The organism is Acinetobacter sp. ANC 4973 (assembly GCF_002135275.1).
GTDB classification, from domain to species: Bacteria; Pseudomonadota; Gammaproteobacteria; order Pseudomonadales; family Moraxellaceae; genus Acinetobacter; species Acinetobacter kyonggiensis.
The window spans coordinates 1-57,671 of sequence record NZ_NEGM01000005.1 but is presented as its reverse complement, the minus strand read 5'-3'; the positions used below and the strand labels follow the sequence as shown (position 1 = coordinate 57,671).

The window sequence follows — 57,671 nt, the reverse complement described above, 5'->3', positions numbered from 1 at the left end:
CATCAAGTAAGTCCAGAAACCAAAGACGGTGATGTCGGTATCATCGTGGTGATGATCATCATGTCCATGGTTGTCGTGATGAAGTACTTCAGCCATTGTCTTAGTCCTTCTTCAAGTGTTTTTCAAGAATCGCATAGCGTTCGTTTTCAATGCGTTCTACTTCAGCAGCAGGCACATAGTAATCCACTTCTTTCGTGAATGAACTTACGATAAACGAAACGATAGCACCAATGAATCCAACAGCAGCTAACCACCAGATATGCCAGATTAAAGCGAAGCCCATAACAGTAATGAACATTGCAATAACAAAACCAGCAGCACGATTAGTTGGCATGTGTACATCTTCATACGACGTAGGACGCGCGTATGCAACACCGTTTTCTTTGTCAGTCCAGAAGCGGTCGATACCGTCAGCTTGTGGTACATGAGCAAAGTTATAGAACGGAGCAGGTGAAGAAGTAGCCCACTCTAATGTGCGAGCATCCCATGGATCGCCAGTCAAATCGAGATTGTCGTTGCGTTGTAAGAAACCAACAATGATTTGCATTAAGAAACATGCAATACCAATCGCGATAAGGATAGCACCAAACAAAGCGATAGCGATGTATGGATCCCATTCTGGGTTGTCATATGTATTCAGACGACGTGTCATACCCATGAAACCAAGGATATAAAGTGGCATGAATGCAAAGTAGAAGCCGAAGAACCAGAACCAGAAAGCTGCTTTACCCCAAGCTTCATTGAGCTTCCAACCAAACATTTTTGGCCAGTAGAAAATGATACCTGCGAACATTGCAAATACTACACCACCAATAATTACGTTATGGAAGTGAGCAATCAAGAATAACGAGTTATGTACTAAGAAGTCCGCTGGTGGAACTGCCATTAATACACCTGTTAAACCACCGATACCAAAAGTCACAAGGAAGCCAAGTGTCCATAGCATTGGTGTTGTAAAGGTAATACGACCCTTGTACATGGTGAATAACCAAGAGAAGATTTTCACACCAGTCGGAATCGCAATAACCATGGTCATGATACCGAAGAACGCGTTAACGTTGGCACCAGCACCCATTGTAAAGAAGTGGTGAACCCATACTACGAACGCAAGTACTGTGATCGCAATAGTCGCATAAACCATTGATTTGTAACCAAACAATGCTTTACGAGAGAAAGTGGATACAACTTCAGAGTAAATACCAAATGCTGGTAATACTAAGATGTATACTTCTGGGTGACCCCAAGTCCAAATCAAGTTTACATACAACATTGGGCTACCACCCAAGTCATTTGTAAAGAAGTGGAAGTCGAAGTAACGGTCAAGGGTTAACATTGCAATCGTTGCAGTTAACACTGGGAAAGATGCGATGATCAATACAGACGTACAAAGTGCAGTCCAAGTAAAGATCGGCATATCCATAAGTGTCATGCCAGGTGCACGCATTTTAATGATGGTAACAAAGAAGTTAACACCCGTTAAAAGAGTACCTAAACCTGAAACCTGAAGTGCCCAAATGTAGTAGTCTACACCTACGCCAGGAGAATATTCGATACCTGAAAGAGGAGGATAAGCCATCCAACCAGTCGCAGCGAATTCACCAAGTGCAAGAGAGGCCATCATGAGACCCGCAGCGCCGGCAAATAACCAGAAGCTTAAAGAGTTCAATAATGGGAAGGCAACGTCACGAGCACCGATCTGTAAAGGTACAGAGATGTTCATTAAGCCGACAACAAGACCCATTGCAACGAAGAAGATCATAATTACGCCATGGGCAGTAAAAATCTGATCGTAATGTTCAGGGTGTAAATAGCCTTCACCACCACCTCGTGCGAGGAACTGCTGAAGACGCATCATGATTGCATCTGCGAAGCCACGAAGTAACATGACTACAGATACCAAGATATACATGATACCAATTTTTTTATGGTCTACAGAAGTGAACCATTCAGTCCACAAGTAATTCCATTTTTTAAAGTAGGTGATCCCTGCAACAGCAGCAAGGCCACCTAGGATCATCATTGCAACAGTTACCAATACGATTGGATCGTATGGAATTGCATCTGGTCCTAACTTACCTAAAAAGCTCATGTCTTATTCCTCTACAGAAGCAGTCGCATGCTCAACATTTGCATGAGCGTCAGAAGCCGCAGCTTCATGACCTACAGTTGCTGAGTGATCAGCACCATGGTAGTTGCTCATGTATCGGTTAATCACGGATTCGAACAATTTAGGCTCAACTGAAGAATAATAAGTCACTGGGTGTGGCTTAGTCGGATAAGGCTTCATTGCTTCAGCAGCAGCCTTTTCTTCTGGAGTTGTCGCTTTTGCTACTAATGCTTCGATTTGGTGCTTACCACGGTTGCCGTCACGTAAGGTTGCAAATTCAGTTTGGTCTAAAATACCTTTTTGAATTGCTTCAGGGTTAACTGAAGTACCATTACCTGCTTTAACTGCTGCTACCCAATTGGCAAACTGTGCATCTGTTACAGAATGAGCTTTAAAGCGCATTTGTGAGAAGCCATAACCTGAATAGTTAGAAGAGAAACCACGGAATACGCCAGTCGTGTCTGCTAACATGTGCAAGTGAGTTTGCATACCCGCCATTGCATAAATCTGACCAGACAATGCAGGAATAAAGAACGAGTTCATTGTGAAGTTAGACGTAATACGTAAGCTTAACGGAGTTTTCTCTGGAAAGCGCATTTCGTTAACAGTTGCAATATCTTGTTCTGGATAAATAAAGATCCATTTGAATTGTTCAGCAATAACTTGAACAGTTAACGGAGCTTTATCTGATTCGAGCGGGCGGTAAGGGTCATACTTGTGTGAACCCCACCAAGTTAACCAAGCTAGAATACCAATAATAATGACTGGAACACCCCAAACTATAATTTCAATAGCGGTAGAGTGTGCCCAAGTAGGTTTATAGTCTGCATCTTTATTCGACGCGCGATATTTCCAACCAAACCACAATGCCATAATAACTGATGGAATTACCACCAAAAGCATTAAGTAGATCGCAGTCATCATCAGGTTACTTTGACCTTCAGCAACTGGACCTTTTGAGTTTAGAAGTACCATATCACCGCCACACCCAGTTAAGAGTGCAGCCATCGCAGATAAAGACAATACAGCTAAAATCGTTTGTCTCATTTTACAACCTCGGTGAAGAGTCCCATTCCCTAATTTAATATGGGATAGCGATTAAAGTGTCGCATGATTGGAAATATTTATTTTCACTTAGAAATTCTAAGCATAGAAAATCCTTCCCAATCATGAGACACCGCTACGTTGTAGGGCATTATGCCTCATATTGTTGAACTAAGCTATATGTAAAGTGGCTTTAAATGACTGTTATAAAAACTGATTTTTTTACTCGGAATTAAAGTTTTAAGATGAAAATTATTATTTTAATATCAATATTCTGGGGAAAAACAGGGAGATAAAATCATCCCTGTTTTTGATGTTTATTGTTTGATCACTTTGGTTTTAGCTAATTTATCATGTAAAGTTTGACGTTTTTCGCTCAATGCGAAAACATGGTCAATAATTGTGATCAACGGCATAAAGAGCATATTTAAAATAATGAAGATAAAACTACGTAAAGTGAAGACACGCATCAGACTGACTTTTTCACCATTTTCGGCATCGACAATTTTAATTTTGGTGAGTTTTTTACCAATACTTTGCCCAGATTTTGCCAACATGAAGGCTTGAATACCTAGCATAATGATGATGTATACAAACATGGCTTGCCAAGCTTCTATAGGAATAAGGGTAAATAATTCCTGTTGTAATTGTACAGCTTGAGTTGATGTGTCAGCAGATTGCATCTTTTGTTGAATATCAGACAATTGATTAAATTGGTCAGGTTTTAGAAAAAATGAAGGAATAGCTGCTGCGGGTAACCACAATAATAAGTCGATAATTTTTGCTAAAATACGGGTAGTAATGGAAGCAAGTTCGCTGTTTTGAGTTGGTTTTTTCCCAGATTGTACTTTACTCATAGTTGCATTTTGTAAAGGTGTCTTTTCGAGAAAAGGGGTTGGGGCAGTATAACCTACAGGTTCATATACAAGTTTACCCTTGGTTAATTCACCTAAAGCTTTCCATTCTGGCATACCTTGGTGCCAAGCTAAGTCAGTGAGCATGACTTGCTGACTCGCGAGCATTTGATTGAGTTGCTCTAAGGTGTATGGACCCGCTTGTTGATTATCACGTGCCAAGTAAATTTGCATAAAATTGAATTCTCAAAACTAAATCTTAAAAGATGGATAAAAAAAGACCCACTAGTGGGTCTTTTTTTAACACGTTTTATTAAACTTGTTTAGTCTTTTCTTCTGCTAAGAAGAACCAAGTGTCTAAAACTGAGTCTGGATTTAATGAAACAGATTCGATGCCTTGTTCCATCAACCATCGAGCAAGGTCAGGATGATCAGAAGGGCCTTGACCACAAATACCAACGTATTTGCCTGCTTTACGGCATGCATGAATTGCCATAGAGAGTAATGCTTTAACAGCAGGATCACGCTCATCAAACAGGTGAGAAACGATACCAGAGTCGCGGTCTAAACCAAGTGTTAATTGAGTCAAATCGTTTGAACCGATAGAGAAACCATCGAAGTGCTCAAGGAATTGTTCAGCTAACAATGCATTGGTTGGTAATTCGCACATCATGATGACTTTAAGGCCATTTTCACCACGTCTAAGACCATTAAGCGCCAATAGTTCAATAACACGTTTTGCTTCTGCAACTGTACGTACAAAAGGAATCATGATTTGAATATTGGTTAAACCCATTTCGTCACGCGCTTTCTTCAATGCGCGGCATTCAAGTTCGAAGCAGTCACGGAAATTGTCAGACACATAACGGCTTGCACCACGGAAGCCCAACATTGGATTTTCTTCTTCTGGCTCGTATAACTTACCGCCAATGAGATTCGCATATTCGTTTGACTTGAAGTCAGACATACGAACAATCACAGGTTTGTCAGCGAAAGCAGCGGCAAGAGTTGAAATACCTTCAACCAATTTTTCGACATAGAATTCGATTGGAGAAGAGTAACCTGCTGTACGTGCCATGACCGCAGCACGTGTTTCACGTGGAAGGCTATCAATGTTCAATAATGCTTTTGGATGCACACCAATCATACGGTTGATGATGAATTCTAAGCGTGCAAGTCCAATACCTTCATTTGGAATAGTTGCGAAGTCGAATGCGCGGTCAGGGTTACCTACGTTCATCATGATTTTGAACGGAAGTTTAGGCATAGATTCAATCGAGTTACGTTGAATTTCGAAATCTAAAGAGCCTTCATAAATGAAGCCTGTATCGCCTTCAGCACAAGAAACAGTCACTTCTTGACCATCAGTCAATACTTCTGTTGCATTACCACAACCAACGATTGCTGGAACACCAAGTTCACGTGCAATAATTGCAGCATGACATGTACGACCACCACGATTCGTCACGATGGCAGCAGCACGTTTCATGACTGGTTCCCAATCTGGGTCAGTCATGTCAGAGACAAGAACGTCACCTGGTTGTACTTTGTCCATTTCTTTAATTGACGTTACGATGCGAACTTTACCAGAACCGATACGTTGACCAATTGAACGACCTTCACAAACAACAGTACCTTTTTGTTTAAGTAGGTAGCGTTCCATTGTGCCGACATTTTCACGGCTTTTTACTGTTTCTGGACGTGCTTGAACGATATAAATTTGATCATCGTCGCCATCTTTCGCCCATTCGATGTCCATTGGTGAACCGTAATGGTTTTCAATGATCAACGCTTGTTTAGCAAGTTCTTGAAGCTCATGATCATTCAGTGCGAATTGTTGACGATCTTGTTTTTCAACGTCTACAACAACAACTGATTTACCTGTAGAGCCTTCTTCACCATAAATCATTTTTTGGTGTTTAGAGCCAAGATTACGACGTAGGATTGAATGTTTCCCTGCGTTTAATAATGGTTTAGAAAGGTAGAATTCGTCAGGGTTTACCGCGCCCTGAACAACCATTTCACCCAAACCATAAGATGCAGTGATAAATACAACATCACGGAAACCAGACTCTGTATCTAGTGTAAACATTACACCCGCAGCACCTGTCTCAGAACGTACCATGCGTTGAATACCAGCAGATAAGGCTACAACTTCATGTTTAAAATTTTGATGTACGCGATATGCAATTGCACGGTCATTATAAAGTGAAGCAAAAACTTCTTTAATTGCGATCAATACATTGTCGATGCCGCGAATGTTTAAGAAAGTTTCTTGCTGACCCGCAAAAGAAGCATCTGGTAAGTCTTCTGCAGTTGCAGATGAACGAACGGCAACCGCGATTTCAGGGTTGCCGTTAGAAAGGTCTGCAAATGCGTTGCGAACTTCTTTTTCAAGTTCGGCTGTAAGCGGAGTATCGACGATCCATTGGCGAATTTTTGCGCCAGATTCTGCAAGAGCATTGACATCATCAACATTTAAAGTTGATAGCTCTGCCTGAATTTTAGCGTTTAGGCCACTTTGCTCGAGAAATTCACGATAAGCAGCAGCAGTCGTTGCGAAGCCACCTGGCACTGATACACCAGCATTGGATAAGTGGCTGATCATTTCACCTAAAGATGAGTTTTTCCCACCTACAAGTTCAACGTCGTGTTTCCCTAATTTTTCTAGACCAATTACGCGCGCTTCCAATGTTGTTACTCCACTTTTGCAGTATTAATCACTATCTTGCATGAAATTATAACAAATCTACTTAGCATTTTGATTTTACTAAGCGAAAGTTATATAAGATCAGTTTACTATAAAGATTTTATAGCACTTAGACAAATATTTAAGGAGAATTTTAATGTCAGAAGGTAAACAAATTAAGCGTAGTGTATTTTTTGTATCTGATGGTACAGCAATTACTGCTGAAACCCTTGGACACTCACTGTTAGCGCAATTTCCTCATGTTAATTTTGACATTCATATTATTCCTTATATTAGCTCTGAAGAAGCAGCCATGAATGTGGTTGCAGAAATTAATCAACGCGCTGATCGTGATGGGCAGCAACCTTTGGTGTTTGATACTCTTGTAGACCCGTATGTACGCGATATTATTAATACTGCAAATGCGGTAAATCTTGATGTTTTTGAAGGTCTTATTGGTAAGTTGTCTGAGGTTTTAGGTACTCCTCCTACAACTTTAGTCGGGCAAACCCATGCAGTGACCGACTCAGAGTCATATAAAGCCCGTATTGATGCGGTTCATTTTGCGCTAGACAATGATGATGGTGCGCGTACACGTCATTATGATAAAGCAGATTTAATTTTAATTGGTGTGTCGCGTTCAGGCAAAACGCCAACCTCAATTTATTTGTCATTACAGTTTGGTATTCGTGTAGCAAACTATCCACTGACTGAAGAAGACTTGGATGACAATCGTTTGCCTGCTGTATTAAAAGCGCATAAACATAAGTTATTTGGCTTAATGATTGATGCAGAAAGGCTTGTAGCGATTCGTTCTGAACGTAAAGCCAATAGCCGTTATGCAAGTTTCAGTCAGTGTCAGATGGAGCTTCGTGCCGTTGAGGGGATTTATATTTCTGAGGGGATTAAATATTTGAATGTTTCTGAAATGTCGATTGAGGAAATTTCAACACGTGTTCTACAAATGACGGGTTTGAAACGTCGTATAGGTTAATTGTCATTACATTATTCTATAGATATAAGAGTCTTTGTGTAGGCTCTTATTTCATGCCATAAATAACAAAGATAATGGATGAGTTAATATGAAAAAGATATTAAAAATAGCTGGTTTTAGTGTTTTGTCTGTTGGTTTTTTAAGCCATAGCTATGCCAATACCACAACTTTAAGTGCTTTAGAACAACAGATTTATACACAATATGCTGTGCAAGACTTTTATACAGTCAATCAAAAATTCGAAAGTGATGTGGTGAAACTGATTGAAAAAAATGCAGATAGTTATACTTATCGCTTTCCCAAACTTACCGAAAACTTTGGCTTAAGTATTCGCTACACGCCTGATCAATTGCTTAAAACCTATACTTTTGATGTTGGCGGTGGTGGCACTATGGGGACATATTCATCTTATGCACAGTTTAAAAATGCGCCCAAAAAGAAACTTCAAGCGATTGAAACTGGTTTTATTCGAAGTGTTGATCAAATCACGATGTCTGGACAGCCTATTTATTTAATTCAAAGTTACTATAAAGGCGATAGTTGTGTTGGTGCTTATCAAATACAAGCTTATAAACAGCAGAAAAATCAGTTGAATCCAGTATCAATTTTCCAAACCAAAACTAAAAAATTAGATACGATTAGTGTGGATTATAACTGTCAATATGATGCTGAACGTAAAGGGGATTATATTCGTGTTTCGAAGGATTTGAGGTTTATTGATATTAAATTGTTAGATCAAAATACCAAACCAACGGGTAAGTACTTACGCTATCAAAAAAATAACAACAATTATCAATATATCGGCACAGTAAAATAAGTTGATGTAAAAAAGAGGTCAAGATGAATTGACCTCTTTTTTATCTTTAAAATTTTAGTAAGTGCTAATAATGACATCCACTTTATGTTCAGTACCATCCATACTTTGTATTGCCTGATCGGTAATTTTAACGATGGGCCAAGTAATGAGTTTGCAATTTTCACGTTGTAACGCTGAATAATAAGTATCTGATTTTAGAAAAAGTTTATGTTCAGAAGCCGAATTCGGCATTAGCTGTCGTTTTAACCAATTATCTTGAACTTGTGATTCAAGATAACGAATAGCCAATAATGCTTTGATTCGGTTGTTAAATAAACGACGATTTTTAATAATCAAAGGGTGTGAAAGGAGTTTATGTATTCCTTTTTCTGTCTGAGGTAATAAAAAATGTGGCGTGATTTGAAATACTTTAACCAATTTAGCATCATTACAAATTTGCGCAAGATACGTCACAGTCATTTGGTTTGCACCAATAATAGCCACATTTAAACCTGAAAAATCAAATCGTTTGATATCTTCAGCGGCAACGATTTCCCCTTTAAAATTCTGAAAAAAATCGAGTGAGTTTTGAAAGAAACCATCCAATGGATTCTTTTTCTTGTTAACCATTTTCATATCCTTTCTTGTTTTTACTTCATTGCAGTTGGTTCTGCAATTCATTGGTATATCCAAGATAGAACTTTTGGTAAAGATTTTTCTGGAATCTGGTCAGTCATCGTCATCATGGTGTGGATGGAAATGCGAAACTATTTTTGCTTAAAATTGATAATCTTGCGTGTGAAACTGGATGAGCTGATCATAAAAATAAGGCTTGTTCTGAGACAGTAAGCCCTATTTTTAAATGTCATAGAGGATTTGACTAGGATCAAGACGCTGCAAAAAAGATTATGCTTTAACACACCTTAATTTTTTTCATCATCATGTTCTATATTTTCAAAGGATGTTTGTGAATAATGCGGCACACTGGGTGGCTGTGTATGCATTCTAAGATAGTCTAAATCGCGAATATTTTTTTGTACGGCAACTGCACCAAATAAGCTCAGTAAAAAAGCCATGATATAAAAGCCTTTTTCACTCAATTCAAGTGAAGCATTCCATAAACCAATGCTCAGCAGTGCAATGCAGATCACAATGGAAGCCCAACATAGCCCAAAATAAATAGCGGTGACATGAACGCCTTCGAGCTTGTCTCGGATAATTTTTTGCAAGGATACTGCTGCGAATAAACCATATAAAATGAGAATTAAATAATAACCTTTTTCGTTGAGCAGCATGTCTGCATTCCACAAACCGATCATATATGCTGCTGCACCTGCAATTAGAGCAACCCAACTTGCAGCAATAAATGCAGATGTTGGTTTATTAATATATTGATTCATTCTATTTTCCATTTTTGTATTGGATTGTTTTTTATATCACTATTATGCAGAAGCTGAACAGGATCGCAAATGTTGTTTAATCTGAACTGAGTAAAGTTAATAATGATGTAAGGAGCGTTATGGTGATTTGCAATAAAAAAATAGCACCTTAGATAAGTAGTGCCAGTCAGTTAAGGAGTTTTGTAATAAACTCCTTAACTTTTTAATTCTTTACGACGGAGTCTTATATTTTTTAAATCAAATATTTGGAGCTCATCTATTACTTTGGATAAGCCCAAATGAGAAGCCTCAAAATATATTTTGAGTTCGCAAGAAAGGCATCTTGCGGCGCAGTGCGCCTCACCGCAAAACTCGCCAAATATCTTTTATTAATTAATAAATCGCAGAAACTGTACTTTTCCAATCTTGCGGTGTATACACCTCATGCCTTGCGCTGCAAAATAAAGCCGTGCTTTATTTATTGCTCAAGTTGCGGATGACGTTTCCGCGTATCGAATAACATTATGAATTTAAAAAATAAAATGCCAGTCAATTTCTTAACTGACTGGCATTATCTTAGATAGGTGCTATTTTGGCCGTATTAAAGTGATTAAGCATTTTTGATATTCATTAATAATTCAAAGTTTTCAATGCGCTTGTCTGTGTCATAAATATCACAAGTGAAAATAAACTCATCGACATCGTATTTTTCTAACAGCATTTCTAAACCAGCTTTGACCGTGTCGGGTGAACCAACTTGAGCCATGGCATAGAAATTATCGACAGACATTTTTTCTGCGGATGACCATAGTCCATCCATCGTTGCAACAGGGGCTTTAAGTTTTAAACTTTGTCCACGCATTAAGCCAAGTACACGTTGGTATGCGCTAGTGGCTAAATATTCAGCTTCTGCATCTGTTTGGGCGACTACCGTTGGAACGCCCATAGAAATATAGGGTTTGTCTAAATATTCAGAAGGTTCAAAGTTTTCTCTATATAGTTTGATGGCTTGATCCAGCATGCGTGGTGCAAAGTGTGAAGCAAAGGAATAGGGTAGTCCTAGTTTTGCCGCCAATTGGGCACTAAATAAGCTTGAACCTAATAACCAAACTGGCACATGAGTATTTTGTCCCGGTGTGGCAATAATACGTTGCTGTGGAGCAGGTGCTTTAAAATATTGCAGTATTTCCAAAACATCTTGTGGAAATTGATTTTCAGTTTCTTGACGACCACGACGTAAGGCACGCATGGTCACTTGGTCTGTTCCAGGCGCACGTCCAAGACCCAGTTCAACACGGTTAGGATAGAGGGTTGCTAAAGTACCAAATTGTTCTGCAACAACCAGTGGTGCATGATTCGGCAACATAATGCCGCCTGAACCCACTTTTAAAGTTTGAGTATTCGCTAAGATGTAACCCAATAAAACGGCAGTTGCAGAGCTGGCAATACCATCCATATTATGATGTTCTGCAAGCCATAGGCGTTTGTAGCCTAATTCTTCCGCTTTTTGTGCAAGTGCCAAAGCATGATGAAGTGAAAACTGAATGCTTTTATCATCACGAACGGGAGCAAGTTCAAGGATTGAAAAAGGGGTGTCTTTTAATGAGCGCATCTGTTTTCTCAAATATGGAATCTGAGTAGAGCATACGATGCCTGATTGAACTTGTATATCGTTTTTTTTCGATATATATTTTTTCAATATATTCTGTATCTTGATCTGCTTTATAGATGGTTTTTTAGCAGCTATAAAAAAAGAACCCGAAGCTGTAATGTCAGTCTGCTAAGGAGTTTTGTAATAAACTCCTTAAATTTTTAGTTCTTCACAACGGAGTCTTATATTTTTAAATCAAATACTTGGAGCTCATCTATTACTTTGGATAAGCCCAAATGAGAAGCCTCAAAATATATTTTGAGTTCGCAAGAAAGGCATCTTGCGGCGCAGTGCGCCTCACCGCAAAACTCGCCAAATACCTTTTATTGATTAATAAATCGCAGAAACCTTACTTTTTTAAAATAGTCTTGCCTCGAACAATTGCGAATGACGTTTCCTCGTATCGAATAACATCATGAATTTAAAATAAAAAAGCCAGTCAATTTCTGAACTGACAGGCTTTAACCTAAAGGTGCTTTAAATTGAATCTTTAGCCATTAACGATGGTTTTTATAGTGTCCGCGATGGCGACCATTATCGTGTCTGTAATTACGATCATTGTAGCTGTATTTGCTGTTGCGATAGCCATTGTTGTTATAACGGTCGCGGTCATTACGATCTTCATCATAGCGGCGGTCTTCACTGACTTTTTTACCCAGTACAGAACCACCCGCAGCGCCTAGCGCTGAACCAACATAGCCGCCAGTTGTACCAGCAACATTTTTACCGACAGTATAGCCACCCACACCACCTAAACCACCACCGATTGCAGCACCTGTACGGTTACGACGATCACTTGAGATCGCAGCGCCACCAGCCCCACCAATTGCAGAACCAATCATTGCCCCAGTGTTGCCACCCATTTGTTTACCAAGCGCAGTACCGACCACACTGCCTAAAGCAGACGTCGCTGCTACACGTGTAGAACTATCAGCATAGGTTGTTGTTGCTGTTACTGCTGATGTTGCAACTACAGCGGCAAGAATTATTGAATTAAATTTCATGGCAAACTCCTTTTTGAAGCTTTCGTTATATCTTGAGTCTAATGTAGTCAAAGATTTGGAAATGAAGATGAACAGCGTGTTAATCGTTTGTATTCTTTATCTACTCAATTTATTCATGATTGGGGCGAGATGGAGAGGAATAGGCTGTTTATGCTGTAAAAAACATCAATTCAAGGTCGTGCGGGGAAATTGAGGGTTTAAAAAACAAATATATTCACTTTTTTGATTTATGACCGCAGATGACTTTTAAATCAAGATTTGGAACGGGTTGGATTCTTTGCTTTAGCCGAAAGGGGGGTATCGTATCCAGCACAGAATTTATCAAAAGATTTTTATTGCAGTTTTAGTGGCAGAAATTTTATTTTTCCAAGTGATTTTATGGAGAGTTGTGATGGGTGGCAGTTTGGTGAAAACACATTAAATAGCATTTAAAAAAATGCCAGTCAGTTTTTGAACTGACTGGCATTTTTTAGAATAAGGAATTTTATTATTCAGTTAGCTAATGATAACTTAGCGATGGTTACGACGGTATTTTTTAGATTTCTTTTTATAAGAGCGTTGGTCAGCATGACGGTCTTGTGATACTTTTTTACCGAGTACAGAGCCACCCGCAGCACCTAAAGCTGAACCCACATAGCCACCAGTTGTACCACCTACGCTTTTACCGACAGTATAACCACCGACACCACCTAAACCACCACCGATAGCAGCGCCAGTACGGTCACGTTTGTTTGCTGACACCGCAGCACCACCCGCACCACCAATAGCAGAACCAATCATCGCGCCAGTGTTGCCACCCATGCTTTTACCAATAGCCGTACCTGCTACACTACCTAATGCAGACGTTGCTGCTACGCGAGTTGTATTATCAGCATGAGCATTCACTGCCATCATTGAGGTTGCTGCTAATGTTGCGCTTAATAATAATGCATTAAGTTTCATAGTTAACTCCATGTCCAAAAAGCGGACCATTGTAATTGCTTTCGATGGCGGTAAATGTAACAAAAATATTTGGTGAAATATGGAGATGACGAAGCAGAGTTATGTGGTTTAGTGTCTGCTTTGTATTAGTTTTATTAAAAATGTGTAGAAAAGCCCGCCAAAGATACATTTGCAATTGAAATATGAATAAACCTAGGAGTGATTTAAATCACATTTTCAAAAATGTTCTTTTTTAATAAGAGGATTTGTCGCAACAATATCTATGTCATTTACACCCTAGAATCGTTACACTAAGCACAATTTTTTTGAGCTGATTTATGTCATGTAAGGCATAGAGATAGCCATTGTCTTGAGATATTTTACACAATGAAAGAGTCGTTACGTTTACGATTAGATCAACTTTCTGACCGTCATGAAGAATTAAACGCATTGCTTGCGGATATAGAAGTCATTTCTGACAACAAGCGTTTTCGTCAACTTTCGCGTGAGCATAATGACTTAACAGAAATCACCGAAGTTTGGAGAAAGTATACCCAAGCAGAAAAAGATATTGAAACTGCTGAAGCGATGCTCTCTGATCCTGATTTCAAAGAAATGGCGCAAGAAGAGATTAAGGACAATAAAGCCATTATTGCTCAGCTTGAAGCCGATTTAAACATCTTAATGATTCCAAAAGATCCAAATGATGCGAATTCTGCCTATTTGGAAATTCGTGCTGGAACGGGTGGTGATGAAGCAGCGATCTTCTCTGGGGATTTGTATCGTATGTACAGTAAATACGCTGAAACTCAAGGTTGGCGTCTTGAAGTACTGTCTGAAAATGAAGGTGAGCATGGTGGCTATAAAGAAGTCATTTGCCTGATTAATGGCGATGGTGTTTACGGTCGTTTGAAATTTGAAAGTGGTGCGCATCGTGTACAACGTGTTCCTGCGACTGAATCGCAAGGGCGTGTTCATACTTCTGCATGTACCGTAGCGATTTTACCTGAAGTTGATGTCGATACTTCGGTGGAAATCAATTCATCTGAATTACGTATTGATACTTACCGTGCTTCGGGTGCGGGTGGTCAGCATATTAACAAAACCGACTCTGCTGTTCGTATTACCCATTTACCAACGGGTACGGTGGTGGAATGTCAGGATGAGCGTTCGCAGCATAAGAACAAAGCCAAAGCGATGGCACTTTTGGTGTCACGTTTAGAAAATGCTAAACGTGCGGCAGCTGATGCGGCAACGTCTGAAATGCGCCGAGACTTAGTGGGTTCAGGTGACCGTTCAGAACGTATTCGTACTTATAACTACCCGCAAGGTCGCATGACTGATCACCGTATTAATTTAACTTTATATAAGTTAGATGCGGTGATGGAAGGTGATTTAACAGAGTTATTGGATAGTTTACATCGTGAATATCAAGCAGATCAGTTAGCAATGCTTGCACAGCAGAATGGTGGTTAATGAATATTGCACAGGCATTAGCCTTACGTGGTGAATCGGAAAGTTACGAACGCCAAGAAAATGCATGGTTGCTTGAACATATTACCAAAATTGATTCTTTTGATTTGGTTATGAAAAAAGCCCAAGCGTTAACGGCAGAGCAAGAGCAAGCCTATGTTGCGGCATTGGCACGAATTGAAGCTGGCGAACCTTTGGCTTATGTGACGGGTTCACAACCATTTTGGACTTTAGATTTAAAAGTAACCAAAGATACTTTAGTGCCAAGACCAGATACTGAAGTTTTGGTGGAAACTGTTTTACATTTAGAGCTACCTGAAGATGCTCGAATTGTAGATTTAGGCACAGGTACAGGTGCAATTGCTTTATCACTTGCCAGTGAACGTCCAGATTGGGCTATCACTGCAACTGATATTCATCAGCCAACGTTAGATGTTGCGCAGTTTAATGCAGATAAACATGATTTACCTCAAGTTAAATTTGCTTTAGGCAGTTGGTTTAAAGCTTTAGAGCGTAATCAATTCTTTGATGTAATTGTATCGAATCCGCCTTATATTGATCCAAATGATAAGCACATGAAGGATTTAGCAACTGAGCCAAAACGAGCTTTAGTCGCAGCGAATAATGGTCTAGCTGATATTGAATTTATCATTCAAAATGGTAAAAAATGGTTGACTGCTAACGGTTGGATTGCGCTTGAGCATGGTTATAATCAAGGTGGTGTGGTCTATCAACTGTTTAAGAAATATGGTTATAAAGATATTCAAACCATTAAAGATTACAGCGGTAATAATCGCGTAACAATCGGTTGTTCAAAATAGCTGAAAAAGAAAGAGATTTAAAAAAAGCGCATTAAGCGCTTTTTTTTTGCTTATTTATTATGGAGTTTAATCATTATTTTTCGATTTTTGATTAAAAAAGGAGTAGCCTCACTTTCTTTAAATGTAATTATTTTGTAATTACATTGTGTGTTTTAAGTGTTTGCAATTATCTTCAGGTAAGACAAAGAATAAGTTATTGCAATCAGCATTAGTTTAAGTAAAGTGATCAGCATAAATCGCCTAGCGTACAATATAGAGCATAAGGAGCTTTATTATAAATTTCGATCAAAATAAATTATTCAATAATGATTTACCCATAAAAAAGCGACTCAAAAGAGTCGCTTTTTAAAGCCATTTATAACATCACATTGGATAATCTTGTAGGCAATCGGATACTTCAACTTGCTCTAAAGCATCTGTTTCGAGTGCAAGGCAAAGCGTCACAATTTTCTTCAGATCAGCTAAATATTGTTCATCTTTAAAAGATGCACCTAACTGAAAGGCTTGAATATGGTCGGCACTAATATCAAGTGCTTGTACTACTTCAATGGCATCGACTTCATTAAAAAATGCAGTTACAGCATGATTTAAGTCAAGGTCTGATGCATTTAGAATGCCTTGATTCAGTTGCTCTTCAAATTGTGGAGTAGGAGACTGCAAAGCTTGGGTGAAGTTTTGCACGAGACGTTGATCGAGAACATCAATCATTTTAAGCATGACAGAACCTTTAATTTAAGGTGGTTTTACAGGAGAAGAACAGCAGGTTAAGCATAAAATATGCTTTTAAATTGAGTGAAAAATAACCTATTTGGGGGCTTTATGCAAACATCTTCCGATGAATGAAAAATTGAGTTTTTAAGCGTATGAAAACCTTGAAATTATTTAATAATAGGGTCTGTTGATACTTCATCATGGTAATTAGGTGAGGTATGTACATGGATTGGTATTTATATAAAACTAAGTACTTAGTTGAGAATATAGCTAGATTTTGGTTTTAAGCTACCTTTAAATTAACTCTAAAGATATGAAATAAATATACTTATTTTAATAATTTGGCGGTATGGTTTTTATTTGACCATAGCTGATTCAAACTAGAAAATATCGTGAAATTGCAAGGCGTGATGACAAGCTAAAGCAACATTATTTCCATAACTTTGCTTTAGCTGTGCTTTTTTTTGGGTTGAAATGATGAATGCTTAAGCCACTAATTAAAGTGCTTTTGTCGTAGTTGTTCCAGCCGTAGTTGATATTGCTGCTGCCACGTACTTTCAGGCAAGCTTTGTTTTCGTTGGTTCATTTCTTGGTTTAAAGTCGCAAGCTCCGATTGATAACTTGCCACTTGTTGCTGTTGTTGAGCGACTTGTTGTTCACGTGCAGCCAATTGTGCTGCTTCTTTCGGTGAGAAATAACTGCTAAGCAACTGTTGGGTAATCTTTTGTTGTTGTACAGGGTCGGTGATACCAATTAAAGCCAATTTAAGTGCTTTATCATAACTGCCATTTTGACCATCAATATTTTTGCTTGAATTTTTATATTGTTGTTGCAGTTGTGCAAGTTCACTCAGACGTTGCTGTTGCGTCATCTGCGGTGCTCGATTCAGGAGTTCGCCATAGGCAAACTGATAGCTGGCAAATTCTTTTTCTTCACCAAAGCCGAGCTGTGCTTCTTTTTGACCTAAAATCTGCTCACGTAATTTCCAAATTTCCTGATAACGCTGCTGTGGTGTCATTTGTGTGGACATTATTTTAGCTTGCATTTCTTTTTCATAGAGCGGTAGGCGTTCAAGCAGTTGCTCTAAAGTCTGGGCAAATTGTTGATCAGGATATTCGGCTAATACCTGTTTTAATAATGCCTGACAGTTTGCATCAGGGCAGTTTTGCTGTAACTGGGTCAATAATTGTGTGATATTGCCCGGATTTTTTTGAAAAAATTGAATCATTTGTTTGATCGATTCTTGCTGCTGCATTTTTGACTCGTCATTGTTTGCAGCTGCAAACTTATCTTGCGAACCCATTGGTTGCCCCGTTTTTGTGAGGGACGATGATGAAGTCTGAGTTTGATCCGATGTAGCATATGATGGGCTAAGACCCAACCATATACCAACACCAATCACCAATAAACTCAGCACCAAAGCGATAAGCCCAAAGTGCTTCATTGATATTCCTTATGGGTTGTATTGGAATTGACCCATGACAGGGAAGTGGTCAGATAAATCCCAAGTCATAAATAATGGATCGGCAGCTGAGCGAATAATGCGTACATCGTTGCGTGCTTGCATGGGCTGACGATGATTATTCGATGACACCACATAGTCTAAGTATTCCACTGTAGAACCACCGCTTAGGCCAGCACCCGATAGTTTATTCACACGTGGATCAAAGGTTGATTCTGTATATCCTGTGCTGACTGGAGCAGTCCCATTCAGGTTATTCAACATCTGGGCATAATCTTGCGGCCACAGTAGTTTGTTGACGTTAAAGTCACCTCCCATCAGCACGGCATCAAATGATGGAATATTTTGTTTATCGACCAAAGCACGGATTTGTTTAAATTGTTGTTGGCGTAAGTCACGTGCCGCAGCGGTATCGAACGATGCTGTATGCGTTGAGGTCACATGGTAAGCCTTACCATTTTTCAGAATTTCAGCATAGACCACCCCTTTATCTGCAAAACAGTCAGTGCCTGTACAGTTAGGATAAATTAAGTGATCTGTCTTCACGATAGGGTAGCGACTCGCAACCAGTATGCCGCTGTCATAAATATTAAAGCCTGAGCCCACTGGAATATAAGTTTGATACGGATATTCCTGTGCTAATTTAGCCAACATTGCAGTACGCCCAGAAGCAAAAGCTTCTTGAAATAAAATTGCATCGTAGCCTTTTAAGTTTTGTGGCAGTTGATCTAAACGCTCATCAATTTTACTCGCAACTACAGGAAGCGCATAAATATTATAGGTTAAAACTTTAAATTCATTGGCACTGGCTACAATAGGTTCTGGCACCGTGTTTTGATGAATGGTGTAGTGGAAGTCATCATAGCCGCCCGTGAGTTCAGCTTTAAATGCAGTCTGGGCTGCTTTACCTGCATAGTTGGTGTTGAAGCGCTGAATATTACGATTGTTGAACCACGGTGCAGAAAAATCACTGCCAGAAGCCGAATGTTTAATATCACTGCCAGACCATGTACCTGTCATCGATTGTTTCAGCGTTACACTTGAGCCACCGCCGGTAATCACGGTATCAAAATTATAGGTTTGACCCGACTTTACCCCCGTATAACGATTATAACGCAGGACACGTTTGGTTTCGTAAGGGGCAATTTGGGTGGCTTCTTGTGCCCATTCGCTCCCTTGAACTAAGGTGCGTGTACCGTGATGATTAATATTGACGGATACCATTTCAGGAGTAGTATTAGTCACATAAATGTATGTGTCGGCAATCGCTTGCTGACTGCATAGTAACAATGATAGCCATGCAATATTTGTCATTAAGTTTTTATTAAATTGGGTGCTCATTAGTCCCCTCCATGATGTTTTTATTAAATATTTTGTAAACAATATGACGGGATTACTATGGCACGAAATTTTTTCAAGTCAGTGACAATGTACGACAGCACAATGACTTTCCGACGAATGAAGGTCAAAAAACTGATTTAAATTTAGGGGGCTGTTGACATTTCATCATGGCAACTAGATAAAGCTACCAGCTAGAGCAATAGAACTTTTATAGTGTCACTTTTGTGCTTGAATTTTATTACTTGCTATTTTTTTGCACAAAAAATATCAATAGACCTTAATTTTAGTTCATATCAATAGAAACAGATTACTGTTCCTTATTCTGACGATAGGCACCCGGACTGACACCTGTCCATTTTTTAAAGGCGCGATGAAATGCGCTTGGGTCATGAAAGCTTAATTCATCACTAATATCTTGTAGGGTTTTGTCTGTTTTAGTCAGAAATTCAATGGCTGTGTCACGTCGGATATCATTTTTGAGCTGTTGGTAACTCACGCCTTCACTTTTTAAGCGTCGTTGGATGGTTGCATCCGACATATTTAAACGATGCGCAATTTCATTGAGTTCTAACCATTGCGCTGGTGGAACTTGCATTAAATGTTTACGTATTTGAGAGCTGATTGCATGTGGGTTTTTAAAGCGAACCAAGAGGTTTTGTGGCGTTTGTTGAATGAATTGAGACCACGATTGTTGGTCTTGCTTGATCTGAATGTTTAAATAATTGGCGTCAAATTGAATGTAATTTTCATTGCTATTGTATTGAATATTTTCACAAAAACGAACTTTATAGTCTTGATCATCTAAGGGTGAATCACATTTAAGTTGAATCTGGTTCAGTAAAACCCGTTGCCCGCTTAACCAACACATCAAACCATGAATGAGCATTAAATAAGTGGCGTAACTGAACATTCTTTTAGTTTGTTTTTGTTCATAAATCACAATATAAGCATAGTTTTCTTGTACAAATAATTGACTGATAAAATCATCTAAGACCAGATTTAAAAATTGCAAAATATGTTGAACTGCATGTTTCAGTGTTTCAGCATACATAACGGATTGTGATAACAGTTTAAAACTTCCACGACGCATTGGATGGCTGTCCATACCAAAAAATTCATCGTTCATGGCATCCGCAAGTTCAATCCAGAGTTGTGCGTATTGAGAAACTGAAACACGGGCTTTACTGGACTGCATTAACTCAAGAGGAATGCCCGATTTGAGTAAGATGCTTTGTGTGTTTAAGCCTTGATGCTGCGCAGAACATAATGCTTCATGCACAAGATTGATCGAGATTGTACCTTTGCTATAGTTTAAATCTTGTTCATTCATGTGCTGATATCCATGTTTAGTTCATTTGTCCGATAGTTTGAATTGTCCAAATCCATCATAGATGATGCAATATTTGGAAATTGTACTCAAGCCTGACTACATTTACTCTGCATCTTAAGTCGAGTGTTTATTCAAAGAATTGCTAGGAAAATAAAATGAAAATTCAAGGAAAGGTATTTGTAGTCACGGGCGGTGCATCGGGTTTAGGTGCTGCAACTGCCACGCATTTGGTCGGGCAGGGAGCTAAAGTCATCATGGTGGATATGAATGATGAACTGGGTATGGAAATGCAACAGCGTTTAGGCGAGCACTCTGTTTTTGTGAAATTGGATGTGACCGATGAACATGCGGTAAAAATATTCTTTGAAAATGTTGAGCAGCAATATGGGCAATTGAATGGTTTGGTCAACTGCGCAGGGATTGCACCATCAGCCAAAGTGTTGGGTCGTGATGGCATGCATGATTTTGCTATGTTCCAAAAAGTACTGAATATTAATGTCAGTGGAACTTTTAATATGATTCGTTTCGCTGCAAATTTGATGGCTAAATATGAGTTGAAAGTCGGTGAAGAAGAACGCGGTGTGATTGTAAACACGGCTTCAGTGGCCGCATTTGATGGTCAAATTGGGCAAACTGCTTATGCTGCTTCTAAGGGTGCCGTGGTTGCCATGACTTTGCCTTTAGCACGTGAGTTTGCACGTGAAGCTATTCGTGTGATGACGATTGCACCGGGGATTATGGAAACACCAATGCTGAAAGCAATGCCGCAAAATGTGCAGGATGCTTTGGGGCAAATGGTGCCATTTCCACCACGTTTAGCAAAACCAGAAGAGTTTGCACATTTGGTTGGGCATATTTTTGAAAATGCGTATTTGAATGGTGAAGTGATTCGCTTAGATGGTGCGATTCGTATGCAGCCTAAATAATCTATTTTGATTTGTGATCTTTATATTTGTGGCGGAGTCTTTGCATTATTAAGTAAAGGTTTTATATAACCTTCGGTTCGACCTACTTTTCTTTCGGGAAAAGTAGGCAAAACCATCTCCATTCGCAAAACCTGTTTAATTGAATTTACAGTCCACTTCTTCGCAGAAACATTATCTTTTTAGAAGTGTTTCAGGTTGCGAATGGGATTGTCGTGTATCAAATATTTTTTAAATTTTAATAAATGTCGAATTTAACAACCTGAACATAAAAGGGATATTCAATGCTTTTAAATGAAGAACAAAAAATGGTTCAGGACATGCTGCGAAATTATTCGCAAGCTAAACTCAAACCAACTGCGGCAGAACGCGATAAAACCGCAAAATTTCCCGCACAAGAACTAAAAGAACTGGGTGAGTTGGGTGCTTTAGGCATGACTGTGTCTGAACAATGGGGCGGTGCGGGACTAGATTATGTTTCCCTTGTGGTGGCACTAGAAGAAATTGCCGCAGGTGATGGTGCTATTTCCACCATTGTTAGCGTTCAAAACTCACTTCCATGTGGCATTACTCAGCGTTATGGTACAGAAGATCAGAAACAAAAATATTTGACCAAATTAGCAACAGGTGAATGGTTGGGCTGCTTTTGTTTAACAGAGCCTCAGGCTGGATCCGATGCAGGTGCACTTGAATGCAAGGCCGAACGTGATGGCGACTTTTGGGTATTAAATGGCACGAAGCAATTTATTACCACAGGTAAACATGCTCAAGTTGCAATTGTATTTGCGGTGACAGACAAAGCCGCAGGGAAAAAAGGTATTTCCTGTTTTTTAGTGCCCACCGAAACAGAAGGTTATATTGTTTCTCGTCTTGAAGAAAAAATGGGACAACATTGTTCAGATACGGCAACCATCATTTTTGATCACTGCCGAATTCCTGCCGAAAATTTATTGGGTCAAGAAGGTGAAGGCTACAAAATTGCGTTATCTAACTTGGAATCTGGTCGTATTGGCATTGCAGCTCAATCTGTAGGAATGGCACGTGCGGCATTGGATGCAGCAGTGGAATATGCCAATCAACGTACAGCTTTTGGGGTGGAAATTGTTCAGCATCAGGCAGTGGCATTTCGCCTTGCCGATATGGCAACCCAAATTGAAGCGGCACGTCAATTGATTTTCCATGCGGCCACTTTAAAAGATGCAGGCTTCGGGTGTTTAAAAGAAGCCTCAATGGCGAAATTATTTGCATCTGAAATGGCGGAAAGAGTTTGCTCAGATGCCATTCAAATCCATGGTGGTTATGGCTATGTTTCTGATTTTCCAGTCGAACGAATTTACCGCGATGTACGTGTGAGCCAAATTTATGAAGGTGCATCGGACATTCAGCGTCTAGTGATTGCACGTGAAGTGACTAAGCTCTAAATAGGCCAAATTTAAGACTTTAGTAGGTGTTCAAATCCAGCATGTTTTTTGATGGATTCGGAAATTGTAGGATTTCGCCAATCATGTTTATCTAAGTTATGAGTGAAGTAAAAATGCTGAATTTTTTTGGCATTTGAAAATGAAAACAACAATGAAAATGGACAAACAAAGTAACTGCACAAAGTAATTATTTTGTTATAAAAATGGATAAGAGGTTGTCGCTATGAAGACGCTAGAACAAGCATATCAAGAGTTTAATTTTGATCAATTTCTTGCCGAGCAATTGGTGGGTACACCTCAAGCAATCAACGCCTATGTTGAATGTTGTGAGCGCCATCTTGGTTCAAATAAAACCGCCTTAATTTGGGAAGGTAAAAATGGTGAATCGGCTGAGTGGACATTTGAGCAACTGGCAGATGCATCAGGGAAATTAGCCCATTATTTTACTTCGCTGGGCTTAAAAGAAGGTGATTGTATTGCGGGTTTATTACCACGTACACCTGAATTGCTCATTACCATTTTAGCAACTTGGCGAATGGGGGCAATATATCAGCCTTTGTTTACTGCATTTGAGTCTAAAGCGATAGAACATCGTATTAACACCGCTAAAACTCGATTGATTGTAACCAATGAAGAACAACGTCCAAAACTTAATAGTGTTGATGTACCTCATATTTTAACAGTGTATCAACTTGATACCTTAAGTCAGCAAGATGGTGATTTTTGGACAGAACTTACTAAGCAATCTTCAGCATTTGAACCTGTTATGCAAACATTTTCCGATGATTTTTTAATGATGTTTACCTCGGGAACAACGGGTCTGGCTAAATCTGTACCAGTCCCATTAAAGGCCGTATTGGCATTTAAAGGTTATATGGCTTATGCCGTAGATTTGCGTCCTGAGGATTCTTTTTGGAATTTAGCCGATCCAGGTTGGGCATATGGACTATATTACGGTATTACAGGGCCGTTAAGTTTAGGCCATAGCATTATTATGGATGAACGTGCTTTTAGTGTAGATCATGCTGTACAGATTATAAAAAAATACAGAGTGAGCAATTTAACAGGTTCACCTACAGCATTTCGTATGTTCTTTGGCTTTAAAGAAAAATTTGATCCATCTATTAAAGCGCATTTGCGTGTGGTGAGTAGTGCAGGTGAGCCATTAACGCCTGAAGTGATTCATTGGTTTAATCATGACTTAAATGTGAATATTTATGATCAATATGGACAGACTGAATTAGGGATGGTGATTGGCAATCATCATGCCTTAGCACATGAAATTAAAATTGGGTCAGCAGGATTTGCAAATCCAGGACATCGCTTTTGTGTTTTAAATCAGAATAATGAAGAAGTGGAGAAAGGTGGCGTAGGCACACTAGCAATTGATTTTTCACAATCACCATTGGTTTGGTTTAAAGGCTATGATGGAAATAACCGTAAATCCTTTGTGGGTCATTATTATTTAACGGGTGACACAGTTAGATTGAATGAATTAGGTGGTGTTGATTTTATTGGTCGTGCTGACGATGTCATTACAACGTCAGGCTATCGTGTAGGTCCTTTTGATGTAGAAAGTACATTGTTGGAATGTAGTGAAGTGCTTGAATCTGCTGTGATTGGTAAGCCAGATCCAGAACGGACTGAAGTCGTTAAAGCGTTTGTGGTTTTAAAACCTCAATTTTCAGCTTTGGATGCGTTAAGTCATAAATTGCAAGAATATGTACGTTCGCGTTTATCTAAGCATGCTTATCCAAAAGAGATTGAATTTGTAGAAAGTTTGCCTAAAACCTCAAGTGGAAAAATTCAGCGAAATTTACTCAAACAACAGGAAATTGCCAAAATACAAGGGATTCAAAAAGTCGGTTAATTAGATTTTGCCTTTTCTAAGAGCATTTTATTATTGTTAAATTAAAAACCGTTCTTTAGGGCGGTTTTTTTTAAGGGAAATTGTTTTCTAAGCTGCCTATATGGCAGTGAACCAGACAACTTATAAGATTCACCCAATAATTCATTTCTAAGCTGCCTATATGGCAGTGAACGATTTTCTATCTCAGCCGTAGTCACATTTTGATTTCTAAGCTGCCTATATGGCAGTGAACAGACTGTTTTTTTACAGTTTTGATTTTTTCAGTTTCTAAGCTGCCTATATGGCAGTGAACTGATTGCCTTGGGTGGATTCTTCTTTGTTTGTTTTCTAAGCTGCCTATATGGCAGTGAACAGTAAACCGAATCTTCGCCCCAAGAATTTCGAATTTCTAAGCTGCCTATATGGCAGTGAACCAAAGATGAAAAAAAACTAAATTCAGTCCATTTTTCTAAGCTGCCTATATGGCAGTGAACACTTCGAGAACGCACTATCTGAGCCGGGGAAATTTCTAAGCTGCCTATATGGCAGTGAACTTTGTTAGTGTCAAACTCTGGGGTTTGACTATTTTCTAAGCTGCCTATATGGCAGTGAACGTGGCTGAATGTCAGCAAATTCATTCTTTCAACTTTCTAAGCTGCCTATATGGCAGTGAACGCAAGCACAGTAATCGTGGTCGGGTTTCCATTTTTCTAAGCTGCCTATATGGCAGTGAACGTGTTCGAAATCCGCTTTCGATTAAAACATCATTTCTAAGCTGCCTATATGGCAGTGAACCGGGGCAATTGGTTTATATTGGTAATTACCATTTCTAAGCTGCCTATATGGCAGTGAACGTAAATATAAAGGACAAAGCTTTAAAATAACAAGGAGTTAATGCTAAAAAATGCAAAATACCCAAAATTTTTTAAAGAATTGTAACTTATTGATTTTATAGGGCTGTTAAAGAGTACTTGAAATATTGGGGTAAAAATGGGTTCTTGTCAAAGACTTCTACAGAACAGAAAGAGGATATCCTTTATAATCTACGCAGGTTATAAATCAGCAAATGCAAGTGGGACAACTTAGTGACTAATCTACTCGACATGGACTTAGAGTTAAATGATGATGAAATGCACCTTTATTCACGCCAAATTCTTCTTGATGGTTGGGATATAGAAGCACAAGAAAAACTCAAACTTGCCAATGTCCTTATAGTGGGTTGTGGTGGCATAGGCTGTACAAGTGCGGAACTATTAGCACGCGCAGGTGTGGGGAAAATCACCTTGATTGATGCCGACACCATTGAAATAAGCAATTTACAACGTCAAATAGCCTATGTAGAAGAAAATATTGGCTTTTACAAATCGGAAATACTCGCAAAACGCTTAAAGCAAATTAATCCACATATTCGCATAGAAAGTTATACCTCTAAACTTGATCAAAACAATGCAGAACAACTCATTTCTACTCAAGACTTAGTTTTAGATGGCTGCGATAATTTCACCACTCGTTATTTGGTGAATCAAACCTGTACGCAATTGAATGTCGCTTTAATTAGTGCATCAGCCATTGGTTTTCAAGGTCAATTGTTTATGGTAGAAGGCGATTCTGCTTGCTATGAATGTTTATTTCCAAAAGAAGAACATGCAAACGAAAGTTTGCGTTGTGCAGATTCAGGCGTACTTGCAACAACACCGAATGTCATGGCAAGTTTACAAGCACATCATGCCTTGCTTTATTTAGGTTTAGCTCAAACCCCATTGAAGCAAAAACTGTTGCTTTGGGACGGCTTAAGCATGAAACAACGCTTACTGGCTTTTGAAAAAGATCCAGATTGTTCAGTTTGTCAGGCAAGATAGTCCTGCAAAAGAATATTTTTTTGCTACACTCACTACAATTTAATTCTACTTAGACATTATGAAAAACAATATCTGGTTAGATGGACTGCGTTCAGTTGCCCGAGTTGGGGAAACAGCTGTCATTGCAGCCAAAGCAGGCATTAAATACGCCACTGAAAAACCAAGTAACGCAAAATTGATGCGCGAAACTTTTGAATCTTTAGGTTCAACCTATATTAAACTTGGGCAGTTTATTGCCAGTACACCATCGTTATTCCCACGTGAATATGTGGAAGAATTTCAAGGTTGTTTAGATCAAACACCATCATTACCATTTAGTTATGTACAAGGTGTTTTAGCCTCTGAATTTGCAGGCAGAAATTTAGATGAAATTTTTGCTTCGATTGAGGAAAAACCTTTAGCTTCAGCATCGATTGCACAAGTTCACGCAGCTAAATTAGTCACTGGTGAAGATGTCGTGATTAAAGTGCAAAAGCCGGGCGTAGAAACTATTCTCTATACCGACTTAAATGTCTTGCATTGGGCAACCAAAGTCTTAGAAAAAGCTGTACCGAAAGTAAAATTTGCATCACTTGCAGATATTGTCGATGAAATTAAAACCCGTATGGTGCGTGAAGTTGATTTTATTGAAGAAGCACAAAATTTAGATGATTTTGTCAATTATTTGAATGTCACTCAAAACAATAAAGCCACTGCACCAAAAGTCTATCATCAATATTCAACGCGCCGTGTGTTGACCATGCAGCGTTTGTATGGTGTACCTTTGACTGATTTTGATGTGGTCAAAAGAGTCTCTAAAGATCCATCTCAGGTTTTAATTACAGCCATGAATACATGGTTTGGTAGCCTGATGATGTGTAATAGTTTCCATGCTGATTTACATGCAGGAAATCTGATGTTACTTGAAGATGGTCGTGTCGGTTTTATCGATTTCGGTATCGTTGGGCAGTTAAATCCAACAGTGTGGACGGCATCGATTGCATTTATGGATGCACTGCAAAGAACGGATTACAACTTGATGGCAGAAAACATGCTGAAAATGGGCATGACGGATAAGAAAATTGATACCCAAGTTTTAGCAGCTGATTTAGAGCGCTTATTTAGTGGGGTATTAATGGCGGATCCACAACAAATATTAAGTTCAAATCCTGCCGATTTAAACGATATTATGATGGATATGGTTGGCGTGGGTGAGCGTCATGGTATTCGCTTCCCACGTGATTTTGCCTTGTTATTTAAGCAAATGTTGTATTTTGATCGCTTTATGCGCATTCTGGCACCGTATACCGATATTTATGCAGACCAACGTTTGCAAATGGTGCAAACACTTGACCCGAATGTGTTGTTAAAAAACTAAGTTGTTTTAAGAAAATCCCCCTAAATCCCCCTTTTTCAAAGAGGGACTTAAAAGCTCCTCCCTTTTTTAAAGGGAGGTTGGGAGGGATTAAAAAAGTCAAAATTTGTTAAGGGTAAAAATGTGGACGCAATTATCATTGAAGGTTTGAAAGTTGAAACAGTGGTTGGCTGTTTCAATTGGGAACGTCAAATTATTCAACCTTTAATGCTGGATATGACGATTCAGACCAATCTAGAGCAAGCATCAAATTCGGATAAATTGGAAGATACGCTGAATTATGCGGAAATTTGCGAAATTTCAGCCACCGTGATTCAAAAAGCACAGCCAGAATTGATCGAACACGCAGCAAAACTGGTGCTAAATGCACTTTTTACTACCTTTCCCGCAGTCGAATCTATTATGATTACGATCAGGAAGCCTGCCATTATCGCGCAAGCAAATTCTGTAGGAATTCGTCTTGAACGCCACCGAAACGATATTCGCCTTAGCTCTGGCGAGTAATTGCAATCCTGAACAACATTTTAAGCAGGCATTTTCCCAGATTGCTGAAATGGGGCAGGTTCAATTCTCTGAAATTTATTTAATTCCATGCCGCGATGCGATTGGGGCAGACTATTGGAATGCCGCTTGTTTGCTTAAGTCTCATTTGCATGTTGATGAAATTCTTCATTTGCTGAAAAATATGGAAGTGGATTCAGGTCGTGTACGTCCTTCCCATTTTATTTCCTTAGATGTAGATTTGATTGCTTGGGGCATGGATTTAAAACACATGCAATTTAATCCGAAAAAATTCCCCTTGGCTTTAGACGTAAAAATTCCAATGCAAGATGTGTGGAAGCATGTGATATTTATATACGATACTGCTATTGATTATCCGATTGTGCATTTAACTCAATTTAATCTTAGTTCGTAGTGGGCGCAAACTGCTTTGCTTGACTATAGGCTTTGATTTTTAGTTTTCTGAATCAGTCAAATCACATTTCTATATAGCGTGATTTTATTGAGATAAATGCAAAAATGGCGCAATCTGTTGGTTGTTTTTTGTTTTTAAGTTATTTAAAAAAGTGTACTTATGGATATAAAGAACAGCAAGATGGCAAAGATAAAACTTTTAGGCATCATGGTCATGTTTTTGACAGGGTGTAGCAGTATGAGTGTAGAACAATGTCATACGGCACAATGGTTTTCTGTTGGCGAAATTGACGGCAGTTCAGGTCAAGTGAGCCGCATTGATCGATATTTTAAGGCCTGTCAAAAAGCGGGTATTCAACCCAATCAACAGCTTTATCAGCAGGGCTATCAACGTGGTTTAAGTTATTATTGTACGGCTGAAAATATATTTGATCAGGCATTAAAAGGCTCAGGGTCGTACAGTGTGTGTCCTTTAGAAAAACGCAGTCAATTAAAGCCCTATTATGATGTGGCACATGATTTTTATGCTGCTAAAAAACAGCAAGATGATTTATTGGATAATTTAGAGCGTTATCGTACAGCGCTCCTTGATGATAAAACTAGCCCCGAAAATCGGGATAAATATCGTAAATTAATTCAAGAATTAAGAATTAAACAAGACAGAGTTGAATTTAATTATTATGAAGCTGATCGTAAATTAGAACGTTTTAAACGCCAAAATAGGTTGTAAATCTTACTTTTATGATTTATTAAAAAGCCCACTAAAATAAAATAAGTAATACTGATTAGTTAAGAGGGTTACAATTAACTCCTTAGCTTTTTAGTTATTCACGACGGAGTCTTATCGTTTTAAATCAAATTTTTGGAGCTCGTTTGTTCTTTTGTTTAGCCAAAAGAACCAAAAGCATCTGTTATCCGCAAAACTCGTCAAATCCCTTTTATTGATCAATTCATCGCAGAAACCTTACTTTTTCAAAGTAGTCTTGCCTCGAACAGTTGCGGATGACGTTTCCGTGTATCGAATAACATCATGAACTTAAAAAATAAAATGCCAGTCAATTTCTTAACTGATCAGCATTACACAATCATATGGGCTTTTATCATGCAAAAAACACTTAAATATAATAACTGGTCTTGGTCATTAGCTTAGAAATTGCAGTCATGGTAATACGTACAGGCGCGGGTAAATCCACACCGCCAGCATTCAGCGCGGTATCTCGATGCTGTAATTCATCTGCATTCATTTGCACTAGAATTTTACGTGAACGATCATCTTGCGCAGGTAGCTGTTTAATATGGTCTTCTAAATGCAAACTCACTTGACGTTCAGTTTCAGCGACAAAACCTAAGCTGTATTTATCACCTGCAATGCCTGCAAGTGCGCCCATACCAAATGAAAGTCCATACCAAACAGGATTGAATAAGCTGGTATGGCTATCGAGTTCTTTTAAGCGGTCTTCACACCAAGCCAAATGATCTTGTTCTTCAACGGCAGCTTGTTCCATTTCATGGCGTACATTGGGCAATTTCGCAGTCAGTGCCTGACCATGATAAAGCGCTTGTGCGCATACTTCACCGCTATGATTGACGCGCATTAAGCCCGCAACATGACGTGCTTCACTCACTGCCAGTTTTGTTTCAACATCACTGCTTGGATTTTCACGATGAGCAGTGGTTGTTCCTGGAACGAGGCTGCGTAGCGCTTGGTCAAATGAATGAATAAATTTGTCGATACCGGTATATTGACGCATAAAATTAATCCTCTAAAGCATTTTGGTGATGTGCAGCAAGCATAGGCTTGAGTTTAAACAAAAGCCATGTTGTGAAAATGGCACTTAAAATAGCAGTAATACTAAAAAGTATTTTAATATCAATCTTGAATATACTTAAGATGATAATGGAAAATACAGCAGAGGATACCATGAATACCGCATTTAAGATGTTATTTGCCGCCACCACACGCGCACGATGTGAACGTGGAGAAAAGGCTTGCATCATGGCGTATAGCGGTACGATATAAAAACCACCACTAATTCCCAGTAATGTCACAGCAAGCATGACATGGTAATAACTTAAGCCTTGGGTAAAGATATCTTTTAAACCCAGCATTTCACCTGTACGTTCGGGAACAAAAGCCAAACTTGCCGCCAAATAAAAAGCAAAAACAGTTAGACCAGTTGCACCAAGAGGCACCATCTTCAAATTCACTTCTGAACCGCCAATTCTGCGACACAATAATGAACCAACACCAATGCCCACAGAGAAAAAGGTTAAAAGTAAACTGACCACATTTTCAGAGGCATGTAAATTTTGTTGTGTCAGTTGTGGAATTTGGGTCAGATACGTTGCACCATAAAACCAATACCAAGAATTGCCCAGTAAAATTAGAAAGACAATCGGCAAGCTTTTGGCATATTTCAAGGTTTGAAAACTGGTTCTAAAAAAATTCCAGTCGATTTTGAGATCAGGTGATGTGACATTTTGCTTTAATACAAAGCGACTCGACAAATAACCCAAAATGGCAATGGTCACTACAGTTAAACTAATCCAAATTAGATTGCCTTGTGACATGGAAATCACTGCACCACCTAAGATCATCCCGATTAAAATTGCCATGGATGTACCCGATTGAAATAATGCATTTCCAGACATCAATTCATTCGGTTTTAAAATTTCAGGCAAAATGGCATATTTAATTGGCCCAAAGAAGGTAGAGTGCGTCCCCATTAAAAATAAAGCCAATAATAACAGCCATAAATGACCTAAAATAAAGCCAGCGGAACCAATCAACATGATCACAATTTCAAGAATTTTAATGCCGCGTACAAGTTGTGAACGTTCGTACTTATCTGCAATTTGTCCAGCTGTCGCAGAGAAAATAAAATAGGGTAAAATAAACAATAAGGCTGCGAGATTATTGAGTGTACTGACATCCGCGCTTTGTTGATTAATCCAACCATAGGTAATGACCAATAACAGCGCTTGTTTATAGACATTGTCATTGAGTGCACCGAAAAATTGAGTAACAAACATCGGTAAAAATCGACGCGTGCCTAAAAGATGTTCATTTTTTTCCATGGTTTCTGGACTTCATTAAGTTTTATTAAGAAATGTGAGCATTTGGTAAAACGCGATAAAAATCATGTATGATGTTTTTAACCTATACTTTAGTGAAAATTCCAATAGATTTTAGCTTGTTAGCAGGCTTTCATTGGGCATTTTCATTATAAATATTATACGAGTTTAGAGTTTTTTATGCTTTCAAAACTGGATTTTAAACAGTCGACTCTTACACGAAGTGTCCATTCCATCATACAGTGGAATGATCAATATACACGATTCTGTTTAAGTCTCTTTTTAAGCTTACTTGCGCAGCAAAGCTTTGCACAAGTAACACAGCCAAATGCAATAAGCACTCAAGCAGAATTTCAACAACAACTCAAGAGTGAAGCTGTTAAGCAAGGTCTGAATAGTACCGAAGAAATAGAAAAAATTGAAAATTTTCAAGCAAAAAAGTCCGAGCCTGATAGCTTACAAATGCTGCAACAACAAGAGCAAGTCGTACAGCCTTTGGATGAATTTAAACCGATTGAATTTGAAGCGCTAGAAGAGCTACCGATAGAACCTGTTAATCAAACGATGGCAGATGAAATTTTTCGTGTAGCAGAGAGTGCTAAAAATGAAGCACAAAAGTATCGTGCAGGGCAAGTTTCTGAGGTTGTGGTTTCTGATGCAACTCAACAAGAGTTAGTTGAAATTAATCATGCACCTGTGAATGTTGATCAGTTAATCACAAGTATTCAAGCAGACAGCCAAATTGTTGTTGAAGCCAATGAATCTGGAACAACGTTACCTGAATTGGGTCCAACTGATGGTGATGAAACAGAAGAGTCCAATTTTTTCAAGCGCTGGTTCTATAAAATACGACCATCAAGTCAATTAAGTGCGACAAAAGTGCAGCGTATTAGCGCGGATATTGTTATTAGCGCGACAGAAAATAATAGTGATGTTTCAAATCAAGCATATACTCAAGCTGTAGAGAATTTAAAAGCCAATATGAAGGGTAAGCTTTCCAGTTTTACCCAAGAATCATTTAGTGATTTTCCTTCAGCATTGCCACAGCTTCGAACATTGTCCAATCAAGCAGCACAGGCTGTTGGCTTTTATAATGCGACATTTAAATTTGAAAAACTCAGTGAAAATCGTGTTCGAGTTAGAGTAACGCCGAATGCACCCGTGCAAATTAAACAACAGAATGTGGAATTTAGTGGCGCGGGTGAAAATCAATCACAGTTCCAAGTCATTCGTGTTTTACCCGATCAAGAAGTGGGTGATGTTTTTAACCATGGTTTATATGAACAGACCAAAACACGTATTACAGATGCAGCAAGCAATAACGGTTTCTTTGATAGTTATTGGCGATTACACGATGTAAAAATTGCTCAACCGCAAGATACTGCAGAGATTAATTTACGTTATGAAACGGGTGAGCGCTATAAATTAGGCGCGGTTGAATTTCGTATGAGTGATCCATCGAAACCCTTTCCAATTGATTTAGATGTCTTGCAAAGTATGGTGTCTTGGCAAGATGGTGCAGATTATGCTTTTTGGCGTGTCAATGGTTTGGCAAATAATTTAACCAACTCACGTTATTTTAATTACACCTTGGTCGATGCAGTACGACCTGATCCAATCGAAAAACCGTTAGAATTAGCACCTGATATTCAAGCTTTGGTCGATCAGCAAAAAATATCAGAAAGTGATGCCAGTATTCAGGATAAAAAGAAGGTTGCTTCGTCCCAAGAAGTTACTCAGTCTGTGGTGAATGAACGCGATTTTGCAGGCACGACCGATGCTCAAAACGAACAGAATTTACGTCAATTACGTGTAGAACAAGAAAACAAAGAAACTGAAGAAGATCGCTTAAAAGCCCAAGCACGTGAAGAAAAGAAAGTTCCTGTCATTGTGACATTGAATGCTGATCGTCTAAATAGTGCCGAAATGGGTGCGGGTTATGGTTCAGATACAGGGGTGCGTTTGCGTGGTCAGTATCGCCGATCTATTGTGAATCGCCGTGGTCATTCATTTGATGCCAACTTGGAATTATCCCAAATTCGTCAGTCTCTGGATGGTCGTTATAATATTCCATATAACCATCCTTTAGATGACTATATTAGTTTAGTCGGTGGGTATGAACGTGAAGAGCGTGAAGGTGTTGCACAAGGCATGGGCTTGATGATTGAGTCTGCCGTTGCGGGTGTGGATCGGGTGATTAAAAACCCACGTGGAAGTTGGCAACAAGCCTTTGGTCTGCGTTATCGTTTAGACCGTATTACTCAAAATGGTTTGGTTGATTTTGATAAAATTCCAGAAGCATTTTTGGTGAATAAAAATGAACAACAACAATCATTGTTGTTTGGTTATGAAGTGTCACGTACCACCAGTGATAAACGGGTTAATCCAAGTAAAGGCTTTAAGCAAACCTATAAAGCAGAAATTGGCAGTGAAACGTTACTGTCCGATGCTGATATGGCCATTGTAAATGCGGGTTGGCGTTTTATCTATTCATTGGGTGAAAATGATAACCATCAGTTTGTAGGGCGCGGTGATTTAGGTTATATCTTTGCACAAGACTTTAGTAAAGTTCCTTACAATTTGCGTTATTTTGCGGGTGGTGATCAAAGTATTCGTGGTTTTGATTATAAAAGTTTAGCCGCTGAGCAAGATGGATTTAAAATTGGTGGACAAGCTTTAGCTGTCGGATCTTTGGAATATAACTATCAATTCAAAGAAGGTTGGCGCGCAGCTATATTTAGTGATGTGGGAAATGCCTATGATCAAGATTTTAGTACGCCAACAGCATATAGTGTTGGTTTAGGGGTTCGTTGGGCATCGTCAATTGGCCCAATTCGTATTGATGTGGCTTCAGGTATTTCCGATGATAGTCACCCAATACGTATCCATTTCTTTATTGGTCCACAACTATAGATTTTAGGTTTTAGAGAGCATTATGGCTGAAGTAGAACAGCAACCAGAAATAGAATTACCTCGACCTAAAAAACGTCGTATTATGAGAAGTGTGTTATTCACATTGCTTATAGTGTTGGTTTTGCTTGTTGCTTCCTTCGCTGTCATGTTCACGACAGATAAAGGCAGTAAATTTTTACTGGATCGTGTTTTACAAAGCCAAAAAATTATTCATTATGAATATGAAGGCGGTAATCTTTTACACGGCATTATTTTAAAAAATATCTTAGTCACGTTAAAACCTGTTGACGTTAAAATTGATCGTGCTGATGTGAGTTTGGGTTGGCGCGCAATCCTTAAAAAAGAAATCCATCTGAATCGTGCTGACGTGCGTAATTTACAAATTATCACCAAGCATCCACCGAGTGATGAACCTTTTAAATTTAGTGAAATTCGTTTACCTTTTGTTTTACGCTTAGATACGGCAGATCTAGACCATCTGGTGATCAAGACCTCATCTGCCAGCGTGAAATTTAATGATATTCATTTAAATAATGCACTTTGGTCAGGTACAGAACTCAAGTTTGAAGATTCCCGTATGGATATGGGATATCTGGCGGTTAAAAATGCAACGGGAGAAATGAAATTTGAAGGAAAATATCCTTTAAATGCTGTTGCTGATTTGAATATTCCATCATTGAATAAAACGCTCAATATTCATGATATCAAAGTTGTAGCGAAAGGTACTTTAGATACCATACAGGCGGGTGTTGCGACAAATACGCCTGATTTATTAACAGGTTGGGCGGTGGTGCATCCCGTACGCAAACATGTTCCGATGTTTGGTGAGTTGCAGTTTAAAAAATATCATTGGCCGTTAATGACTGAGCAAAAGCTGTTTAGTAAAGATGGCGTAGCTAAATTTAATGGTGATATCGAGCGTTTAAATATCGATGTTACAACAGACTTAAGTGGTAAAAATATTCCACAAGGTCAATATAACGGTAGCATGCATACCGATTTGGTTCATCAGCTTGATATTACCAATTTAAATGGTCAGCTCATGAAAGGAGCCGTGAATGTTGCTGGTGTTGTTAGTTGGAAAGACCATGTGACTTGGGATATGACAGGTCGTCTGGACAAGATTAATCCAAAGGACAAACTGATTCCGCTGGTGATTCAAGATTTTCTACCGCCAAGTTTGGATGCAAAAATCGCGTCTAAAGGTCGTTTAGAGAAAGGTATGCATTTAACTGCCTTGGTTGACTTTGATCGTTATGAAACATGGAATTTAAAACTCGATCAAGCTGAGCAAAAAGGCAAAAAGCCAAATCCAATGCTCTTGGATGTTGCTTGGAAAAATATTGATCGCGCCGTACCTTATGTGGGGTGGCTCAGCAGTAAATCAGGCGATGTTAAATTGGCTTTGGTTGAAGGTAAGCAAGATATTCAAGTAGCAACGTCGATTGCTAAACACGATAAAGGTGTCTTGCCTGAAGGTTTATATAAAGCACAGTTAAACCTTAAAAATAATCATTTAAATGTCCCAAGTTTTAGTTATGTGGCAGGTAAAGGCAGTTTAAATGGAAGTGCAAAAGTCGAGTTACCTTCAGATAAGCGTCAATTGAAATGGAATGCCGTTTTAAATGCAAAAGATTTTAATCCGCAAATAGTGGTGGATGCTGCACCCGTCAACTTAATTAATGGACAGGTCAAAGCCAATGGTTTTGCCAAGCCAAATCAACAGATTATTCAGTTAGATGCAATTAATTTAACGGGTCGTTTGGCACAGCAAAATAAGAGTGAAACGGTTCGTTTAACTGGACGTAGTACCGCAGCGATTTTATTTCATGATCAAAAATCAGGTGGTGCTTTTAAAAGCTTTGCAGTGAATTATGATGGTGCACTCAATGCCAGCCAAATTCAAGCCAGTCAGGGTTTGCTAAAATTAAAAGTTTCTGGCATGCCAGAGTTGATTAAAATTGCTGAATTACAGCATTCAGGCGTTGCAGGGAAAATTTTTGCTAGTGGTTTGGTCAATCTTAAAAATGGCATTGGTTGGAATGTAAATGCATCCTTGGTGCGTTTTAAACCACATTATTTTGTCTCAAGTGTGCGCGGTGAATTGTCTGGTAATGTCAAAACACAAGGTGTTTGGTCAGACACATTAAAGCGGATTAATATCGAAAAATTAAATTTAGCAGGTGTGATTAACAATAAACCTGTTCGCGGCACAGGGAATTTGGCGGTTGTGTTAAATGCCAATCAAAAGGGTTTCTTGCCGCAACAATTTGAAGCGAATAATTTGTATTTGGCTTATGCAAAAAATCAAATTCAAGCGACCGGTAATGCGCAAAATTTAAGATTAAAAGTGAATGCGCCAGCTTTGTATGAACTGTATAGCGGACTTCGTGGTCGTGCATATGGTTATTTAAATGTGCAATCGCAACCCAAACTACAAGCAAGTGCCAATTTTGCTGTAGATGATTTTGGTTTCAGTAATTTAGTCAGTATTAAAAAATTACGTATACAAGGTCAATTACCGACTTCAGAACTCACTCCTACGTTACTGACTGCAAAAATGGAAAGTTTACGGAGTGGTTCGCGTGAAATTAGGCAAGGTGAAATTTCACTGGCAGGTACACGCAAAGCACATATATTAAAAGCTCAAGCAGAAAACAGAATTTCTAAATTTTATGTGCAATTGGCTGGTGGTTTTAATGCGCAAAATGATTGGTTGGGGCAAATTCAAAAAGGTGACTTTGACTCGTTCCGTGCACGGTTAGTGCAGCGTCAAAATGCTTCAGTGGTTTACAACTCATCGAAATCAGAATTGTTTGTCGGTGCGCATTGTTGGTCAAGTCAGCAAAGTCAGTTGTGTTTCGATCAGCCGATTCGTGTTGGTAAAACCAAAGGTAATGTGTCTTTTATTACCCAGAATGTCGATTTAAATGATTTTGCTGCATTTATGCCAGAAGGTTTGGCAATTACAGGCAAAGTGAATGGTTATGCAAAAGCAGCATGGGCTCAAGGTGCTAAACCAAAAATTGATGCAAGATTGGTGACACGAAATGGCGTTATTGGCTTGGCAGCAGAAGACCCGCAAGATATTGGTTCTACACTAAGTTACAACGAAATTGCTTTAATTGCGAAAAGTGTATCAGAAGGTTTGCAGCTTCGTTTAGATGTTAAAACACCTGAAATTGGGACAGGTTATGCCAATGTTATTATCGACCCTTATAAAGACAGCAAACCAATGCGTGGTGAAGTTGCCTTCGATCAAGTACAACTCAAAGTTTTTAAACCCTTTATTCAAGATATCCGCTCACTTGCTGGAGTTTTATCTTTTGCAGGAAAAATTTCAGGCACCTTAACTCAGCCGTTATTCAATGGTGAAATGCGCCTTAAAGATGGTGCAATCAGCATGATTTCATTGCCTGTGAACCTAAGTAATATTCAAGTGTATTCTTCGATTCGAGAAGATCATGCCAGTATTAATGGAGCATTTAATAGCGGTCGAGGCGTCGGCTTGTTAACAGGGAATGTGGATTGGAAAAATGATCCACGTATTCAATTGCATTTAAAAGGTCAGAACTTACTTCTTCGTCAAGCACCATTGATCACGGCAGTTGTTACACCTGATTTAACGTTAGATGTCTTACCATTGAGTAAGAAATTAACCTTAAATGGTAAGGTTGAAGTTCCACGTGCCTTAATTTCAATGCCTGAAGCTTCAGCTCCTGTAGTCAATGTTTCATCAGATGTACGTATTGTTCATGAAGGGCAAGACCAGCTTGCAATATTGAAGTCGGCTCGACCATGGGATATTCGTGCAGATCTTATGGTTAATTTAGGTAATCAAGTCATTTTCCAAGGTTTTGATAGCCGGATTCCATTAATTGGACGTTTGTATTTATCGCAACGTGGATTTGAAACTGCAATGCGTGCTAATGGTGCTATTGGTGTAAGCCAGCGGGTGAAAATTGAGGCGTATGGACAAAGCTTAGATTTGAACCGAGCGATTGCACGTTTCAATGGGCCTTTGTACAACCCAACTTTAGATATTGATGCCAATAAGAGTGTGCAAGGCAGTACAGTTGGTGTTCGTGTTACAGGAACTGCAACAAGTCCGAATATTCAGGTCTATAACGATGCGGGTTTATCTGAGCAAGAAGCTTTAAATGCTTTAATTACGGGGCGTATTAATGAAGGCACCAGCGGTATTAGTCAAACAGAGGGTTTTAAATCCGATGTAAATAATACGATTGCTGCTGCTGGGATTAGTATGGGGTTGGGGGGGACGCGTGCCTTAACCAATCAAATTGGTCGTACTTTTGGCTTAAGTGGTTTAGCGCTTGATGCACAGGGAACAGGCGATGATACACAGGTTAGTGTGACGGGTTATCTTACGCCAGATCTCTTTATCCGCTACGGTGTAGGTGTATTTACCCCAGTCAATAAATTGACCTTACGTTATCAAATGAATAAACGTTTATATTTAGAGGCGAGTCAATCTGTGGAACGTGCAATTGACGTTTTCTATAACTGGCGCTTTTAGGTTTTTTGCGCTCGGATCATTTATATATGATAAATACCTTAGATAGGGTACGCCAAATAAGAAATTTTTATGGCTGTTAAGTTGATCTCAAAAATTTGATTCAGCGATCACCGAAGAATATTTAAACTATGCTAAAAGCTTAGGTTATGATTTAAAAAAATTAATTGAAACAAAACAAAAATAAAGAAATACAAGCCATCTTTTGAGGGCTTTTAAAATCTACCTAATTTTGTTTTATTGCTATGATAATCCCTCACTAGGATACTGATTTCAGATCAATGTTTTCACCGAAATAAGACACGACTCACTACCAGCCCCATAATCATGAGTGCTCCGGAACATAAGAATGTTAATTGCATTCCATCAATGATTGCTGAAGCAGTTGCTTGATTAAACTCATTAACACCTACACCGAATGAAAAAATAGCACCCATAACAGAAGCTCCCATAATTAAGCCGATATTGCGAGATAGACTGAGCAATCCTGATACCAGACCTTGTCGCGCTTTGGGAATATCTGCCAAGGTCATCGTATTATTAGCTGCCTGAAAGAGTTGATAACCTAAAGTCAAAACAGTAATAGGTAATAGATAGCCACTTATGCCGATTATTTTTGGTAGGATGGCGAGCATAAAGCTCCCCATAATCAGAAAAATCAATCCTATTGTGATGATATACTGGCTCCCCCAGTGATCAACAAGTCGACCAGATGGAATCCCACTCAAGATAGCAACAATTGGACCAATCGCCATAATCAAACCAACCTGTATTTGATCCAAGCTTAGACCTAGCCCCAGATAAAAAGGACCAACGACGAGTGTGGTCATCATAATGGCGGCAACCAGCAAGTTAACAAGCAGATTTGGCATTATTCTCTGATCTATTTTCCAAGAACCTACTGAAGAAATTGCGATCCTACTGGAATCAATAGGCAGTGTCATCCAAGCCAGAATAATGGTGATACCTGCAAGTACACACTGTAATCCAAAAATGCTTCTCCAACCTAGTGTTGCTATCAGAAGTCCACCTAACACAGGTCCAAGTGCCGTGCCTAGAGCAGATATCGTTCCGAGCATTCCCATTGCTCGTCCCATATGTGATGGACTGACTGTCTGACGTGTAAGTGCCATAGCAAGCGTCATTAAGAACGCCGCACCTATTCCTTGAAATGACCGCGCAGCAACCAATGACCATAAGTTGGGCGCAAAACTACATAATAGTGAAGCAAAACTGAAGATGACTAAACCAACGATCAGCATAGACTTGCATCCGTATCTGTCACCTAATCGTCCAGCGACGACAACCGAAATCGTCAACGATACAAGATATCCAATTACAACTGCCTGTACTTGAAAAAATGGCAATGCAAACATCTCAACAAGTGTTGGTAATGCAATATTGACTATGCTCGTTCCAAGCGATGCCAATAGCATGGATAACGCTAAAGTGATGGTGATTCCTGTTTGTATTTTCTTTGCCAATGTCAATGATTCAGCCTGTTCTGTCATCTTGCTCTCTTGTCAGCAGTTATGTTTAAAGACATACTACTAATTCAAGTTGACTTGAGGTCAAGTATGAAATTTCTTGATATTGGTGAAGTTTCAGCAAAAAGTGGAATTAAGCCTTCGGCACTACGCTATTACGAAGAAATAGGTCTGATTTTCTCAATTTCTCGGCATGGATTACGCAGACAATTTTCGTCTGAAGTTCTGTTGCGGCTAAAGTTAATTTCAATGGGTAAATCGGCTGGCTTTTCACTTAAACAAATTGCTGCAATGTTCGATAGTCGTGGGGCACTCGATCTTTCACCTGTTGTTATTCATCAAAAAGCTGATGAGATTGATCTTCAAATCAATAAACTGGTAGCGCTCCGCGACATACTTCGCCATGTAGGTGACTGTCCTGCACCATCGCATTTGCAATGTCCTAGTTTTAAGCGGCTTGTTGAGATGGCAGTGTCTAGTCCTGAAATAGGTTGACACTTATTTCAAACAAATGCCTGATGAATTTCATCGAGCGTTTTATATTTTAAAGACAGATGTAGTCTGTGCTGATTATAGATTTTTAGTTCAAGATCTAATTTACAGCATCTTTTAGATTTTAATGGTAATAGGCTATTGGGATACAAAACATAAATACTTTGATAACCTTTATCTGCAAGAACAAAGACTCCTGTAGGAATCAAATCTAAGTTCTTTCTAAATAACTAAAAATCATGCACAGCACCGCGACTGGTACATAAACTCAGAATTTTCTAAGTTTTGTAGTGAACGATAGTCTGTACTTTAAAGGTATGAATCTTTTTCTTGCCGCTATAGCTTTTCTTCTGTTTTTTAGGCCTTTGAATTGGAGTTTCTGTTGCATCCACGATCAAAACATTGCAGTCAATACCTTCACCTTTAGGTAAATTCTTCGCTAAATTAAAAAGATTGGACTGAATCAGGCAGTCTTCATGACTTACAACTCTTGAAGCTGTTGGCTCTAAAATACTATAACTTGTAGCAACGTGAAATAGCGTTTGGTATTTCGTCAATAGCTCAGACAGAGAAAATATGATCTTCCAAGCCTAATTTAGGCGGTTTGCCTTTAGTAGAAACATGTTTCTTTAATTGCTCAACCATTAAGTCAAAGGTTGAGCATGAGATGCCTATGTAGCACTTAAATTGAGATTCAGAAAGCTTGTTTGAGTCGATATATTTCATCCGCAGATTATGCAGGAATTCTGCATAATCTGCGGTACACATAATCATCAATAATGTGAGTGTTTTTTTGATTTATGAAAGAAATCTAATAATATTAAGGGAATGAGTGAATAAGTTTATATTAAAATTATTAACGTCCTCTACATATTATGTATCATACTTAGAAGGAAATTCTATAATCAAAAAAATTAAATGAGGATATATACAGTTATCTTCAAGGATTTTCATAATAAAATTATTGGTGTTATTCATAAGTATCGAACCAAAATGAATTCAGTCTAATTGACCATTTTTACGCATGTCGTTCGTTCCACTTTACACCTCAACCAATAAATCGTTTAATCCACACATTGTGAAATGATTTAAGAAGTTGATGTAACGAGATGGCTAAACAAAGTAGATTTTTTTGTATCGGTGGATTTCTAAACGGTACAGCTATTAAAGACCAAGGTGATAGTTTTGAGTGTGTTGAAAAGTCAAAAAAAGTGACTTATCGAAAACTTGAAATTTTTCATCCAGATTCGTGGGATCATGACTACTATGTTTGTGAAACAACGACAGACAAACAAGCTAAAAATTGGGTCTATGATATCGAATAGATGCAATTTTTTATTGAGTAAATATATTTTTAAAAACGATTATTAATGCGATTGGAATTCAAATGACCATCGCATTTTGGGGTTAATCATTTATTTAAGATCATTGCATCTAGAAAAGGGTTGGCGTTGTCGTGAACCTATTTTTTCATGTCTGTTGTAAAAAAGCAGACAATAAAAAACCCCATGGTTAGGGGTTAGTCGTATATAAGTCAAGCTTATATACTGTAAGAGGCTCATCTCAAACTAAGTGTATTAAAACACAAATTCAGATTTTTTTCAGCAAAGAATTCTAAACATCTTCAATTAATATCAAATCCGCAGCATTTACTTTTTCTTTATTTTCAACCAATACGCCAGACTTAAACATGTAATCCAAACAGGAATCAGCATCACGGCAATGCGCATATCTGGTGTCATCCACATAATCACTAAAATACACAGCATGAAAAGCACGCAAATATAATTAGTCAGCGGATAAGCAATACTTGGGAAAATACTCATTTTTTTAAGCTGAAGCATACGTTGCTTAAATTTAAGATGCGTCAGCGAGAGTACCATCCAATTAATCACAATGGCTGAAACTACAAGACTCATCAATAGCTTAAAGGCTTTTTCAGGGAACATGTAGTTTAAAATGACACAGATCAGCGTGACAACCGCAGAGGTTAAAATCGCGGTGTAGGGAATACCACGTTGATTAATTTTGCTTAAAAATTTTGGTGCATTACCTTGTTCAGATAAACCTAGCAACATACGGCTAGTACCATAACTGGTGCCGTTATAGACTGAGATTGCTGCGGTTAAAACCACAAAATTAAGAATAGTTGCAACCGATTGACTGCCTAAAGAATCGAAAATTAAAACAAAAGGACTACCACCTTCTGCAATTTGGTTCCAAGGATATAAAGACAATAAGATAAAAATCGTGCAAATATAGAATAATAAAACCCGATATACGATTTGATTGACTGCTTTAGGAATGGTTTTGGTTGGATCTTTGGCTTCGGCTGCGGTAATGCCGACCAGTTCAATGCCACCAAAGGAAAACATGATAATCGCCATTGCCATGACTAAACCAGAAATACCATTTGGGAAAAAGCCACCGAGTGCCCAAAGATTAGATACAGAGGCAGTTTCACCGGCATGACCACTAGCCAGTAAATAAGCACCAAAGCTAATCATACCAATAATGGCTAAAATTTTAATCATGGAAAAGAGAAATTCCATTTCACCAAAGACTTTGACATGCATTAAATTAATCATATTGATTAAAATAAAAAAGCCCAGTGCAGAAACCCAAGTTGGAATTTCAGGCCACCAATATTGCACGTATAAGCCAATAGCACTCAGTTCAGCCATACAGACTAAAATATTCAGCATCCAGTAATTCCAGCCTGACATAAAGCCTGCAAATGGGTTCCAATATTTATAGGCAAAAAAACTGAAAGAGCCACTGACAGGTTCTTCCACCACCATTTCGCCCAGTTGGCGCATCATAAAAAATGCAATTAAACCGGCAATGGCATAACCGAGTATGACTGCTGGACCTGCAAGTTGAATGGTTTGGGAAATTCCGAGGAAAAGACCGGTTCCAATTGAACCGCCAAGAGCAATCAATTGAATGTGACGATTACTTAAACCATGCTTGAGTTGGCTTTGTTTGTGCGAAGACATAAATGATCCATTTATGTGGTATAGGAGAGTGAAAAAACAGCGGGGCTGAAAATAGTTGACTAATATAATAAATATTTATCAATTAACAAAATTAAATTTATGAATTAGGGGCTTTTATGCTGAAAAAAATGCGGATAGTTGCAATAAAAAAGCCACCGTTCTTTGAAAGGTGGCTTTTGTTGGAGCTATTTAGACTAAATATGTAGTTGTTTTTCTATGGTTGACCATAAGTTCTGATGTGATTTTTTAAACATCAGCATATGACCAATTGCTTTATGGTCGTAGCTTTTAGGCTTTAACTCGATCATTTGTGTATTTGCATTTGGGTACAAACGTAGTAAATCTTTCACGTTTGTAGCAGTTGCAATTTCGTCATCTGAAGACCAAAGCACGGTAATCGGGCAATCAATTTTAGCGTGATAATCTTCAAATACTGTTTTGCCAATTGCATTCATGACATAACCGGGTTTGCTGCAAAATTGAGCCCACTGCTTAGCCACATCTTTCGGTAGGTTTTCACCCATGCCAATCGCTTGAGTTGGGCCATAGCCTTTGGTTATGCGTGCTAATGGGAAAATAACATTAAACATAAGCGGGGCTAAAAGCTTGGTTTTGCCTTTTAAGCCTTTCACATGTCCTGTGGAGCCAGAAACAGCAATAACTTTAGCAACTTTTTGATAATTTGGAACAATACCTAAAAGCTGACCGCCCGCACTATGACCCAGTAAAATAACCTGATCGGTTTGGGTTTTACATAACAAACTATCTATTGCGGCAGGAATATCAAGCTGCCCCCAATTAACAATACTGGCTTCAGACTTATTTAAAGGACCATGTAGGGAGCGACCAATGCCACGGAAGTCAAAGCTCAAAACATCATAGCCTTGTGTGCTTAGCCACTCCGCAAAAGCTTGATAGAAATGCTGCGTGATTCCAGTTGCAGGACAAACTAAAATGGGGTGATTTTTTTTATGAGAAGTTTGCTTTGCATAAAACCGACCACTGAGGGAATATCCATCTTTACAGCTGATTTCTAATGTTTCAAATGTACTCATATTTAGAACATACGTTAAATTTAACTTAGGACTACTGTAGCGAAGTTCTAAAAAGAAACTTGCATAAAGAATGACTTTAAAGTCAGAATAGCGTTCTAAAAATAAGGATATAAAGCAATAAATATGGAAAATTTAACTCAATCTGTTTCGCTCGCAATTATATTTAGCGGTGTTTTTCTTTGGGTGGGGATGCTCACTGGGGTGTGGAAATATTATCAAATACGTCACTCCGACCAAGCTCGTGCACATTATTATGTCGATATTGCACATAGAAGCAGCTTGCTTTATGCGCCAGCCAGTTTGATTATTGCGGTTTTAGCCTATTTTTCAGTATGGTTTGAAGGGGTTAATTTAATTTTTGTGTTGATCAATCTTTTCTTTTTTAGTTTTTCAATTTTAAGTTATGTGTTGCATGGTTGGTTGAAGGATACCAGTAATCAATTTAAAGTTCCGCATCAAATGGGACGTTGGCAGTTACCCAAATGGATGCTTACCAGTGCGATGATTGCTTTAGTTGTAGGGGAGTTGGGCGCGACAGCAGGGTTGTTACTTGGGGCAATCTTGGGTTTGAGTATATTTTAATTTTAGTTATAAATGTATCAATGATTATTTTTCTTTTTTAAGATGGGTGAAAGTTCACCCATCCTCTATTCTTTAGAATTATTTTGTTTCTGCTGACGATACTTCTGATCGGCTACAGCCCAAATATAAAAGGCAATTGAGACAATAAAAGCATACATAAAGAATTCAGGTTTTAAATTGCCTTGAATTAAACCATGCATAATGAGTGTCAGCATTAGAGCAACGGTGGTACTCAAATAGGTGACCATATTCTTATTTGCTTTTAGAGCGTTAATGAAGACTTCCTTATTGAAATGTAATGATAACATCTCCACCCCTCCTGTCATTTTGACATAAACCCTATTGTTTTAGTCAGATTGGTTTCTATTGTTTTACTTGTTATTTACCACTATTTCAATAGCAAATGTCATTATTTTGTAATAAAACTATGCTATGTGGGTAAAATCATATGCTAATTTTATTAAAAATGTAAATACCAAGTATTTATTGAATAAATATAGGTCTACTTTTTTAGTGTAGCAAGCGTTGGATTACTGGCAATATTCAACAATAGTCGAAGAATAAATAGGCAATATTAATGCCAACAAATAGAATAATTTGATTTGAGTATGGCTAGAGCTAGATATGAATGTGTATCTGTGTTGAGGATAAAAGATAGGTCTTTTAAGACAGTCATATGTGTATAGCATACGAAATAGAGTGCTTTAACCAAAAAATGTCTGAGAATGTAAACAATAAAACGCTGTTTGGGTAAAACATGGTGTTTTATTGATCACGACTAAAATCAGGTTTGGGTAAAACTTGATTTTAATGACATTGGTTTTGGTTATTTTTTAACTTTATCAATCACGATAGCAATAATCAGCACAATAGAGGATGGAATAAGCCATGCTAAATTTTGTGCATTTAAAGGTAAATGCTGAACAATTTCAGGTAAATAAGCTTCGAAACCTGCGACCTTAATGCCATCAAGAATACCGAATAAAAATGCAATTGCTGTGACTGGTGCAACAACATGAGTTGGTCGATTGAAAAATTTCCAAAAGAAACTTAGTAAAATAACCACAATTGCTGGTGGGTAAATTGCACTTAACACAGGTACAGACACGGCTATAAGTTTGGTTAAACCCAAGTTTGAAATAATGAAAGAGAAGCCAATTAAAACAAAAACTAAAATTTTATAAGGAATTTTAGTGAGTTCTGAGAAGTATTCTGCACAGGCACAGGTTAAACCAATGGCTGTTACCATACAGGCAAGGAAAATCATACCGGTTAAGAAAAGAGAACCGACATCGCCAAAAGCATGTTGTACATATGCATGCAGGATCACTGCACCATTTGCTGCATTTGGAGCGACTTCATGGCTTCCTAAACCGAGTTTGAACAGACTTAAATAAACTAAGGTTAAACCGACACCTGAAATTAAACTTGCGATCACTGCATATTTGGTCACCAGTTTTTTATCAGTTACACCACGTGAATGAATCGCGTGAATAATGACAATACCAAAGACCAATGCGCCTAAAGTGTCCATGGTTAAATAACCATTCACAAAGCCTTCAGAAACAGGAGCAGCCACATAGTTGTTAATTGCAGGTGGAATGAATCCAGCAGGAATTGCAAATGCGGCTATACCTAATACGGCTAAAGAAATAATCTTTAACGGTGCAAGGAAATGACCCACGGTATCTAACAGTTTATTTGGATATAAAGATACAACAGTCACAATTGCAAAATAAATTGCACTGTAAATGAGCAAGCTGCTACTTGATGTACCAAAATAAGAAGAAAAACCGATTTCATATGAAACCGTTGCTGTACGTGGAGTCGCAAATAAAGGACCAACGGCTAAGTAACACGAGATCGTTAAAACCAGACTTGCGATTTTACCTAAAGGAGAACTTAAGTTTTGAATAGATCCTTCTACTCGTGATAGCGCCATAATGGTGATAACAGGTAGACCAACAGCAGTGATTAAAAAACCAAATGCGGCCAACCATACATGTTCACCGGCTTGTTGAGCCACAATAGGTGGAAAGATAATATTGCCTGCACCAATAAAAAGTGCAAAGGTCATAAAACCTAAGGCAATAATATCTCTTGTACGGAGATTTGTCATGAAAAGGAGATGGATTGACTAAAAGAGGTGATTTTAGAGGATACGAAAGTTTTTTGGTAATTTATTTTATGCTAGGTATGAATTTTATTTATATGAAAATTAATGTAGCTGAACAAATGGCTAAATTTAGGTTGATTTATCATGTTGATTATTGAATAAAAAAATAAAAATATTCTTTGTTTTTAAGAAATTACCGCGCTTTATTTTCTTTGCAACAGCATTTTAAATGTTTGTAAATTAGGCATTAAAAAGCTGAAAATCTAAGTTTAAGTGCTTTATATACAGGGATTAAACAAAAAAATACGAAAAGGTCTATAATCAAAAGCCTTATATATGAGGATGAGACAATGAAGGCTTCCGCTATTACCATTAAAACTGAGCAAGATATCGAAAAACTCCGTATTTCCGGGCGTTTAGCAGCTCAGGTTTTGGAAATGATAGGGGAATATGTCAAGCCTAGTGTAAGTACAGAATACCTAGATGATATTTGTAATGATTTTATTGTGAATACACTCAAAGTGATTCCAGCAAACGTTGGTTATTATGGCTATACCAAAACCACCTGCATTTCTCCGAATGAAGTTGTTTGTCATGGTATTCCATCTGCAACAACTATTTTGCAGGATGGCGATATTATTAATATTGATGTTGCAATTATTAAAGATGGTTATTTTGGTGATACCAGTCGTATGTATTACGTAGGTACAGTTAAACCAGAGGCCAAAAAATTAGTTGAAACAACGTATGAAGCCATGGTTGCAGGAATCCATGCAGTAAAACCAGATGCAACTTTAGGTGACATTGGTTTTGCTATTCAATCTGTGGCGCATCGTGAAGGGTATAGCATTGTCCGTGAATATTGTGGTCACGGTATTGGTCAGGTTTATCATGAGCAACCCAATGTTTTGCATTATGGTCAAGCAGGTCAAGGTCTGAAGCTTAAAAAAGGTATGGTCTTTACTATTGAACCTATGATTAATGCTGGGAAACCCAATGTTAAAGAATTAAAAGATGGTTGGACTGTTGTGACAGCAGATCGTTCTTTAACTGCACAATGGGAACATATGGTTGTTGTCACTGATACTGGTTTTGAACTTTTATCACCATGGCCAGAAGGTACGGGTTCATATCCAGAAATTTAAAATCTGGTGCTTTTGGATGGTAAGTAAGAAATTAATTTTTTTATACTTTAGTATAGTATTGTCTACTTTATACACTTATAAAGTTATTTAAACGATTAGTTTTTAATATAAAATATTGTTTTGTTTAGGTATTTTTTATTTTTAATAGAAGTTTAATATTTTTTAACTATTAGTTTTGATTGTATTTTATTTGTATTATGCGCACAGAGATTCTAGCTGTAGTTTCTTGTTTTTAGTTTATAAGCTTACCCACATCGGGTAAGCTTTTTTTTTGTTAATTTTTACTGATTGCTTTTCTTCGTGCATCTAATTAGTGGGGTGTTGTGGTTTGAAGTGTAATGGCTAAAGTTGATCTATCATTTCAAATATTGAGCCATTACGGTTTTTATTTTAGTCATTTATTGTTTACTGAGTTGTGCAACGAGGTAGTCAATAAAGACACGAACAGCAGGAAGTAGCCCACGACGTGATGGATAAACAGCATGTAAAATGCCATGCGGAGCTTTCCAATTGGGTAGTACGCGGACTAACTCATCACTTTGTACGTAGTCTTGTACGATGGTATCAGGTAGTAGCGCAATCCCACAATTTTGTCTAGCCAATTGGGCGAGCATCATTAAGTCAGAGCCCATGACAATTGGGTTAACCTTGATTTTTTTCTGATGATTATTTTCATCGTGTACCACAATGTGCTGATCTAAATGTTCATCAGCCATACTCAGAATTTGATGTTGGCTCAAATCTTCAGGTTGTTTCAAATCACCAAATTCATTCAGATAAGCTTGGCTGGCAAATAAATGTTGTTCAATGTTTTCAAATTTGCGCAATATTAAACTTGGGTCATCATCTAAATTTGAACGTACACGTAAGGCAACATCAATGCCTTCATTGATGATATCGACACGGCGATTGCTGACAATAAGTTGGATTCTAATTTCAGGATACGTTTTTAGAAATTGAGGTAAAATTTTCGCAATTTCATTTTGTGCGATAGATACAGGTAAACTGACTTTAATCACGCCACGAGGTTGGGTACTTAAATGATCCACTAAATCATGCGCAGCTTGGGCGGCATTCATCATCACTTGCGCGTGGCGATAAATATTCATCCCAATTTCAGTCACGGCAAAATGGCGTGAACTGCGCTGAATTAATCGAACGCCCAAATGCTCTTCAAGATTATAAACTCGACGACTTAATTTTGATTTTGGAATATCTGTTGCGCGTTCAGCCGCACTAAATCCGCCGTGTTCAACCACCAATGCAAAGCAATAAAAATCATCAAGATCAGACAGCATTTAAAAATTCCATTTATGCAACAATATTGAAGATTAAAGGTTTATCGTTGCACTTTGTCAATTTTATATTTGTTTAATTTTTCAGGTTTGTATTGTTTATAATCAATAACTTTTATTGTTTAAACATGCGCATATATTTTATTTTTGCAATCCGCACAGCCTGTATTAGATGTTAAAAATTTTGTATCACTATTCAGACAATAAAGCTTATTTTTCAGCATACTGCTTAGATTCAAAACATTGAATAGCAGTTGATGGGACTCAACTGGCTTTGTTAAAGCTAAAAAAGCCACTTGGATTGTTCTAGAAGGGGTGAAAACTATCCGTTTCATGATCTAATTTACATTAAAACTTTATGCCGAATTTTTGAGAAACTGAGCAATTTCATGAGCAAATTTGATCGGTTCACTGATGAGTGGTGTATGCCCAGACTTTTTAAAGATCACTTGTTTTGAGTTTTTCACACTATTGGCAATGATTTTTTGCCCTGTTGATGGGTAAAGCCTCGATTTTTCTCCAATGAAAAAAGTGCTCGGGCAAGAGAGCTGTGTAATGGCATGACGATAGTCTTCATTATGATGTAAATAATTATTTACATACCATGCCAAATAATCCAAACGCTGAATAGGTAAAATAAGGGGCTGCAATTTAGCTTGCTTCAAGGCCAGTTGAAACAGTAAAGGGGTAACCTTATTGCTGGATTGGAGCTGAATAAATACCAGCCAAAGTTCTAATAAGTGTTGTCGAGCTGCTGGATTTAGCTCGGATAGTAGACGTGCAGGTGCATTAAATGCAAGTAAGTCTGATATTTCAGTCAGTAGCTTTTTAAATTCAGGTTGTTGGCGGCTCAATAAGCCATACTGCCACGTGGCATCAACAGAAATTTTCGGTGTTTGATCGATATGTAAATAGCGGTTTAATTGTTCATTTAAATGACCGTATTGCATACCATGCATTGCCGTGGTTGCGCCCATAGAATAAGCAATCACGGAAAATTTATCGAACTGAAGTTGTTCAGTTAAACTGTTGATGTCACGCCAATGGCTAGAAATGGCATCTAATTGCGGAATAGCACAATGATGAGAGCCACCAAAACCACGCCAATCTGGAATAATGAATTTATTTTTTCTGGCTTGGGGATAGAGGAAAGGCAGCCATTGCCAGCTTTGCATGCCTAAACCCGATAAAACTAAAACAGGCTTGCCTTGACCAAATTCACGAACAAAAAGTTGTTCACCATCAGGCATGCGATAATGTGGCATGGTTATGTCCTTATTTTGTTATTTTTCATCAAATACTTTTAACTGGGGAATGATGGTTTCCAACCAGCTAATCCAACCCATTTCTAAATCAATTCCAAGTTGTAGAATCATTTTATGAATAAACTGGGTTCGATCTTGATCATGACGATTGGCAAAATCTTTTGCAAAAATAGTTTGGTAAATTTTTAGGTTTTCTCGGTGCAAAATTAGATGGCGTTCTAATTCAGGGAGGACACTATTGCCTCCCAATTGTGCTTCAGCACGTAGACGCACCATTAACTCTTCACGTAATTGCGCTGGAGGACTCTGTTTGACCATCCAATCGGCCAATTCAGCTCGTCCTAATTGTTCAACCTGATAGGTTTTTTTACGACTATTTGTATTGTGTTCTTCAATGGTTGAAATCCAGTTTTTTTGTTGCATGCCATTGAGTTCACGGTAAATTTGCTGATGTGTTGCATTCCAAAAGAAACCCATAGAACGGTCAAAGCGACGTGCTAAATCAATTCCAGTACTTGGTTTTTCAATTAAGCTCGTTAATAAAACATGGGCTAAAGACATAAACGACTCAGTCAGTAAAAATTTACCAGATCATTATGCAACATGTTGCATAAAAATCAAATCTAGAATATAACTTATGCAACAAGTTGCATTAAATACATTATTAGCTAGCTTACAAAGCACGCCAAGGAGATCATATGTCTAATTACCCTCATTTGTTAGCACCTTTAGATTTAGGCTTTACCACACTCAAAAACCGTGTATTGATGGGATCTATGCACGTGGGATTAGAAGAAGCACCGAGCGGTTATGATCGAATGGCTACTTTTTATGCTGAACGTGCTCAAGGTGGTGTGGGGCTTATTGTCACTGGGGGAATTGCACCGAATGATGCAGGTCTGACATTTGCAGGCGGGGCTAAATTAGACAGCCGTGAAGAAGCTGATAAACACCAAGTGATTACTCAGGCAGTACATGCTGCTGGCGGTAAGATTGCATTACAAATTTTACATACAGGGCGTTATTCTTATCAGCCTGAATTGGTTGCACCTTCTGCTATTCAAGCGCCTATTAATCCGAGTAAACCGCATGCTTTAACATCAGCCGAAGTTAATCAAACCATTGCAGACTTTGCAAACTGTGCCAAATTGGCTCAATACGCAGGTTACGATGGCGTAGAAATTATGGGTTCAGAAGGCTATCTTATTAATGAATTTATTGCAGCACGTACCAACCATCGTGATGATGAGTGGGGCGGTAGCTATGAAAACCGAATTCGTTTCCCGATTGAAATTGTGAAACGTACTCGTGAAGAAGTAGGCGAAAACTTCATTATTATTTATCGTTTATCTATGCTGGATTTGGTTGAAGGCGGTTCAACTTTAGATGAAGTGGTACAACTTGCCAAAGAAATTGAAAAAGCGGGTGCAACCATTATCAACACAGGTGTAGGTTGGCATGAAGCACGAATTCCGACCATTGCCACTAAAGTACCGCGTGCTGCGTTTACCTGGGTAACCGAAAAACTTAAAGGTTTGGTTAACGTGCCACTGATTACATCAAATCGAATTAATACGCCTGAAATGGCAGAGCATGTATTGGCTTCTGGTCATGCTGATATGATTTCTATGGCACGTCCAATGCTTGCGGATGCATTCTTTGTTCAAAAAGCTGAACAAGGGCGTAGTGATGAAATTAATACCTGTATTGGTTGTAACCAAGCTTGTTTAGATCATATTTTCTCAATGAAAATTGCAACCTGTTTAGTCAATCCACGTGCTTGTTATGAAACAGAACTGATTTTTAAAGAATCTGCTGTGGCTAAAAATATCGCCGTGATTGGCGCAGGCCCAGCAGGTCTAAGCTTTGCAACGTATGCAGCAGATCGTGGACATAATGTCACGCTTTATGAAGCTTCCAATCAAATTGGTGGGCAGTTCAATATTGCTAAAACCATTCCGGGTAAAGAAGAATTTTATGAAACCTTACGTTATTTCCAACGTAAAATTGAATTACAACCGAATATTAAATTAGTTTTGAATCATAAAGCGACATATGAAGCATTAAGTCAGTCTGATTTTGATGACATTGTGGTTGCAACGGGTGTTACACCGCGTGATTTAGACATAGATGGCATTGATCATCCGAAAGTACTGACTTATATCGAAGTACTCAAAGAACGTAAGCCTGTTGGTCAACGTGTTGCCATTATTGGTGCTGGCGGTATTGGTTTTGATACGGCAGAGTACTTAAGTCATGAAGGTGAGAGTGCGAGTCTGAATCCTGAGAAGTTTTATAATGAATGGGGTATTGATACCAGCTATGAAAATGTCGGTGGTCTAAAATCAGCAGAATTAGAAAAGTCGAATCGTGAGATTTACTTGCTACAGCGTAAAGCAAGTTCTGTTGGTGCGGGCTTGGGTAAAACGACAGGTTGGATTCACCGTACAGGTTTAAAACATCGTGATGTGAAAATGGTTTCAGGCGCGAGTTATGAAAAAATTGATGATCAAGGTTTACATATTTTAGTGAATGGTCAGCCTACAGTGCTTGAAGTTGATCATGTGGTGATTTGTGCGGGACAAGAGCCATTTACGGCGATGTTTGATCAACTTAAAGCCGATGGGAAAAATGTTCATTTAATTGGTGGCGCTAAAGAAGCCGGTGAACTCGATGCAAAACGTGCTATTCGCCAAGGTGCAGATTTAGCCGCGGTCATTTAACGAAGTAGCGAGGGGGAAATAGAAATATTTCCTCTATTTTTTATGTTGTAAAAATAATGGAAAAGGACTTGAAAATGTCAGTACAACAAACACAAGCATCAATAAAGCGTTGGCATGAAATGCTAGATACAAAAGATATGTCAATTTTGAATGAATTATTGGCTGAAGATGTAGTTTTTTGTTCACCCGTTGCATTTAATCCTTATCCAGGAAAACAAGTGGTTTTCTTTATTTTGACCAATGTGATTCAAGTTTTTGAAAACTTTACATATCACCGTGAATTTTATACAGAAGATGGTTTAAGTGTAGTCCTTGAGTTTTCTGCCAATGTGGGTGAAAAGAAACTAAAGGGGATTGATATGATTCGTTTTAATGAAAATGGTCAAATTGTTGATTTTGAAGTGATGATTCGTCCGAAAAGTGGTTTAGACGCACTTGCAGTTCAAATGGGACAGCGTATGGCTGCCTTTATGCCAAAGGCATAATAGCCTAAGCCTAAGTGTGGTTATCTATAAATGAGTGCTTGCTGTTATTTAAACTGAACTTGCGTTTTAAATTCAGTCATGACAGGCAAGCATTTTAATTTGCTCAATGAAGGTTTAGAAACAATGTGGTCGGTGCTTAAAAGAATTAATCAATTGACGCAAACATGGCTTGATCAAGTGACAGGGGCAGAAGTGCCAACGCTGTATTATGATCCAAATGGTCAGGTTAAACAGTTATTAGATGAGCTACCTCAACTGAAACAAAAGTATCGACCAACACCGTGGTTATCGAACAAACATGCGCATTTGCTGTATTTTGATTTAATTAAGAAACAGACTATTCATTTAAAATACGATGCAATTGAACAATTACACATGTCTGACGGTGGTGTCACCGCAATCGCATGGCATGGTTTACATTTACCTGATACCACACCCACCATTGTATTAATGCATACCATAACGGGTTCACCAGAAAGTATGCGTGAATTGGTGCGTGATTTACATGCATATACAGGTTGGCGTATCGCATTATGTTTGCGCCGTGGGCATGCTAATTTACCGATGCCTGTACCTAAAATGTCTATTTTTGGCTCAACGGATGATTTGCGTGAGCAAATTACGCATATTCAAAATAAATTTCCAAATTCAACTTTATATGCAGTTGGTTCTTCTGCTGGAACAGGTTTATTGGTTCGCTATTTGGGTGAAGAAGGTCAGAAAACACCATTTAAAGCCGCTTTTGCATTGTGTCCAGGCTATGATACAGAGCTTGGATTTAAAAATGTACATCCTTTTTATACCAAGGTGATGACTAAGAAATTGTTCAAAGTTTTTATTTATCCTTATGCAGAGACATGGAAATACACAGTATCATTAGAGCGAGTTTTGGCGACAAAAAGCTTACAAGAATTTCAATCTCACTATTTTGAACTAGCAGGCTATAGTAGTTTTGAGGCTTATAATCAAGCCACAAATCCAATTTTTGTCTTTGAAAATATTAAAATTCCTCTAATGATTTTAAATGCCGAAGATGACCCAGTTTGTGATATTCGTAATTTTGAACCTTATAAAGAAATGATTCAAAAAATGCCCAATATGATGGTGGTGACCACGAAAAAGGGGAGTCATTGCGGTTTTTATGAAGGTTTAAATACACAATCATGGTCAGCACGATTGATATCAGATTACTTAATGACACAACATCAAGTATGAATGACTTAGAGTCACTTTGAATCTGTAGGGTTGAAATATTTTGATGCAAATAATATTAGTAAGACTGATAAGTAATGGGTGATTAAATTTGTATTTCTGTTATACTTACCTCAACAATAAAAATGACATGAAAATGTTATCTTTTAAAATTGATATATAAGTCTTATCTCGTTTGAATTGTCAAAATTAAAGTTGTTATTTCGAAATGCCAATGGTGGTATTTCTATATGTGTTTGAAATTTGGTGTAAATGTTGAATAATATTGAAAATTTAGTAGCAAAATCTGTAAATGGTAGTGAAATTGTTGTCTCGTTGGTGCCTTTAAAAAAAATGCAAAGTACTCGCGATGGGTTTAAATGGGTTGAAGTAGGAAAGAAAGTCTTGCTTCAGTCTGGTGTTGAAATTGATTTGAATCTTGATGGTCGTAGCTTCTATACAGGTGTTAATGAAATGTTTCGATTCACCTCACGTGTGAATTAAACAGTAAATAGTCACTGATCTAAAAACCGTCTTTAAGGCGGTTTTTTTATTACTCATATTACTGTTGGTATAAAATATCAATAGTAATAAATCATATTTTCACAGGACTTTAGTATACAAATATTTCTTTATATTGGTGCAATAATGGGCGTAGCAACGTTTTAGCTCCAGTTGTAAGCAATTTGAATTCGTAGAATTTTTTCTTAGCCATAAATTAAAAGAAATTAATTTTTACATATTTGTATATTTATAAGTGTTTTTTGTCACTTTTTGTCATTTATTGGTAATCAATATCTAGGTATAAATAATGTTCCACTTTAAGAAAAGTGAGTGGTCGATGAAAACTTTAGAATTATTAATAACTTCGTCATCTGCACTTATGATTATGTTTGTAATTTACGCATTTGGGCAAATGTTTAACTAAACAGTAATAAGTTGAATAAAAAAGTGCCTTAAGGTGCTTTTTTTTATTTGTTTCATCTAAAACCAGAGCATGATTAAGTCATTGTAAGGTATTTTTGGTTCAGGTTAGCCTAGCAAGTTGATGTGGATATGTACTTCACTTTTGATCCTGAATAATAACCTTATTTGATACTATCCATAGTTATTGTGATTTTAGTATAATTAATTGATTTTTATAGTATATCTTAAATATAAGCAGCTATCTTATACCCTTTATATTTCAACTATAATAAATAAATCGAGCAAAGCTATCTTCTGACTGAGCTTTTATTTTATAGTAATTCTGTTGCATATCAAGTTTTAAGATTATGATTCAATTAAAATTTATAATTTTCTTAGATGTTATTCTTGATGGCTTAAATTCTATGTTATGTGTTTTAAAACTTGAATTTTCAATCATAAATTATACCTTTATTTTTAAATAATGGTTAAAGAAAATATATACGCTTA

At 38.1% G+C, this 57,671-nt stretch carries 47 protein-coding genes and 1 CRISPR repeat array (1 of these 48 running past the window's edge); of the genes, 22 read left to right on the top strand and 25 right to left on the bottom strand.

Annotation, left to right across the window (positions count from 1 at the left end; translation table 11 throughout):
- From cyoC to ppsA, 5 genes are all read right to left on the bottom strand, one after another.
- Positions 1 to 96 carry the beginning of a cytochrome o ubiquinol oxidase subunit III gene (cyoC, locus tag B9T30_RS07595; protein WP_004648832.1) on the bottom strand. The gene continues 522 nt to the left of window position 1, outside the view, so the window shows 96 of its 618 coding nt (coding positions 1-96); the start codon lies at positions 94 to 96; its stop codon lies beyond the left edge, outside the window.
- Between the two features lie 4 nt (positions 97 to 100).
- The gene (gene cyoB, locus B9T30_RS07590) at positions 101 to 2,089 is read right to left on the bottom strand and encodes a cytochrome o ubiquinol oxidase subunit I (RefSeq protein WP_004648833.1); all 1,989 of its coding nucleotides are present in this window, start codon (positions 2,087 to 2,089) and stop codon (positions 101 to 103) included.
- A gap of 3 nt (positions 2,090 to 2,092) precedes the next feature.
- On the bottom strand, positions 2,093 to 3,154 hold the full coding sequence (gene cyoA, locus B9T30_RS07585; RefSeq protein ID WP_086184443.1) for a ubiquinol oxidase subunit II: 1,062 nt from the start codon (positions 3,152 to 3,154) through the stop codon (positions 2,093 to 2,095).
- A 314-nt stretch (positions 3,155 to 3,468) separates the two neighbouring features.
- Positions 3,469 to 4,239 (bottom strand): RDD family protein, encoded by a 771-nt coding sequence (locus B9T30_RS07580; protein WP_086184442.1) that lies wholly within the window; start codon positions 4,237 to 4,239, stop codon positions 3,469 to 3,471.
- A gap of 79 nt (positions 4,240 to 4,318) precedes the next feature.
- Entirely contained in the window at positions 4,319 to 6,697 is a 2,379-nt protein-coding gene (ppsA, locus tag B9T30_RS07575; RefSeq protein ID WP_086184441.1) for a phosphoenolpyruvate synthase, read from the bottom strand.
- A 154-nt stretch (positions 6,698 to 6,851) separates the two neighbouring features.
- Here ppsA and B9T30_RS07570 point away from each other — a divergent pair, with 154 nt between their 5' ends.
- Both B9T30_RS07570 and B9T30_RS07565 read left to right on the top strand, forming a co-directional pair.
- Positions 6,852 to 7,688, top strand: coding sequence for a pyruvate, water dikinase regulatory protein (locus B9T30_RS07570; protein ID WP_004648838.1), 837 nt, complete (start codon positions 6,852 to 6,854; stop codon positions 7,686 to 7,688).
- Between the two features lie 88 nt (positions 7,689 to 7,776).
- On the top strand, positions 7,777 to 8,505 hold the full coding sequence (locus tag B9T30_RS07565) for a hypothetical protein (RefSeq protein WP_086184440.1): 729 nt from the start codon (positions 7,777 to 7,779) through the stop codon (positions 8,503 to 8,505).
- A 54-nt stretch (positions 8,506 to 8,559) separates the two neighbouring features.
- Here the strand turns inward: B9T30_RS07565 and B9T30_RS07560 are convergent, their stop codons facing one another.
- From B9T30_RS07560 to B9T30_RS07540, 5 genes are all read right to left on the bottom strand, one after another.
- Positions 8,560 to 9,114 carry a flavoprotein gene (locus B9T30_RS07560; RefSeq protein WP_086184439.1) on the bottom strand — a complete coding sequence of 185 codons (555 nt, stop codon included), beginning with the start codon at positions 9,112 to 9,114 and terminating at the stop codon, positions 8,560 to 8,562.
- 293 nt (positions 9,115 to 9,407) lie between these two features.
- On the bottom strand, positions 9,408 to 9,884 hold the full coding sequence (gene yiaA / locus B9T30_RS07555) for an inner membrane protein YiaA (RefSeq protein WP_086184438.1): 477 nt from the start codon (positions 9,882 to 9,884) through the stop codon (positions 9,408 to 9,410).
- 589 nt (positions 9,885 to 10,473) lie between these two features.
- Complete coding sequence (locus B9T30_RS07550; protein WP_086184437.1) at positions 10,474 to 11,475, bottom strand: LLM class flavin-dependent oxidoreductase; 1,002 nt, start codon at positions 11,473 to 11,475, stop codon at positions 10,474 to 10,476.
- Between the two features lie 536 nt (positions 11,476 to 12,011).
- Positions 12,012 to 12,518 (bottom strand): glycine zipper domain-containing protein, encoded by a 507-nt coding sequence (locus tag B9T30_RS07545; RefSeq protein ID WP_086184436.1) that lies wholly within the window; start codon positions 12,516 to 12,518, stop codon positions 12,012 to 12,014.
- A gap of 510 nt (positions 12,519 to 13,028) precedes the next feature.
- Entirely contained in the window at positions 13,029 to 13,460 is a 432-nt protein-coding gene (locus B9T30_RS07540; protein WP_086184435.1) for a hypothetical protein, read from the bottom strand.
- Between the two features lie 366 nt (positions 13,461 to 13,826).
- Between B9T30_RS07540 and prfA the strand changes: the two genes are divergently transcribed.
- A complete protein-coding gene (gene prfA / locus B9T30_RS07535) occupies positions 13,827 to 14,915 on the top strand; it encodes a peptide chain release factor 1 (RefSeq protein ID WP_086184434.1) in 1,089 nt (362 codons plus the stop codon).
- Positions 14,915 to 15,733 carry a peptide chain release factor N(5)-glutamine methyltransferase gene (prmC, locus tag B9T30_RS07530; protein ID WP_086184433.1) on the top strand — a complete coding sequence of 273 codons (819 nt, stop codon included), beginning with the start codon at positions 14,915 to 14,917 and terminating at the stop codon, positions 15,731 to 15,733. The genes prfA and prmC overlap by 1 nt, the downstream gene beginning before the upstream one ends.
- Positions 15,734 to 16,096: 363 nt before the next feature.
- Here the strand turns inward: prmC and B9T30_RS07525 are convergent, their stop codons facing one another.
- The 4 genes from B9T30_RS07525 to B9T30_RS07510 all read right to left on the bottom strand — a co-directional run bounded on the left by B9T30_RS07525 (position 16,097) and on the right by B9T30_RS07510 (position 20,577).
- Positions 16,097 to 16,450, bottom strand: a complete 354-nt coding sequence (locus tag B9T30_RS07525; protein ID WP_086184432.1) for a hypothetical protein — start codon at positions 16,448 to 16,450, stop codon at positions 16,097 to 16,099.
- A gap of 487 nt (positions 16,451 to 16,937) precedes the next feature.
- Positions 16,938 to 17,888 carry a lipase secretion chaperone gene (locus B9T30_RS07520; RefSeq protein ID WP_086184431.1) on the bottom strand — a complete coding sequence of 317 codons (951 nt, stop codon included), beginning with the start codon at positions 17,886 to 17,888 and terminating at the stop codon, positions 16,938 to 16,940.
- A gap of 9 nt (positions 17,889 to 17,897) precedes the next feature.
- On the bottom strand, positions 17,898 to 19,220 hold the full coding sequence (locus B9T30_RS07515) for a sphingomyelin phosphodiesterase (protein WP_227518957.1): 1,323 nt from the start codon (positions 19,218 to 19,220) through the stop codon (positions 17,898 to 17,900).
- A 334-nt stretch (positions 19,221 to 19,554) separates the two neighbouring features.
- The gene (locus tag B9T30_RS07510) at positions 19,555 to 20,577 is read right to left on the bottom strand and encodes an AraC family transcriptional regulator (protein WP_086184429.1); all 1,023 of its coding nucleotides are present in this window, start codon (positions 20,575 to 20,577) and stop codon (positions 19,555 to 19,557) included.
- Positions 20,578 to 20,732: 155 nt separating this feature from the next.
- On the opposite strand from B9T30_RS07510, the gene B9T30_RS07505 reads away from it, so the two are divergent.
- The 8 genes from B9T30_RS07505 to B9T30_RS07470 all read left to right on the top strand — a co-directional run bounded on the left by B9T30_RS07505 (position 20,733) and on the right by B9T30_RS07470 (position 29,628).
- Complete coding sequence (locus B9T30_RS07505; RefSeq protein ID WP_086184428.1) at positions 20,733 to 21,503, top strand: 3-hydroxyacyl-CoA dehydrogenase; 771 nt, start codon at positions 20,733 to 20,735, stop codon at positions 21,501 to 21,503.
- Positions 21,504 to 21,784: 281 nt separating this feature from the next.
- Positions 21,785 to 22,921 carry an acyl-CoA dehydrogenase family protein gene (locus B9T30_RS07500; RefSeq protein ID WP_086184427.1) on the top strand — a complete coding sequence of 379 codons (1,137 nt, stop codon included), beginning with the start codon at positions 21,785 to 21,787 and terminating at the stop codon, positions 22,919 to 22,921.
- A 223-nt stretch (positions 22,922 to 23,144) separates the two neighbouring features.
- Positions 23,145 to 24,791: an AMP-binding protein gene (locus B9T30_RS07495; RefSeq protein ID WP_086184426.1), complete on the top strand. Its 1,647-nt coding sequence runs from the start codon at positions 23,145 to 23,147 to the stop codon at positions 24,789 to 24,791.
- An 84-nt stretch (positions 24,792 to 24,875) separates the two neighbouring features.
- A CRISPR array of direct repeats spans positions 24,876 to 25,624; the repeat unit is 28 nt; unit sequence TTTCTAAGCTGCCTATATGGCAGTGAAC.
- A gap of 231 nt (positions 25,625 to 25,855) precedes the next feature.
- A complete protein-coding gene (locus B9T30_RS07490; protein WP_171264139.1) occupies positions 25,856 to 26,629 on the top strand; it encodes a HesA/MoeB/ThiF family protein in 774 nt (257 codons plus the stop codon).
- Between the two features lie 58 nt (positions 26,630 to 26,687).
- Positions 26,688 to 27,986: an ABC1 kinase family protein gene (locus B9T30_RS07485; protein ID WP_086165877.1), complete on the top strand. Its 1,299-nt coding sequence runs from the start codon at positions 26,688 to 26,690 to the stop codon at positions 27,984 to 27,986.
- 120 nt (positions 27,987 to 28,106) lie between these two features.
- The gene (folB, locus tag B9T30_RS07480; protein WP_086184424.1) at positions 28,107 to 28,487 is read left to right on the top strand and encodes a dihydroneopterin aldolase; all 381 of its coding nucleotides are present in this window, start codon (positions 28,107 to 28,109) and stop codon (positions 28,485 to 28,487) included.
- A complete protein-coding gene (locus B9T30_RS07475) occupies positions 28,444 to 28,899 on the top strand; it encodes a 2-amino-4-hydroxy-6-hydroxymethyldihydropteridine diphosphokinase (protein WP_086184423.1) in 456 nt (151 codons plus the stop codon). Before folB ends, B9T30_RS07475 begins: the two co-directional genes overlap by 44 nt.
- A 180-nt stretch (positions 28,900 to 29,079) precedes the next feature.
- Positions 29,080 to 29,628: a DUF2799 domain-containing protein gene (locus B9T30_RS07470; RefSeq protein ID WP_143223200.1), complete on the top strand. Its 549-nt coding sequence runs from the start codon at positions 29,080 to 29,082 to the stop codon at positions 29,626 to 29,628.
- Between the two features lie 385 nt (positions 29,629 to 30,013).
- Here the strand turns inward: B9T30_RS07470 and coq7 are convergent, their stop codons facing one another.
- Together coq7 and B9T30_RS07460 are read right to left on the bottom strand one after the other, a co-directional pair.
- Positions 30,014 to 30,649, bottom strand: a complete 636-nt coding sequence (coq7, locus tag B9T30_RS07465) for a 2-polyprenyl-3-methyl-6-methoxy-1,4-benzoquinone monooxygenase (RefSeq protein ID WP_086184422.1) — start codon at positions 30,647 to 30,649, stop codon at positions 30,014 to 30,016.
- 4 nt (positions 30,650 to 30,653) lie between these two features.
- Complete coding sequence (locus B9T30_RS07460; RefSeq protein WP_086184421.1) at positions 30,654 to 31,976, bottom strand: MFS transporter; 1,323 nt, start codon at positions 31,974 to 31,976, stop codon at positions 30,654 to 30,656.
- 177 nt (positions 31,977 to 32,153) lie between these two features.
- Between B9T30_RS07460 and B9T30_RS07455 the strand changes: the two genes are divergently transcribed.
- Both B9T30_RS07455 and B9T30_RS07450 read left to right on the top strand, forming a co-directional pair.
- Positions 32,154 to 34,886: an autotransporter assembly complex protein TamA gene (locus tag B9T30_RS07455; RefSeq protein ID WP_086184420.1), complete on the top strand. Its 2,733-nt coding sequence runs from the start codon at positions 32,154 to 32,156 to the stop codon at positions 34,884 to 34,886.
- Positions 34,887 to 34,908: 22 nt separating this feature from the next.
- Complete coding sequence (locus B9T30_RS07450) at positions 34,909 to 39,423, top strand: translocation/assembly module TamB domain-containing protein (RefSeq protein WP_086184419.1); 4,515 nt, start codon at positions 34,909 to 34,911, stop codon at positions 39,421 to 39,423.
- A 284-nt stretch (positions 39,424 to 39,707) separates the two neighbouring features.
- Here the strand turns inward: B9T30_RS07450 and B9T30_RS07445 are convergent, their stop codons facing one another.
- Positions 39,708 to 40,931 (bottom strand): MFS transporter, encoded by a 1,224-nt coding sequence (locus B9T30_RS07445; RefSeq protein WP_086184418.1) that lies wholly within the window; start codon positions 40,929 to 40,931, stop codon positions 39,708 to 39,710.
- Between the two features lie 66 nt (positions 40,932 to 40,997).
- On the opposite strand from B9T30_RS07445, the gene B9T30_RS07440 reads away from it, so the two are divergent.
- Positions 40,998 to 41,402, top strand: coding sequence for a helix-turn-helix domain-containing protein (locus tag B9T30_RS07440; RefSeq protein WP_086184417.1), 405 nt, complete (start codon positions 40,998 to 41,000; stop codon positions 41,400 to 41,402).
- Between the two features lie 275 nt (positions 41,403 to 41,677).
- Here B9T30_RS07440 and B9T30_RS16335 read toward each other — a convergent pair whose 3' ends face one another.
- Entirely contained in the window at positions 41,678 to 41,956 is a 279-nt protein-coding gene (locus tag B9T30_RS16335; RefSeq protein WP_171264138.1) for a transposase family protein, read from the bottom strand.
- Positions 41,957 to 42,508: 552 nt separating this feature from the next.
- On the opposite strand from B9T30_RS16335, the gene B9T30_RS07425 reads away from it, so the two are divergent.
- Positions 42,509 to 42,724: a hypothetical protein gene (locus tag B9T30_RS07425; protein WP_086184416.1), complete on the top strand. Its 216-nt coding sequence runs from the start codon at positions 42,509 to 42,511 to the stop codon at positions 42,722 to 42,724.
- Between the two features lie 324 nt (positions 42,725 to 43,048).
- Here the strand turns inward: B9T30_RS07425 and B9T30_RS07420 are convergent, their stop codons facing one another.
- Both B9T30_RS07420 and B9T30_RS07415 read right to left on the bottom strand, forming a co-directional pair.
- On the bottom strand, positions 43,049 to 44,398 hold the full coding sequence (locus B9T30_RS07420) for an amino acid permease (RefSeq protein WP_086184415.1): 1,350 nt from the start codon (positions 44,396 to 44,398) through the stop codon (positions 43,049 to 43,051).
- A gap of 194 nt (positions 44,399 to 44,592) precedes the next feature.
- Complete coding sequence (locus B9T30_RS07415) at positions 44,593 to 45,453, bottom strand: alpha/beta fold hydrolase (protein WP_086184414.1); 861 nt, start codon at positions 45,451 to 45,453, stop codon at positions 44,593 to 44,595.
- 123 nt (positions 45,454 to 45,576) lie between these two features.
- On the opposite strand from B9T30_RS07415, the gene B9T30_RS07410 reads away from it, so the two are divergent.
- A complete protein-coding gene (locus B9T30_RS07410; RefSeq protein WP_086184413.1) occupies positions 45,577 to 46,035 on the top strand; it encodes a hypothetical protein in 459 nt (152 codons plus the stop codon).
- A 65-nt stretch (positions 46,036 to 46,100) separates the two neighbouring features.
- Here B9T30_RS07410 and B9T30_RS07405 read toward each other — a convergent pair whose 3' ends face one another.
- The gene (locus B9T30_RS07405) at positions 46,101 to 46,343 is read right to left on the bottom strand and encodes a hypothetical protein (protein ID WP_086184412.1); all 243 of its coding nucleotides are present in this window, start codon (positions 46,341 to 46,343) and stop codon (positions 46,101 to 46,103) included.
- Positions 46,344 to 46,861: 518 nt separating this feature from the next.
- The gene (gene brnQ / locus B9T30_RS07400; protein WP_086184411.1) at positions 46,862 to 48,154 is read right to left on the bottom strand and encodes a branched-chain amino acid transport system II carrier protein; all 1,293 of its coding nucleotides are present in this window, start codon (positions 48,152 to 48,154) and stop codon (positions 46,862 to 46,864) included.
- A 347-nt stretch (positions 48,155 to 48,501) separates the two neighbouring features.
- Here brnQ and map point away from each other — a divergent pair, with 347 nt between their 5' ends.
- Positions 48,502 to 49,296 (top strand): type I methionyl aminopeptidase, encoded by a 795-nt coding sequence (map, locus tag B9T30_RS07395; protein ID WP_086184410.1) that lies wholly within the window; start codon positions 48,502 to 48,504, stop codon positions 49,294 to 49,296.
- A gap of 398 nt (positions 49,297 to 49,694) precedes the next feature.
- Here map and B9T30_RS07390 read toward each other — a convergent pair whose 3' ends face one another.
- The 3 genes from B9T30_RS07390 to B9T30_RS07380 form a co-directional block, all read right to left on the bottom strand.
- Positions 49,695 to 50,594 carry a LysR family transcriptional regulator gene (locus B9T30_RS07390; RefSeq protein ID WP_086184409.1) on the bottom strand — a complete coding sequence of 300 codons (900 nt, stop codon included), beginning with the start codon at positions 50,592 to 50,594 and terminating at the stop codon, positions 49,695 to 49,697.
- 353 nt (positions 50,595 to 50,947) lie between these two features.
- Positions 50,948 to 51,856, bottom strand: a complete 909-nt coding sequence (locus tag B9T30_RS07385) for an alpha/beta fold hydrolase (protein ID WP_086184408.1) — start codon at positions 51,854 to 51,856, stop codon at positions 50,948 to 50,950.
- 18 nt (positions 51,857 to 51,874) lie between these two features.
- Entirely contained in the window at positions 51,875 to 52,417 is a 543-nt protein-coding gene (locus B9T30_RS07380) for a PadR family transcriptional regulator (RefSeq protein WP_086184407.1), read from the bottom strand.
- Positions 52,418 to 52,554: 137 nt separating this feature from the next.
- Between B9T30_RS07380 and B9T30_RS07375 the strand changes: the two genes are divergently transcribed.
- The 4 genes from B9T30_RS07375 to B9T30_RS07360 all read left to right on the top strand — a co-directional run bounded on the left by B9T30_RS07375 (position 52,555) and on the right by B9T30_RS07360 (position 56,759).
- Positions 52,555 to 54,579, top strand: coding sequence for an FAD-dependent oxidoreductase (locus tag B9T30_RS07375; RefSeq protein ID WP_086184406.1), 2,025 nt, complete (start codon positions 52,555 to 52,557; stop codon positions 54,577 to 54,579).
- Between the two features lie 74 nt (positions 54,580 to 54,653).
- A complete protein-coding gene (locus B9T30_RS07370) occupies positions 54,654 to 55,064 on the top strand; it encodes a nuclear transport factor 2 family protein (RefSeq protein WP_086184405.1) in 411 nt (136 codons plus the stop codon).
- Between the two features lie 123 nt (positions 55,065 to 55,187).
- Entirely contained in the window at positions 55,188 to 56,279 is a 1,092-nt protein-coding gene (locus B9T30_RS07365; protein ID WP_086184706.1) for a YheT family hydrolase, read from the top strand.
- A 249-nt stretch (positions 56,280 to 56,528) separates the two neighbouring features.
- Positions 56,529 to 56,759, top strand: a complete 231-nt coding sequence (locus B9T30_RS07360) for a hypothetical protein (RefSeq protein ID WP_004648892.1) — start codon at positions 56,529 to 56,531, stop codon at positions 56,757 to 56,759.
- Positions 56,760 to 57,671 lie beyond the last annotated feature (912 nt).

Excerpts from the sequence above, each read along its gene's own strand:
- cyoB (WP_004648833.1), bottom strand. The coding sequence starts at position 2,089 with ATGAGCTTTTTAGGTAAGTTAGGACCAGATGCAATTCCATACGATCCA.
- cyoA (WP_086184443.1), bottom strand. The coding sequence starts at position 3,154 with ATGAGACAAACGATTTTAGCTGTATTGTCTTTATCTGCGATGGCTGCA.
- B9T30_RS07580 (WP_086184442.1), bottom strand. The coding sequence starts at position 4,239 with ATGCAAATTTACTTGGCACGTGATAATCAACAAGCGGGTCCATACACC.
- B9T30_RS07570 (WP_004648838.1), top strand. The coding sequence starts at position 6,852 with ATGTCAGAAGGTAAACAAATTAAGCGTAGTGTATTTTTTGTATCTGAT.
- B9T30_RS07565 (WP_086184440.1), top strand. The coding sequence starts at position 7,777 with ATGAAAAAGATATTAAAAATAGCTGGTTTTAGTGTTTTGTCTGTTGGT.
- B9T30_RS07560 (WP_086184439.1), bottom strand. The coding sequence starts at position 9,114 with ATGGTTAACAAGAAAAAGAATCCATTGGATGGTTTCTTTCAAAACTCA.
- yiaA (WP_086184438.1), bottom strand. The coding sequence starts at position 9,884 with ATGAATCAATATATTAATAAACCAACATCTGCATTTATTGCTGCAAGT.
- B9T30_RS07550 (WP_086184437.1), bottom strand. The coding sequence starts at position 11,475 with ATGCGCTCATTAAAAGACACCCCTTTTTCAATCCTTGAACTTGCTCCC.
- B9T30_RS07545 (WP_086184436.1), bottom strand. The coding sequence starts at position 12,518 with ATGAAATTTAATTCAATAATTCTTGCCGCTGTAGTTGCAACATCAGCA.
- B9T30_RS07540 (WP_086184435.1), bottom strand. The coding sequence starts at position 13,460 with ATGAAACTTAATGCATTATTATTAAGCGCAACATTAGCAGCAACCTCA.
- prfA (WP_086184434.1), top strand. The coding sequence starts at position 13,827 with ATGAAAGAGTCGTTACGTTTACGATTAGATCAACTTTCTGACCGTCAT.
- prmC (WP_086184433.1), top strand. The coding sequence starts at position 14,915 with ATGAATATTGCACAGGCATTAGCCTTACGTGGTGAATCGGAAAGTTAC.
- B9T30_RS07525 (WP_086184432.1), bottom strand. The coding sequence starts at position 16,450 with ATGCTTAAAATGATTGATGTTCTCGATCAACGTCTCGTGCAAAACTTC.
- B9T30_RS07520 (WP_086184431.1), bottom strand. The coding sequence starts at position 17,888 with ATGAAGCACTTTGGGCTTATCGCTTTGGTGCTGAGTTTATTGGTGATT.
- B9T30_RS07515 (WP_227518957.1), bottom strand. The coding sequence starts at position 19,220 with ATGACAAATATTGCATGGCTATCATTGTTACTATGCAGTCAGCAAGCG.
- B9T30_RS07510 (WP_086184429.1), bottom strand. The coding sequence starts at position 20,577 with ATGAATGAACAAGATTTAAACTATAGCAAAGGTACAATCTCGATCAAT.
- B9T30_RS07505 (WP_086184428.1), top strand. The coding sequence starts at position 20,733 with ATGAAAATTCAAGGAAAGGTATTTGTAGTCACGGGCGGTGCATCGGGT.
- B9T30_RS07500 (WP_086184427.1), top strand. The coding sequence starts at position 21,785 with ATGCTTTTAAATGAAGAACAAAAAATGGTTCAGGACATGCTGCGAAAT.
- B9T30_RS07495 (WP_086184426.1), top strand. The coding sequence starts at position 23,145 with ATGAAGACGCTAGAACAAGCATATCAAGAGTTTAATTTTGATCAATTT.
- B9T30_RS07485 (WP_086165877.1), top strand. The coding sequence starts at position 26,688 with ATGAAAAACAATATCTGGTTAGATGGACTGCGTTCAGTTGCCCGAGTT.
- B9T30_RS07470 (WP_143223200.1), top strand. The coding sequence starts at position 29,080 with ATGGCAAAGATAAAACTTTTAGGCATCATGGTCATGTTTTTGACAGGG.
- coq7 (WP_086184422.1), bottom strand. The coding sequence starts at position 30,649 with ATGCGTCAATATACCGGTATCGACAAATTTATTCATTCATTTGACCAA.
- B9T30_RS07460 (WP_086184421.1), bottom strand. The coding sequence starts at position 31,976 with ATGGAAAAAAATGAACATCTTTTAGGCACGCGTCGATTTTTACCGATG.
- B9T30_RS07455 (WP_086184420.1), top strand. The coding sequence starts at position 32,154 with ATGCTTTCAAAACTGGATTTTAAACAGTCGACTCTTACACGAAGTGTC.
- B9T30_RS07450 (WP_086184419.1), top strand. The coding sequence starts at position 34,909 with ATGGCTGAAGTAGAACAGCAACCAGAAATAGAATTACCTCGACCTAAA.
- B9T30_RS07445 (WP_086184418.1), bottom strand. The coding sequence starts at position 40,931 with ATGACAGAACAGGCTGAATCATTGACATTGGCAAAGAAAATACAAACA.
- B9T30_RS07440 (WP_086184417.1), top strand. The coding sequence starts at position 40,998 with ATGAAATTTCTTGATATTGGTGAAGTTTCAGCAAAAAGTGGAATTAAG.
- B9T30_RS07425 (WP_086184416.1), top strand. The coding sequence starts at position 42,509 with ATGGCTAAACAAAGTAGATTTTTTTGTATCGGTGGATTTCTAAACGGT.
- B9T30_RS07420 (WP_086184415.1), bottom strand. The coding sequence starts at position 44,398 with ATGTCTTCGCACAAACAAAGCCAACTCAAGCATGGTTTAAGTAATCGT.
- B9T30_RS07415 (WP_086184414.1), bottom strand. The coding sequence starts at position 45,453 with ATGAGTACATTTGAAACATTAGAAATCAGCTGTAAAGATGGATATTCC.
- B9T30_RS07410 (WP_086184413.1), top strand. The coding sequence starts at position 45,577 with ATGGAAAATTTAACTCAATCTGTTTCGCTCGCAATTATATTTAGCGGT.
- B9T30_RS07405 (WP_086184412.1), bottom strand. The coding sequence starts at position 46,343 with ATGTTATCATTACATTTCAATAAGGAAGTCTTCATTAACGCTCTAAAA.
- brnQ (WP_086184411.1), bottom strand. The coding sequence starts at position 48,154 with ATGACAAATCTCCGTACAAGAGATATTATTGCCTTAGGTTTTATGACC.
- map (WP_086184410.1), top strand. The coding sequence starts at position 48,502 with ATGAAGGCTTCCGCTATTACCATTAAAACTGAGCAAGATATCGAAAAA.
- B9T30_RS07390 (WP_086184409.1), bottom strand. The coding sequence starts at position 50,594 with ATGCTGTCTGATCTTGATGATTTTTATTGCTTTGCATTGGTGGTTGAA.
- B9T30_RS07385 (WP_086184408.1), bottom strand. The coding sequence starts at position 51,856 with ATGCCACATTATCGCATGCCTGATGGTGAACAACTTTTTGTTCGTGAA.
- B9T30_RS07380 (WP_086184407.1), bottom strand. The coding sequence starts at position 52,417 with ATGTCTTTAGCCCATGTTTTATTAACGAGCTTAATTGAAAAACCAAGT.
- B9T30_RS07375 (WP_086184406.1), top strand. The coding sequence starts at position 52,555 with ATGTCTAATTACCCTCATTTGTTAGCACCTTTAGATTTAGGCTTTACC.
- B9T30_RS07370 (WP_086184405.1), top strand. The coding sequence starts at position 54,654 with ATGTCAGTACAACAAACACAAGCATCAATAAAGCGTTGGCATGAAATG.
- B9T30_RS07365 (WP_086184706.1), top strand. The coding sequence starts at position 55,188 with ATGTGGTCGGTGCTTAAAAGAATTAATCAATTGACGCAAACATGGCTT.
- B9T30_RS07360 (WP_004648892.1), top strand. The coding sequence starts at position 56,529 with ATGTTGAATAATATTGAAAATTTAGTAGCAAAATCTGTAAATGGTAGT.